Source organism: Cupriavidus sp. UBA2010, from assembly GCF_002335265.1.
Taxonomy (GTDB): Bacteria; Pseudomonadota; Gammaproteobacteria; order Burkholderiales; family Burkholderiaceae; genus Cupriavidus; species Cupriavidus metallidurans.
On record NZ_DDCI01000009.1, the window covers coordinates 222,418 to 278,862 of the forward strand.

The window sequence follows — 56,445 nt, forward strand, 5'->3', positions numbered from 1 at the left end:
CTTCTCCAGTACGGCGTAGCAGGCCGTCGCCATCCCCGTGGCCGAACTGATCGTTCACGGCCTTCAGTCCATTCAGGTCCACCGCGATCACGCTGACCGGCCACGGCCCCTTGCGGCCCAGTCGCGCCAGTTCATCCTCGTAGTACGCGCGGTTGTAGAGTTTGGTCAGCACGTCGTGCTTGCCGAGGAACTCGACGTAGGCTTCGGCCTTCTTGCGTGCCGTGATGTCGGTCAGCGACACCAGCACCTGGTCCCAGTCAGCCTCTCGCCCCGGAAACACCGACCACTGCATGAACACGTCCACCGGGCGGCCGTCCAGCGCGTAGTTGATGACTTCGCGCTGTTGCCAGAGCTTTTCATGCCAGAGGTCGACCAGTTGCTCGGCAAAGTGGATGCGCATGTCGTCGCGAAACACGTCGCCGAGTCGCGACAGCAGGATTTCCTTGCTGGGTGCGCCGAACATCGCCAGCGTCTGCTGGTTGACGTCGAGCACGCGGATCTCCTGCATGCAGCGCGAGACGAAATCGGGGTGCACGTTCAGGAACGTGCGGAAATCCGTGATCCCCGCCGCGCGGACTTCGTCGAGCAGCATCTTGACCACGCTGAAGTCTTCCACCCAGAGCGATACCGGTGAATGCTCGAACAGGCCCACGGCGTACTGCTGGGCCCGCCGCAGGTCACGTTCGTTGCGCACGCGGGCCGTGATGTCCTCGATCGACAGCAGCACACGCGACCAGTCGTCCTCGTGCCCAGGCATGACGCGGGCCTCCAGACGGATGTCGAGTCGCTCGCCGTCGAGCGTGTAGTTGACGGTCTGGCTCGAGAAACGATTATCGCCGTCCCACAGTTGTCCGAGTTCCTCGACGTGTTGATCGAACATGTCGTCGCGAAACACGGTGTGGAGGTTGGCAACCAGCGTATCCAGATCGGCGGCGCGGAAGAGGTCCAGCGTCCGGCGGTTGACGTCGAGCACGCGAATCAGAGAAGAGCACCGTGCCACTTCCGAGGGGTTGTCGCGCAGGTGGCGGCGCAGATTGGTGACGCCATCGGCCCGCAACTGCGTGAAGGCCTGCCGCACCGCGCTGAAATCCTCCAGCCACAGCGAAACGGGCGCTAGCTGGAACAGCGTTCGATAGTCATCGTCGAGCCGCGAAGCGGCGGGTCCTTGCGCCAATTTTTTCTCCCCATTTTTTGTGTTCGGCGTATCGCGCAATAGGATAGGCGAGCGTGCCCGAATCGGGGAAGAAATCTCGCAAGAACGATGCCGGCGTCGGCATCGGCGCCACGTTCAGGCGGCCATGCGCCGAACCACGCCCGCCACGGTATCGAGCGCGCGCTCGATTTCCGGAGATCTGGGAATGCCGCAGTTCAGCCGCAGGTAGTGATTGAATCGATTCGAGTTCGAGAACATGGCGCCTGGCATCACCCGGATGCCCTCGGCCAGCGCCTGTTCGAAGACCGCTTCCGACGAGATCGACTGGGGCATTTCCACCCAAAGATGCAGTCCGCCGCGCGGCAGCGTCAGGCGGGTACCCGACGGGAAGGTGGCTGCGATCCTCTGGGCCATCCATTCGCGCTGGGTTCGCAACTGGGTGCGCAGGCGACGCAGGTGACGCTCGAATGCCCCCGTGCCCATGAACTCGGCCACGGCGATCTGCGTCAGCATCTCGTTCGGGCGCGACAGGCCGAACTTGAGCATCTCCACGCGCGCCTGCCACTTGCCCGCCGTGATCCAGCCGAGTCGCATGCCGGGTGCCAGGATCTTGTGGAGTGACCCGCAGTAGATCACGGAGCCCGTTGTGTCCCATGCCTTGGCGGCCGTCAGCGGCACCTCGTCGTCGAAGGTGGCCGAGCAGCAGTCGTCTTCGATCAGCGTGAGGCCGCGTGTGGCGCACCAGTTCACTAGGCGCTGTTTGTGTGTGTCCGGCATGACGCAGCCGAGTGGATTCTGCAGGTTCGGCACCACGCAGACGGCCTTGATGTTGTCGTAGGTCTGGGCAGCCAGATCCAGCGCCTCGAGCGACATGCCGGTCTGCGGGCTGCAAGGAATCTCGAGCGCGCGCATTCCCAGGCTTTCGAGAATCTGCAGCAGGCCGTAGTACGTCGGCGATTCCACGGCGATGACATCGCCGGGGTTGGCCACGGCCCGCAGGGCCAGCGTCAGGGCTTCGGTGCAGCCGTGTGTGACCACGATGTCCTCGGGCGCGACGTTGATCCGCGCGCGCAACGCGTGCCTGGCCAATGCCGCGCGAAACGCGGGGTGGCCGTCGAAGTCGACCGAACTGCCAAAGAGCATCGGGTATCGCCGCAGTGCCCGCGTGGCGGCATTGCGCAACGCGGCCGCCGGATACAGCTCCGGCGCCCCGCAGGCACCGCCGAAGTTGATCCGGTAATGCTGGCCGCGCGCCAGGATTGCGGAGATGCGCTGGTGGATGCCGACGTACTGCGCGGGGTCCGGCAATCCGGTGGCTGGCTCCTCGATCGGGGCCAGCGAGGGCCGCGCGGGAGCACGCACGAAATAGCCCGAGCGCGGCCGCGCTTCGAGCAGGCCGGCCGCCTCAAGCTCGCGGCAGGCCTGGAGCGCCGTGGACAAGCTCACGTCGTGCAGCCCCATCAGCGAACGCACGGACGGCATCCGGTCACCCGGCGCCAGCGTGCCCACCGAAATCGCCTGCCGATAATGGCCCGCCACCTGCTGGTAGAGCGGGGCGGAGGACTGAGGCGATGCGGCGGGGGCGAGGTTGGCGGTCATGGGGGCATCTTCGCGCGATGGGGCGAAGTGGAACAGATACAGATGCGGTGTCTCTGTATCGTAACAGGGCGCAAGTTTGACATCTGTTCTGGTTGCGCTCGCGATGGCTTGTGCCTGTTGGCAAGGCGGGCGGCTCGGTAGCCTTGTTTGCATGATTTTGCGACCCAGGAGCCACGCCATGTCATTCATCAAGCCCGCCGAATCTACCGAATCGACCGAACTTCCCGGACCCGTTTCCCGCACTATCCGGCTCGCTGCCGGCCAGTGCTTTTTCGAGCACCTGTCAGCCGGCACGATCGTGCATGTCGAGGGCGGGGGCATTGTCGTGACCACCGCGCCACGCTGGCTGGCCAGCGATATCAGCCAGGCCGTGCACACGCTGTATGCCGGGGACGTGCTTGTGATCCAAGTCACAGGTTGGACTTGCCTGGCCGCGCAGGGGGCCGCGCGCTGCCAAATCATGGTGCCGGCGCCGCGCCCAGGATGGTGGCGGCTGATAAAATCCCGCTTCGGCCGTTCTGGCTTCCTGCTGGGCAACTCCCGGCCACCAGACACCAAGGCCACAGAACCATCGGTACCCCATGCTACGTCTCAGTGAAGTCAAACTCCCGCTCGACCATACCGAAAGCGACCTGGACGCCGCCGTGCGCGCCCATCTCGCGCAGATCGGCGTCAAGGGCGACGGGCTCATCGGTTTTACCGTCTTTCGCCGCGCGCATGACGCGCGCAAGCGCGACGATATCAAGCTGACCTACATCATCGATATCGAGGTCAAGGACGAGGCGGGCGCCCTGAAGCGGATGGCTCGCAAACCGAACTGGAGCGTGACGCCGGACATGGCCTACCACTTCGTTGCCCGCGCACCCGAGGGCGGGCCGAAGTCGCGACCAGTGGTGATCGGCCTGGGCCCATGTGGCCTGCTTGCCGGCCTGATCCTGGCGCAGATGGGCTTCCGCCCGATCATTCTCGAGCGCGGCAAGGAAGTACGCGAGCGAACCAAGGACACGTTCGGACTCTGGCGCAAGAGCGTGCTGAACCCCGAGTCGAACGTGCAGTTCGGCGAAGGCGGCGCGGGCACGTTCTCCGACGGCAAGCTCTACAGCCAGATCAAGGATCCGAAGCACTACGGCCGCAAGGTGCTCGACGAGTTCGTGCGCGCGGGCGCGCCGGAGGACATCCTGTACAAGGCGCGGCCGCACATCGGCACGTTCCGGCTGGTGAGCATGGTCGAGAAGATGCGCGCGGAGATGCTGTCGCTGGGCGCCGAGATCCGCTTCGAGACGCGCGTGGACGATGTCGATATTGACAACGGCCAGGTGCGCGGGCTGAAGCTGTCCACTGGCGACTATCTGCCTTGTGACCACGTCATCCTGGCTGTGGGCCACAGCGCGCGCGACACGTTCGAGATGCTGCATGACCGAGGCGTCTTCATGGAGGCCAAGCCGTTCTCGCTGGGCTTCCGCATCGAGCATCCGCAAGGCTTGATCAACCGCAGCCGCTTCGGCAAGTTCGCCGGCAACAAGCTGCTGGGCGCTGCCGACTACAAGGTGGTTCACCACGCCAGCAATGGCCGCGCGGTGTACAGCTTCTGCATGTGCCCGGGCGGTACCGTGGTGGCCGCCGCGTCCGAGCCGGGCCGGCTCGTGACCAACGGGATGAGCCAGTACTACCGCGCCGAGCGCAATGCCAATGCCGGTATCGTCGTGGGGATCACACCCGAGGAGGACTTCCCGGGTGGCCCGCTGGCCGGGATCGCATTCCAGCGCAAGTGGGAAGAGCGTGCGTTCGCACTGGGTGGCAGCGACTATCGCGCCCCGGGGCAACTGGTTGGCGATTTCATCGCAGGGCGTGCCTCGACGGCGCTCGGCTCGGTGGAGCCGTCGTACAAGCCGGGTGTGACCCCGACCGACCTGAGCACGGCGCTGCCAGACTATGTCATCGACGCGATCCGCGAGGCGCTGCCCGAGATCGACAAGAAGATCGCAGGGTTTGCGATGCACGATGCGGTGCTGACCGGCGTGGAGACGCGCACGTCTTCTCCGCTGCGGATTCGCCGTGATCGCGAGAACTATCAGAGCATCAACGTGAAGGGGCTCTATCCCGCCGGCGAAGGTGCCGGTTATGCCGGGGGAATCTACTCGGCGGCGATCGACGGCATCGAAGTCGCCGAGGCCGTGGCCTTGAGCATCGCGAACGCATGAGCGTGAACACGACCGATCAGGCCGGGCTGGCCAATCCTGCCGACAACGATGGCATCATCGAGAACGTGCGCCACTGGTTGGCGCGCGCGGTGATCGGCCTGAACCTGTGCCCGTTTGCCAAGAGCGTGTATGTCAAGGATCAGGTCCGCTACGTGATCAGCGACGCGACGCGCGACGAGGACGTGCTGGACGATCTCGAGCGCGAGTTACGCCTGCTGGAGACGTCCGATCCGGAGAAGATCGACACGATTCTGCTGATTGTGCCGCACGCGCTGGGCGACTTCCTGGCCTACAACGACTTCCTGTATTTCGCCGATCGCCTGCTGCGTAGCCTGAAGCTCGAGGGTACGTTGCAGATTGCGAGTTTCCATCCGCGCTACCAGTTCGAGGGCACCGAGCCCGACGACATCGAGAACTACACGAATCGCGCGCCGTATCCGATCCTGCACTTGCTGCGTGAAGACAGCATCGCGCGTGCCGCCGAAGCGTTCCCGGAGGCGGAGGATATCTACGAGCGCAATATGGAAACGATGCGCCGGCTCGGCCACGCAGGCTGGCTCGAATGGATGGCTGGCAAGAGCGATCTCTGACTCGATTGCTGACGCGATCTCCGATGCGTCCTCCGACCGCAGCCCGGATCAGGGCGCGGTGAAGAATCGCTCGTTCAGTTCTTCCAGGCCGAGCGATTCCAGCACATTGTGCAAGCGCTCCGCCGGACGGCGGCGCGGCAAATCCTTGTACTGGGCGATGATCAGTTCGTTCTTCATCGAGTGTTCCCAGCCCACCAGCTCCGTCACGCTGACCTGATAGCCGTGCGCTTCAAGCTGCAGGCAGCGCAGCACGTTGGTGACCTGGCTGCCGAACTCTCGCGTGTGCAGTGGGTGGCGCCAGATTTCCGTCAGCGGATTGCCGGCCAGCAACTTGCCTTTGTGCTTGCGCAGCACGCTCGCTACCTCGGCCTGGCAGCAGGGCACCAGCACGATGTGCCGTGCCTGCTTGGCCAGCGCGAAGTGGATCGCATCGTCGGTGGCCGTATTGCACGCATGCAGGGCGGTGACGACGTCGATGGTCTGCGGCAATGCGGGCGACGTGATCGAATCGGCCACGGAGAGGTTCAGGAACGACATCCCACCGAAGCCCAGGCGGCTGGCCAGCGCCTGCGAGCTGGTCACCAGTTCCTCGCGGGTCTCGATGCCGTAGATGTGTGAGCTGTCCTTCAGGTCCTTGAAGAAGAGATCGAAGAGGATGAACCCGAGATACGACTTGCCCGCGCCGTGGTCCACCAGCGAGACCGTGCCTTTTTCGTCCTTTACCTCGCGCAGCAGTGGCTCGATGAACTGGTACAGGTGATAGACCTGCTTGAGCTTGCGGCGGCTGTCCTGATTCATCTTGCCGTCACGCGTCAGGATGTGGAGTTCCTTGAGCAGTTCGATTGACTGGCCGGGACGGACTTCGTAGGTGCTGGACATCGGGGTGGTGCCTTGGGGCGGGGACATCGGAGGGCGCTAGTTTACCGAAATTGCGCCCCCCCTACTTTTGTGGGCTCAAGTTCACACCGCCGGCGCCGTTGAACATGGATCGACGACAAGCACAGTTGGCGACGGATTCGGTGGGTCTTTGCGGAAAGTCCCCGGGCGATGGGCCCAGGCCGGCTGTTGCGACATGCAGCATAGAGGCGGGGACACATGACAGCCGACGCGGGGTTGCGCCTGGAACTCAGCCAGCCTGGGAGCCAGGTCAGGGCTTGCTTTACACCGGACGTGGGCCACTTGCCGCCCGATCGCGCCAGCCTGGACGCTTCGCTGGAAGCTTGCCTGGCCGAGCACGGCTGGCAGGGCGCGCGGCTGGACGCCGCCGCCGTGACGGGCTTCCTGACGCAATGCCAACTGACCGATCGCGAGATTGACGCAGTGATCGGCAGCGTCCTGGATGGCGAATTCGAACTTGAGATCACGGCCGACAAGCTGCGGCTGTTGCTGACGCTGGTGGCCTCGGAAGGCGGCCGGCCAATCACGGCCGAAGAGATCGCCGCCGCCGCGGCTTCGATGGGGGTGGTGGCCTTGCTCGATAGTGCGGCGATCGGCGTTGCGCTGGAGGCCGGTAGCTGCGAGGGTCGCGAGATCGCGCGCGGCGTGGCGCCCCTGCAGGGTGAGACAGCGCGCTTCGAGAGCCTTGTCCAGCCCCGCAGGCCTGTCCTGGCGGAGAACGAGGACGAGCGTGTCGACCTGCGCGATCTCGGTAGTCTCCTGCTCGTCAATCCGGGTACCGCGCTGATGCGCCGCACGCCGGCCAGATCGGGCAAGGACGGCATGGATGTGCTTGGCAAGACGATTCCGGCCGACCCTGTGGTGGATACGCCCTACGCGTCCGATCTGACCGGCGTGGCAACCGATCCGAATGATCCACTGCTGTTGATCGCCTTGATCGCAGGCTCGCCCCGGGTGCTGCCACATGGTGTGATCGTCAGTCCGGTGGTCGACGTCGATGCCGTCGACCTGCATTCCGGCAACGTCAATTTCGATGGGTCGCTCCGCGTGTCGGGCGATATCCGCACCGGCATGTCGGTACGTGTCACCGGTGATGTGGTTGTGCAGGGGACGATCGAAGCCGCCAGTGTGCAGGCCGGCGGCGATGTGATCGTCAAGGGCGGCATCATCGGCAAGGCAGAAACCGCGAGCGGTGGCGCCCCGAGTGAGATTGCCAGCGTGCGCAGCAAGGGCTCCGTTCATGCGCGCTTCATCCAGAATGCGATCGTCGAGGCGGTGGCCGAGGTAATCGTGGAGAGCGGGATTCGGCAGAGCGACGTCTCCGCGGGCGAACGGGTGGTGGTTGGCGTGCCGAGCGCGCCAGGCAGCATCAGCGGCGGGCGTACGCGGGCGATGCAGAGTGTCAGCACGGGGACCCTGGGCGCGCCGGCGGGTACCGCCACTACCGTGCAGGTCGGACTCAACCCGCTTGCCGACGAGCAGAAGGCGGAACTGGAAGTCCGGCGCGGCAAGATCGTCGAGGAACAGTGCAAACTCCAGCAACTCGTGGCGTTCTTTGCCAAGCACCCCGAACGCGCCACGGGGGACATCCGCGAGAAGGCGCGTGCCACGATGTACAGGATCAATCGCGACCTGTTCGAGCTCGACGCGGAGATCGCCCACCTGGCCGAGCAGATGAAGCCGTCCGAGCAGGCGCAGATCGCGGTGGGCCGGCATATCCACGGCGGCGTGACGCTGCAGGTCGGCCACAAGGTGCTCAAGGTCATGGAAGACAAGCCAGGCGGCCAGATACGCGTGGTGGACGACCGCATCGCCGTGAACTGACGCGGGTGGCGCACCTTCCGTTCCTGCTTCCAAACGGATGCAGCACGTTACGGGGAACGTGACACGTTACGCGAGTCGTAACGTCGCCGCCCCCAGGCCACTCTGGCCTGATCGCCCGCCATCCCGCCTCCGGTAACGTATCGCCGCCACGCCGCGCCGTCGTCCGGTGCGCGCCACCGCTGGCACGACGTTTGCGCCATGTGTCTCCGCAGACAAACAGCGGAGCACAGGAGCACACCATGGGCGCGATCGTGATTGAGAGCCATCCACTGACCAGGCTGGGTATGCAACGCCTGCTTGAACGTATGCCAGGCATCGGCCCGGTGGAGAGTATCGATCCCGAGGGGATCCTGCTGTTCGCGCATAGCCTGGAAGACGTGCTGGTCATCTACGGCATGACAGTGGACGCCTTCGACAACTGGTATCTGCTGCGGCGCTTGCACCAGGCGCTGCCCAATGCGCGCATCCTGCTGCTGTCGGACAACATGTGGATGCATGTGCCGTCGTCGCTGCGCGCGTGCGGTGTACAGGAGCATCTGCCGAAGTCGGCGTCAATCGAGCGGATGGAAACGGTGCTCGTGCGTATGCTGGGAGACCCCGATGTTGCGGTCGATGCTCCGATGGATGACTCCATGTTCCGATCGCATCGATAGTCGGCACGCTTTCGGACTGTCTTTGGGCAGCCAGTGCGCGGCCGTTGGGATGAGACGAATCGCATTTTGCAGGTCCCTCGGTTTTTCACCGTTCCCCACGCCTAGAATTTCCGTCATCCAATGTTGGATGGTCACTGGCAGGGAGGGAATGATGATGGAAATGACTCTGGACGATCGGACCACGAGATGCGAGGTGGAGCTTGGTCCGATGCAGGCAATGGCGCCTGTCGTGTCGTTGAGCGGCGGCGGCGGTCTGCCAGACGATCCCGAAGCGGCGCATCTGGAGGCGGCCGACGAACTGCTGCATCGCCGTGGCATGTCGCTCGCGGACTGTGAGGTCTCGCGTGTCTACGCAGGTTTTGACGGCGGTGACGATGCGGTGCTGCTCGTCGTGCGCGTGGGTCGTGGCGTTGATATGTTCGCGCTCAACGAGGCGTTGACCGCCGTCCAGCTTGCGCGAGGCCTGTTGCCTTCGGCCCAACTCGACGTTGTGTTTCAGGCATGAGTGTCGATGCGCGGGAGATGCTCCATTTCGCCGCCGACATTGCCGGGGCGGCGATGGGGGAGGTGGCCTACCGCTCGTCGATCAGCCGTAGCTACTACGCGGCCTATCACGCGGCCTACGCCTGGCATACCGCGCTGCCCGTTCCGGGTAGCGCGGGTTCGCGCCGGACAGGACGGCACGAAACACTCGTCAACCAGCTCTACCAGCCGGGGGTAAAACGGTCTCACTTCGCCTATTGGCAATCGATTGCACTGGCAAGAATGCTGAATCGCAACAGGCTGCTGCGAGTCGAGGCCGACTATTACGTCGACGCGGTGGTCGAACGCGGCAAGATGATGGAGGCGCTTGCCAACAGCACGGCCATTGTCGAGCGGTGCACGTAGCGGGAGACTCCGATGCCGACTCAAGCATGGTGCCGGCACGACAGTTGCCGCGCCCGAGGAATGTGGCGGCCAGCGGACGGCATGAGGCAGATGCACGCAGGTCGTGCCAGCCAGGCTGGCGTAGCCCAGCGCAGGTCGGGGGAGAAAAAGAGGGATGGCGATGTGGCAGCTGCGGATTATATGGGCGTCGTCGTGCCCAAGTTATCTGTCGACTGCAAAGCAAAAAGGGCAACCCGTGAGGGTTGCCCTTTCTACTTTCAAGTGGTGCCGGAGATAGGAGTCGAACCTACGACCTTCGCATTACGAATGCGCTGCTCTACCAACTGAGCTACACCGGCGAAACCTTAAACTTGCGAAACCTGTTCTACCGCTTGATCTCGATTTGCGCTGTTGCTTGCGAATCGATCGAATCGGATAGAGCCCGCAATAATATCAGCGACTTTTTATTTTGTGAAGCCCCCGATGCGACTTTTTTCAAAGTTCCGCTGTGACAGTCCCTGTTCGGTGGGAGTTGCCAGCCGCGGCCGTGGGCGACAGATGGCAATCATCGCACGAGTGGCGCTCACGCCGCGGGCGAAAAAACGGGCAAAGCCTTCCGCTTTTTTACGGATCGCCGTGCGGCTGTTGGCTTCAGGAAAGCAGACAGGGCGCCGAGGCGCCCTGTGCTTGTCGAAACCAGAACTACCCGTTACGCCTTGGCGGCGTCTTCCTGGTGATACCGCGTAACGCGCTCGACTTCATTCTTCGAACCGAGGATGACCGATACGCGCTGGTGGAGCTTGGTCGGCTCCACGTCCAGAATGCGCTGTTGGCCATTGGTGGCCGCGCCGCCAGCCTGCTCGACCAGGAACGCCATCGGATTGGCTTCGTACATCAGGCGCAGCTTGCCCGGTTTCTCGGGCTCGCGCTTGTCCCACGGATACATGAAGACGCCACCGCGCGTCAGGATGCGGTGCACGTCGGCCACCATCGACGCGATCCAGCGCATGTTGAAGTTCTTGCCGCGCGGACCTTCGTCGCCGGCCAGGCATTCGTCGATGTAGCGGCGCACGGGCGGAGCCCAGTGGCGCATGTTGGACATGTTGATCGCGAATTCCTTGGTGTCTTCCGGGATCATTACGTCCGACTGGGTCAGCACGAAGCTGCCTGCCTCGCGGTCCAGCGTGAACATGTGCACGCCATTGCCGACGGTCAGCACCAGCGTGGTCTGCGGGCCGTACACGGCATAGCCGGCCGCCACCTGCTGGGTGCCCGGTTGCATGAAGTCATGCTCGGTCACGGTCTGACCGGGCTTGTGCATGTGCAGAACCGAGAAGATCGTGCCGATCGACACGTTCACGTCGATGTTCGACGAGCCGTCGAGCGGATCGAACAGCAGCAGGTATTCGCCCTTCGGGTAGCGGTTCGGGATCTCGTAGAACGAGTCCATTTCCTCGGACGCCATGGCAGCCAGGTGGCCACCCCATTCATTGGCGTCGAGCAGCACCTCATTGGCGATCACATCGAGCTTCTGCTGCGTTTCGCCCTGAACGTTGCCGGTGCCGGCCGAGCCGAGCACACCCGCGAGGGCGCCCTTGCTGACGGCGTTGGAAATGGCCTTGCAGGCGCGCGCGACCACTTCGATCAGCAGCCGGAGTTCCGGCTCGATCGTGTTGTGCTTGCGCTGCTCCTCGACCAGATAGCGGGTGAGGCTGATGCGTGTCATGGTGGGGTTCTCCTTGGATGGCCGCAATTCTACATGTGTGCCGCTGCGGACATGCCACTTTCCGGGTCAGGCCGACAGGGCCTTGCTGACGATCTCGCGCACATCGCGCGACAGCGTCGACGAGGCCGCCACGCGTTCCAGCGCCGCGCGCATCCGTTCGCGCAGGGGCATCTCGTACTTCTGCCAGCGGTCCATGACGCGTGCCAGGCGCGCGGCCACCTGCGGGTTGATCGAATCTAGCGCCAGTACCTGGTCGGCCCAGAATGCGTAGCCCGAGCCGTCCTCTGCGTGGAACTGCGCTGGGTTGCCCGAACAGAAGCTGAAGATCAGCGAACGGGCGCGGTTAGGGTTGCGCAGATTGAAGGCCGGATGCTGCATCAGCGCGCGCACGGTATCAATGGTGCGCTTTCCCGCGTGCGGGCCAACTTCGCCGCGCTGCATTCCCTGCAGCGAGAACCACTTGTCGATGACCAGCGCGTCGTCTTCGAAGCGCTCGTAGAAATCAGTCAGCGCGTGTTCGCGGCCCGGCGCGAAGCTGTTGACCAGCGCAGACAGCGCGGCGAAGCGGTCTGTCATGTTGTCGCTCTGCTGGTAGTGGCGGTCCGCAAGTGCCTGCATGTCGGCGTCTCCACTGTCGGCCAGATAGCCGAGTGCGAGATTGCGCAGCGCGCGGCGGGCCATCGAGTCGGCATCGGGGCTGTACTCGCCCGGTGTCGCGTTGGCCTCGTATGCGGCCAGCCATTCGGCCTTGAGCGTGCGGGCCAGGCCTTCGCGCAGGAACAGGCGTGCGCGGTGAATCGCCGTCGGGTCGGCCACGCCCATGCGTTCGGCCAGATAGGCCTCCGCGGGGAGCATCAGTGCCTGTTCGCGGAAGGCAGGATTCAGCGCACCATCGGTCAGCACGCTACGGAACGCCGACACCAGCGCCGGGTCGAGCTTCAGTTCACGATTGGCCTGGACGTCGGCCACCAGATGCAGCAGCGCGCGCGTGGCCAGGCGTTGGCCGGCTTCCCAGCGGTTGAATGCGTCGGTGTCGTGCGAGAGCAGGAAGGTCAGTTCCGCATCGCTGTATTCGTAATCGACAACGACTGGTGCCGAAAAATTACGCAGCAGCGAGGGCAATGGCGCCTTGCTACCGCGAGGCAGGTTGATGAAGCGGAAGGTCTGCTCGGCTTGCGTGAAATCGAGCACGCGTGTGCTCGCGCCTGCCTTGGGCTCCCCTTCGCGTTGCAGCGGCAGGTCGTTGCCTTCTGCGTCGATCAGGCCGAGCGCGAACGGGATGTGGAACGGCTGCTTGTCCGGCATGCCAGCGCGCGTTTCGATGCCAACCTTCGGGCAGCGCTGCGACAACGTCAGCGTCAGCGTGCCGGAGGCGCCGTCCCATGCGGTCTTGACCGTGACCACGGGCGTGCCAGCCTGGCTGTACCAGAGGCCGAACTGCTTCAGGTCGCGGCCGTTCGCGTCAGCCATCGCCGCGCGGAAGTCGTCGCATGTCACCGCCTGGCCGTCATGACGCTGGAAGTACAGGTCCATGCCCTTGCGGAAGCCGTCACGGCCAAGCAGGGTCTGGTACATCCGCACGACTTCGGCGCCTTTCTCGTAGACCGTGACCGTGTAGAAGTTGTTGATTTCCTCGTAGCTGTCCGGGCGCACCGGGTGGGCCATCGGACCCGCATCCTCGGGAAACTGCACCTGGCGCAGCACGCGCACATCCTCGATGCGCTTGACCGCGCGGCCCGATTCCGAGCCCATCATGTCGGCCGAGAATTCCTGGTCGCGGAACACGGTCAGGCCTTCCTTGAGCGACAACTGGAACCAGTCACGGCAGGTCACGCGGTTGCCGGTCCAGTTGTGGAAGTATTCGTGCGCCACCACCGATTCGATATTGGCGAAGTCGACATCCGTCGCGGTCTGGGCGTTGGCCAGCACATACTTGGTGTTGAAGATGTTCAGGCCCTTGTTTTCCATCGCCCCCATGTTGAAGTCGCCCACGGCGACGATCATGAAACGGTCGAGGTCAAGTTCCAGGCCAAAGCGCTGCTCGTCCCAGCGGATCGCGTGAACCAGCGAGTCCATCGCGTGACGCGTCTTGTCCAGGTCCTGCGGTTCCACCCAGACTTGCAGCAGCTTCTGCTTGCCCGATGCCGATACGATGGTCTGCTCGATACGCTCGAGCTTGCCGGCCACGAGGGCAAACAGGTATGACGGTTTGCGGAACGGGTCTTCCCAGACAGCTTCGTGTTTGCCATCCGGCAGATCGCGTTGCGAGAGCAGGTTGCCGTTCGAAAGCAGTACCGGGCTTGCGGCGCGATCGGCGCGCAGCGTAACGCGGTAGGTCGTCATCACATCCGGGCGATCCAGGAAATACGTGATGCGGCGAAAGCCCTCGGCTTCGCACTGGGTGAAGAAGTTGCCGTTGGAGACGTACAGGCCGGACAGCGTGGTATTGGCGGCGGGATTGCAGGCCGTGGTGATTTCCAGCGTGCCAGCTCCCGGCAGGCCAGTCAAGGTCAGCGAGTCGCCGTCCTGCCTGACGCCGGAGAACGGCTGGCCATCGAGGCGCACGCCAACCAGTTCCAGCTCCTCGCCGGCCAGAATCAGCGGCGCGTCGGCCGCGCCAGTGCGCTGGATCTTCAGCGTGCTGGTGACGACGGTACGCTGCGGATCGAGGTCGAGCACGAGATCCACGTGGTCGATGGCGAAAGCGGGCGGAGTATAGTCCTTGCGATAGACGGTGACGGGCGTATCGGTGCGCAGCATGGGGAATCCTGTCTTCGGAGTGACCGGGGGGCGGGCGGCGTGCTGAAGATCGCGACGGCCCTCGAAGCCCTCATTGTAGCCAAGGGGTTCGGGCAATGCGGGATGCCAGATGCGGCGTGGGAATTCAAAAGGGTTGTTCCTGTCTGAGGAAATGCAACCAAATCAGGAAGAACGAGGTATCAGGGAATGCGTGCATCAGGGAAAGCAGTGACGAAGTGGGGAAGACGGGGCGCCTTCTGGGCGCTGATGGCGCTGGGCTCGCTCTGGCTGGCGGGATGTGCCACCACGGTGACCACCGAGGTCACCGCGTTCCGGCAGGCCGGCTGGCAGAACGATGCGCCGCGGACCTACGCGTTCGAACACACGTCGCAGCAGGAAGAGCAACTCGAGCGCCAGACCTTCGAGCAGTGGCTGGCAGACACCTTGTCCGGACTTGGCTTCGAGCAGCGCCCGGCCGGCCAGGCACGCTATCTGGTGACAATGGACTACGACGCCGCGCCCGGGATTGCCCAGGTGGCGGAGACCGTCTATCCCGACCCCTGGTACGGACCTTGGGGGCCGTACTGGGGCCCTTATGGCGGGTATCGACCCTATGGCCCCTGGGGATGGGGCCCCGGCTACTGGCCGCCCCAGACCGTGATACGCGACGTGCCCGTGACGTATTCGAGCGTGCGCGTCTATTTCAAGGATGCAGCCAGCGGCAAGCGTGTCTATCAGGTCACCGCCACCAATACGACAGAGAGTGGTAATCCGGCGGCGGTGATGCCCTACATGATCCGCAGCGCGTTCGTGGACTTCCCGGCCGAGAGCGGGCGGCCGCGTCGCGTGACGCTGGAGGTCGACAAGGACAAGAAGTAGCAGGGCGCCGCGCAATATCCTTTCGCCGGCGGGGGTGAAAGGTATTGGCTACCGTACGGTAAAAGGAGTTTTGCGTCCGGTGGCGGCAAAATCTTCCAATCGGGCGTGCCAAAGCCCTGCCGCCGCGTGGCGGCTGGGCTAGAATGGCTCCTCGATTTTTTCCCGCCTTTACCCGGACGAGCAGAGAATGAGCAGCAAGACCACCGGTGATGCACCGCAACATGCCCCCAATAGTCCCGAAGCGCAACTGCGCCTGGCTGCGCTGGAATACCACCGCAGCCCGACCAAGGGCAAGATCCAGGTAACGGCCACCAAGGCCCTGTCCAATCAGCGCGATCTGTCGCTGGCCTACTCCCCGGGCGTGGCCTACGCCTGCGAAGAGATCCACAAGGACCCCGCGATGGCCGCCGAGTACACCTCGCGCGCCAACCTCGTGGCCGTGGTGACCAACGGTACCGCCGTGCTGGGCCTGGGCGACATCGGTCCGCTGGCCGGCAAGCCCGTGATGGAAGGCAAGGGCTGCCTGTTCAAGAAATTCGCCGGCATCGATGTGTTCGACATCGAACTCGATGCGCGCGACCCGGACAAGATCGTCGAGATCGTGGCGGCGCTGGAGCCGACGCTCGGCGGCGTGAACCTCGAGGACATCAAGGCTCCCGAGTGCTTCTACATCGAGCAGAAGCTGCGCGAGCGCATGAACATCCCCGTCTTCCACGACGATCAGCACGGCACGGCGATCATCTCGACCGCAGCGCTGCTGAACGGCCTTAAGGTGGTGGGCAAGGACATCGCGAAGGTCAAGCTGGCCGTCTCGGGCGCGGGCGCCGCCGCAATCGCGTGCCTGGATACGATGGTCAGCCTGGGCGTGAAGCGCGAGAACATCTACGTCGTCGACTCGAAGGGCGTGATCTTCCACGGCCGCGACGCGAACATGGAGGCCAACAAGGCTCGCTACGCACAGGACACGTCGGCCCGCACGCTGGCCGACATCGTCAAGGATGCGGACGTGTTCCTGGGCTGCTCGACCGCGGGCGTGCTGACCGGTGACATGGTCAAGACCATGGCCGACCGTCCGATCATCCTGGCGCTGGCCAACCCGGAGCCGGAAATCCGCCCGGAAGTGGCCAAGGCCGCGCGTCCGGACTGCATCATCGCCACGGGCCGTTCGGACTATCCGAACCAGGTCAACAACGTGCTCTGTTTCCCGTACATCTTCCGCGGCGCGCTCGATTGCGGCGCCACGAAGATCACGGAAGCAATGAAGCTGGCCTGCGTGAAGGCGATCGCCGAACTGGCCGAAGCCGAACTGAACGACGCCGTGGCCGCCGCCTACGGTGGTCGTGAACTGAAGTTCGGCCCGGACTACATCATCCCGACGCCGTTCGACCAGCGCCTGATCGAGAAGATCGCGCCGGCCGTTGCCAAGGCCGCCGAGGAATCCGGCGTGGCCACGCGCCCGATCAAGGACCTCGAAGCCTACCGCCAGCAACTGACCAGCTACGTGTACCACACCGGCATGATCATGAAGCCGGTGTTCACGGCCGCCAAGGCCGCGCCGAAGCGCGTCGCCTACGCCGAGGGCGAAGAAGAGCGTGTGCTGCGTGCGGTGCAGGGCGTGGTGGACGAAGGTCTGGCCCGCCCGATCCTGATCGGTCGCCCGCACGTAATCCAGATGCGTATCGAGAAGGCGGGCCTGCGTCTGCGTCCGGGCGTCGATTTCGAACTGATCAACCCCGAGGACGATCCGCGCTATCGCGCCTATCACGAGGAGTACCACGCGCTGCGCGGCCGCGATGGTGTGACGCCGGACATGGCCAAGGTGGCGCTGCGCCGTTCGAATACGCTGATCGGCACAATGCTGATGCACATGGGCGATGCCGATGCACTGTTGTGCGGCACGGTGGGCCGGTTCGAGGCACATCTGGAGCACGTGCGCGACGTGATCGGCCTGGCGCCGGGCGCCAAGGTGTTCGCGGCCATGAACGCGCTGATGCTCGAAAAGTACACGCTTTTCATCACGGATACGTTCGTCAACGATGATCCGAGCGCCGAGGAACTGGCTGCCATCACGCAGCTTGCAGCCGAGGAAATCGCACGCTTCGGCCTGCACCCGAAGGTGGCGATGATGTCGCACTCGATGTTCGGTTCGTCGAACCGCCCATCGGCGCGCAAGATGCGCGATGCGGCCGAGATCCTGGCCCGCGTGGCACCGCAGCTTGAAGTGGAAGGCGAGATGCAGGGCGATGCGGCGCTGGTCGAGGAAGTGCGCCGTCATTTCCTGCCGGGCACCAAGCTGGCCGGCAGCGCCAATCTGCTGGTGATGCCGACGCTGGATGCCGCCAACATCGCGTTCAATCTGCTCAAGATCACGGGCGGCCAGGGCGTGACGGTGGGTCCGATCCTGCTGGGCGCGGCCAAGCCGGTGCACATCCTGAATCCCCAGGCGACCACGCGCCGTATCGTCAACATGACGGCCGTGGCCGTGGCGGAGTGCAACGCCATCCGCTGATGTTCACGATCTGAATATCTGCCGGAAGCAAAAAGAAACAGGGCCGCGAAAGCGGCCCTGTTTCATTGTCGGTGCGCTGGCACGTCTGCCGGAGTGTCAGCGCGTCGGCGGGTCAGTACGCACGGGTCGTGCCCTGTCATGCCTACTACTCTCTACTGCAGCACGTTGTACTGCTCCCGCATCACCACGATGATCGAACGGGCCGCGGCCATCTGCTGTGCCAGATCGGGGAAAGTCTCCTGGCGAAAATCCACCTCGGCGCTCCAGTTGCAACCCGTATGGTCCGGCTGATGCACGCGCATTGCGTGCAACTCAACCTCGCCGCACTCAGGATTGTTGTCCAGGCACTGGCTCAGGATGGCCATCAGTTCCGACCGGGATTTCACATAGCGCCGCATGCGTCACCTCATTCGTTCCTGTTTACGTGGCCCAGCACAGAGGCCGGGAAACTAATCTAGGCAGCGGACGAAGGGCTTGCCAATTGAATCCGCCTATGGAGCAGTGGCTTCCCATCCTGCTTTGATTGCGCCTTGTTGCAATGCGGCGCAGCATTGTGACGCCTGTGTCATGGGGACACGCAACAAAAAAGCCCGCCGGAGGCGGGCTGTACGACCATTGATCCGGCGGAATATTCCGGGATCAGAACGGGATCAGAAGCGGTGGCGAACGCCGACACCGAAGGTGTCGCCGTGCTCGACGCCCGACACCTTGTCGTAGTAGTAGGCACCATAGACGTCGGTGCGCTTCGACAGGTTGTAGTCGTAGGCGACGGCGAACGTGTTGCGCTTGATGCCGGCAACTTCGTTCAGCACGCGGCCGTAGGTGTACGACGCCAGGATATTGCCTGCGCCAACCGGCACCGCGACGCCGGCCTGGCCGTCGATGTGCTTGATGTCGCCGCCATTGGAGCTCGTATTGAAGTTCGTCTTGATGTACTGGCCTTGCAGGAAGGCCTTGACGATCTTGAAGTCGTACGTCACGCCAGCCTGCACGGCGGACTGCTTGTCGAGGCCCGCGAGATTGGCATTCTGCGGGTCAAACGGAGCAACGTCGAACTTGACCTGCTGGAATGCCAGCGTCGCAGCGAAGTTGCCGGAGAAGTAGGTCAGGTTGCCGCCCCACTTGTTCTTGCCGTTGTTACCGGGCGATTCGCCAAAGCCGTAGATGAAGTTCGCGGTCAGGCCACCGAAGTTCGGCGTCGAGTACAGCAGCGAGTTGTTCCAGCCCGAATCGCCCAGGATGCCCGGATCGGACACGCCGCCAACGTTCTGAGGCGTCGGGAAGTACGTGTGGAAGATCATCGGGCTGAACGTGTACGAGTCGACCAGCGGGTTGAACAGGATCGTCGACACGAAGTACGGCGTCGTGTTGCGGCCGATCTTCAGCGTGCCGTAGGTTTCGTTCGTCAGACCGACGAAGGCATTGCGGCTGAACATCGAGTCGCCGGTGAAGCGGCCCATGCTACCGGTGTCGGGGCGGAAGAAGCCGTTCAGGTCGAAGATGGCCTTCGTGCCCATGCCCAGGTCCTCGGTACCCTTGATGCCCCAGTACGAGGTTTGCATGCCACCCGAGTTGACTACGTAGGCGCGGTCGCCCGAGCCCGGATTCTTGACGCCTCCGATGAAAGCATCGGCCATGCCGTACAGCGTCACGCTGGACTGGGCCATGGCCGCGCCGGAGAAAAGGGTGGCTGCGATCGCCGCCAGCTTGAGAGCCGGCTTGTACTGCTTCTTCATGTTTAAGACCTCCGTGGTTGTAATGCTGCTCAGAACGCTTGCCTGTGTGCTGGAACCTGCTGGGTTCTCTCTAGTTCCGTGCCTGGGCGGCGCGCGGGGAATCGGCGCCGCCTGGCACGTTCTTGTCTCACAGTGATGCTCGATCTGCTGCTGAACGCTCCTGATTTCTCTCTCTTTTTTCGATGTGCTTTTTTTGGTCAGGCGGATACTAAGTCGTTCAGCCGGAACTGCGCAATCCGATGAATCTGGTTGATGCAAGTTTGCAACTCGACCTCCGGGGCGTTTTCCAGGCGCCTTGCAAAAGCGTCGATGATGCCGTGCCGGTCATAGCCGCGGACCGCGAGGATGAACGGGAAGCCGAACTTGCGGTTGTAGGCTTCGTTCAGTCCCTGCAGGCGCTGGAATTCCTCGGGCGTGCACTGATCGAGTCCGGCGCCAGCCTGCTCGCGCGTGGATTCCGCCGTCAGCTCGCCGCGCACCGCGGCCTTGCCCGCCAGTTCCGGGTGAGCGCGCACGAGCTTGAGCTGTGCTTCCTGGCCCGCGGCATCTACGGCGCCGCGCAGGGCCGATGCCAGTTCCGCGGTATTGGCGAATGGGCGCTTGTGTGCCGCCGTTTCGGCGAACCAGGGGGAGTGTTCGTAGATGCCGCCGAGGACCGCGATGAATTCGGCCTCGGGCATCGTGTTGAGTTGGGCGATCGTGTAGGTGGTCTGGCTCATGCGTGGCTCCGATAGGGGTGGGTCTCAATCCAGTGGCGGGCGATATCGACACGCCTGCAGATCCACACCTTGTCGTGAGACTGCACGTAGTCCAGGAATCGCTGCAGCGCGCGGAAACGTCCCGGGCGACCCAGCAAGCGGCAATGCATGCCGATCGACAGCATCTTCGGGCGGTCCTGGCCCTGCGGATCGCCTTCGGCGTAGAGCACGTCGAAGGCATCCTTCAGATACTGGAAGAACTGCTCGCCCGTGTTGAAGCCCTGGGGCGTGGCGAAGCGCATGTCGTTGGTGTCGAGTGTGTACGGCACCACCAGATGGGGCTTCTTCTGGCCACCGGTGATTTCCACATCGGTCCAGAAGGGCAGGTCGTCGCCGTAGTAGTCGGCGTCATAGAGCAGCCCGCCGTGCTCGACAACCAGCCGGCGCGTGTTGGGGCTGTCGCGGCCGGTGTACCAGCCCAGCGGCATCTCGCCGGTCAGCTCCTTGATGATCTCCATGCCGATGCGCATGTGCTCGCGCTCGATGGCTTCGTCGATGCCCTGGTAGTGAATCCAGCGGTAGCCGTGGCAGGCGATCTCGTGGCCGAGTTCGACGAACGCGCGGGTCAGTTCCGGATGGCGCTGCAGCGCCATCGACACGCCGAAGACCGTCAGCGGCAGCTTGCGTTGTTCGAACTCGCGCAGCAGGCGCCAGACGCCGGCGCGCGAGCCGTATTCGTAGATGCCCTCCATGCTCATGTGTCGAGCCGGATAGGCGGCGGCACCAACGATCTCGGACAGGAACTGCTCGGATGCCGCGTCGCCGTGCAGCACGCAGTTCTCGCCGCCTTCCTCGTAATTGAGCACGAACTGCAGCGCGATGCGCGCGCCGCCCGGCCAGCGGGCGTGCGGCGGCTGCGCGCCGTAGCCAATGAGATCGCGTGGATAGTTATCGTGTGTCATTTCTATATTTCTGCTTCAGGAGAAACTGCCGCGCCCCGCGGGAGCCATGCTTCGAAGCGACCAGACTTACGCAAGGCGTATGCCAGAAACGCTCCCGTAGGGCTTGACAATCTGATGCCGACCGATGTCGATTGTCGGTGTCAGATTGTCGCTATTGATTGTTGTATTTGAATTGTCCGGAATCACTCCGTGCCGTGCGAGTTCGCGGCGGCATTGCGCATGGCTTCCTCGGCCGACTGGATGCCGTTGAAGAACAGGTTCAGCGCTACGGCGACGATGGTGCCCAGCACGATGCCACTGTGGGTGAACGGGTCGGTCCACTTGGGCAGGTACTGGAACAGCGTCGGCGACAGCGTCGGGATCATGCCGAAGCCGATCGAGATCGCAACGATGAAGAGGTTGTGGCGGTTGCGATTGAAATCGCACGAACCGAGGATGCGGATGCCGGTGGCGGCCACCATGCCGAACATCACGATGCCGGCGCCACCCAGCACGAACTGCGGCACCGAGGCCACCACGTGGGCCATCTTCGGGAACAGGCCGAACGCGATCAGGATCACGCCACCGGCTGCGGCGACGTAGCGCGAGCGCACGCCGGTCACCGTGACCAGGCCAACGTTCTGCGAGAACGACGTGTACGGGAACGTGTTGAAGATACCGCCGATCACGGTGCCCAGGCCGTCTGCGCGCAGGCCGGCGGTCAGGTCGTCACGGCTGAGCTTGCGGCCGGTGATGTCGGACAGGGCCAGGAACATGCCAGTCGACTCCACCAGCGTGATCAGCATCACGATGCACATCGAGAGGATGGCGGTGAGTTCGAACTTCGGGATGCCGAAATGCAGCGGGGTGATCACGGCGACGTAGCTGGCTTCGTTGAGGCCTTCGAACGAGACCTTGCCCAATCCCATCGCCACCAGCGTGCCGATGATGATGCCGAGCAGCACCGCGCAGTTGGCCACCAGGCCACGACCGTACTTGGTCAGCAGCAGGATGACGACGAGCACCAGGCCCGCGATGGCCAGGTTGCTGAGGTCTCCATAAGCGAGGTTGGGCACTTCCTTTACCACGCCGTCGATCACGGCGCGCGTGGTCGGCTGTCCGCCACCGGCCCAGTTGATACCCACCCGCATCAGCGACACCCCGATCAGCGTGATCACCGTGCCGGTGACCACAGGCGGGAACAGTCCCAGCATCCGGCCCATCATCGGCGCGATCAATATGCCGAAGATACCGGACGCGATCACCGCGCCATAGATGCCGAGCAGGCCGACATTCGGATCGTTGCCGATGGCGATCATCGGCGCCACCGACGCGAACGTGACACCCATCATCACCGGCATGCGGATGCCGAATTTCCAGAAGCCGAAGGCCTGAATCAGCGTGGCCAGGCCGGCGGCGAACAGGTCGGCGTTGATCAGGAACGCGAGTTGATCCTTGGGAAGCTTGAGCGCACCGCCGACGATCAGCGGAACCGCAACCGTGCCGGCATACATCACCAGCACGTGCTGCAGGCCCAGGGCAAGCAATCGCCCGGAGGGCAACCGCTCGTTTGTGAGATCCGTGGGGACCGTGGTGCTTGCGGAATTCATGGGTGTGTCTCCTCTCCTTTGGATTTGGATGGGAACGCGCGCCGGGTTTTTGTCCTGGCCATTCGCCGGTGTCTCTTTTTGGTGGACTTCCGTCGATGACTCTTGTCCGGTCTCGTGCCTGGCCTCTAGTTGGGCGTCTTTCGGCAGATGAGACCGCTGGTTCTAGATCGGCAACAGGGGGTGGCTGTTGCCCGGCGGCGGGAACATTGCGCTAGGTGGAGCGGCCCAGCACACTGCGAAGATCGAAGTTGCCGGGTTCATCCGGCTGAACGCGTTCCGCGCAGGCGCCAAGGTGGTGCGCCATGCGCGCCTGGGCCAGGGCGGCATCGCCCTGTTCCAGTGCATCGAGGATTTCGTCGTGCTCGTCGAACGAGCAGGCGTTGTGGCCCGGCGACTCCACGCTGGCAATCATCAGCGTGGTGCGCGACACCAGCCGGCGCATCATCGTCACGAGCAACTGGTTGCCGGACAGTTCGGCCAGCGCGGTGTGGAACTCGGCCGAGAGGCGGATCCAGCGCGGGCGCTCATGCGTCAGGAAGGCCTGGCGCTCGTCGTTGACCATCTTGCGCAGCGGGGCGATCACGGTGCGCACGTTGGGCAGGGAGGCGAGCTTCTCGAGCACGGCGCGCTCCAGCATCTGGCGCAGTTCGAACATGTCGTGCGCCTCGTCGGTGGACGGGCTGGCGATAAACGCGCCGCGATTCGGCTCCAGGTCGACCATGCCGTCGGCGGCCAGGCGCGACAGCACCTTGCGTACCGTATGACGGGCCGTGGCATAGATCTCGCAAAGCGAATGCTCGGTCAGCTTGGTCCTGGGAGGCAGCCGGTGCTCCATGATCGCGTCATAGATCTCGTGATACATGCGCTCCTCGACGGAGCCCTTGCGGGCCGGTTTGTTGTCGGTGAGCGCCGGCAGGGCGTCGGTCGCGGCAATAAGCTTGAGATTCTTGGACATCCTGGTCACTCGCAATGCAAGGTGGCGATGGTCGGCGATCGTAGCGAGTGGTTATCAAACCGACATCACGCGCCTTGATACCGATCATGCGGCCGTGCAGATCTAAAAATTGTTGACAATTATTTGGATATGCAAGCACCATTGTCAACAAAACCGCCTCAGGTTTTCGACAACTACGGGTATATACCGAGTTGTCATCAGGATGGCGCGGGCGCATTGTCGCCTCGCACCAATCCAGCGCCGGGATGCGTTGAAACACGTACCGAGCGGGCACCATTCCTCAAAATGGTGCTAGTGAAGGCAGCGGCGCCCCTCACAACCCACACCCCAAAGGAAGAACAGGATGGGACGCTTGACCACTCACGTTCTCGACACGGCAGCCGGGACGCCTGGCGCCGCAATGTCGATCACCCTTCATAAAATTGTCGACAATCGTCGCGAGACCCTGAAGAAGGTCACGACGAATCACGATGGCCGTTGCGACCAGCCGCTGCTGGAAGGCGCCGACCTCGTAGCGGGCGTCTACGAACTCGAGTTCGGCGCCGGCGACTATTTCCGTGCCCAGGGCGTCAAACTGCCCGAACCGGCATTCCTGGACGTGGTGACGCTGCGCTTCGGCATTGCCGATACCGCCGCGCACTACCACGTGCCGCTGCTGGTGTCGCCGTGGTCGTACTCGACCTACCGCGGCAGCTGATCAAGGCGGACGGGAATAAAGGAGACAAGTCATGGAAGGCTATATTCTCGACTGGGCCAATTTGCTCTTGCGTTGGCTCCACGTGATCACGGCGATTGCCTGGATCGGTTCGTCGTTCTACTTCGTCTGGCTGGACAACAGCCTGACGCGCCCCACGGCCAGCGACCTCAAGGACAAGGGTGTCGACGGTGAACTCTGGGCCGTGCACGGCGGCGGCTTCTACAACCCGCAGAAGTACCTGACCGCGCCGAAGAGCCTGCCGGAGAACCTGCACTGGTTCTACTGGGAGTCGTATTCGACGTGGATGAGCGGCTTTGCGCTGCTGGTGGTGCTGTATCTGTTCAACGCGAGCACGTTCCTGATCGACAAGAATGTGTACGACATGTCGCCCGGCGCCGCCGTTGGCTTTGCCGTGTCATACCTCGTGCTTGGCTGGGTGGTCTACGACTCGATCTGCCGCATCTTCGGCAAGAGCGACCGTACCGTAGGCATTCTGGTGGCGGTCTATGTGGCAGTCGCGGCGTTTGTGGCGTGCCATATCTTCTCGGGCCGCGCGGCATTCCTGCTGACCGGTGCGATGATCGCGACGATCATGAGTGCCAACGTGCTGTTCTGGATCATCCCGGGCCAGCGCAAGGTGGTGGCGTCGCTGAAGGCCGGCCAGCCGGTGGATCCAATCCACGGCAAGCGCGGCAAGCAGCGTAGCGTGCACAACACGTACTTCACGTTGCCGGTGCTGTTCGCAATGCTGTCGAACCACTACAGCATGACGTACGCGGCCAAGAACAACTGGCTCGTGCTGATCATGGTGATGCTGGCCGGCGTGCTGATTCGCCAGTTCTTCATCCTGAAGCACAAGGGCAAGATCAACTTCGCATGGCCGACCGCCGGCGTGGCCTGCCTGGGCGTGGTGGCATTCATGATCGCGCCGCAGCCGCGTCCGCAAGTTGCCAGCAATGCTGCCGGTGACGCCGCCAATGCCGTGAGCTTCGTGAAGGTCCAGGAAATCATCAACACGCGTTGCGTGCAGTGCCACGCCGAGCAGCCGAAGATGATGCCGACCGCTGCCAAGGGGATCAAGCTGGACTCCGTCGATGGCATCAAGGCACACGCTCAGCTGATCTATCAACAGGCCGTGCAGCAGAAGGCGATGCCGTTGGGCAACGTCACGCAGATCACGGACGATGAACGCGCGCTCCTTGGCCAATGGTTCGAAGGCGGCGCGAAAACCACCAACTGATTTTTGACCGAGCATCGGTGATCGACGGTCCGGAGGCTGCGCAGTTTGCAGCTGGCTGTTCCGGACCGGCGAGGGTTTGAGCGGGGCTTAGGCCCCGTTTTTTTATTTCCGGATCGGAATTGCTTCTCCCCGCGCCCGCTGAGCGGGAGAGGGGAGCCACGATTCTCAGCCGCCGACGTTGAACAGCGCCAGCAGACCCAGCACCAGGAAGATCGCAGCGGCGATCTTGTGCACCAGGGCGATCGGCATCTTGTTGGCGAAACGGTCGCCAAGCAGGACGGCGGGGGCGTTGGCGAGCATCATGCCGAACGTCGTGCCGGCCACCACCGCAATCACTTCGCCATGGAAGCGCGCGGCCAGCGCCACGGTGGCGATCTGCGTCTTGTCGCCCATCTCGGCGAAGAAGAACGCGATGATCGTGGTGCCCAGGATGCCGAGCGCGCCCTTGACGGGTTTGGCTTCCTCAGCGTCGTCGAGCTTGTCTGGAATCAGCATCCAGCCGGCCATCGCAATAAACCCGAGGCCGAGAATCCAGCGCAGCAGGTCTACACCGACCACGCCTGTGATCCAGCCGCCGAGCGCGCCGGCAAAGCCATGGTTGACCAGTGTCGCGATCAGGATTCCCAGAATGATGGGAATTGGCTTGCGGTAGCGAGCAGCCAGGACGAGCGACAGCAACTGCGTCTTGTCGCCCATTTCAGCGAGCGCGACGATGCCTGTGGAGACGAGGAACGATTCCATTTTTTGTCGTTTGAATAACCGGGCCGCAAATGCATCGCGAGATGCCAATGACGCACACCTTTCCCGGCCCGGCCAGAAAGGTGAGGTCATCGGTCTCGCCAGGCACTGGACACAAGGTCCTGGGCTGCGCACGCCATAACCGCCTGCCATGTCGGCATTTGGTCAAGTCTGTTGACGTACGCCCCTGTCTTCCGGGTGCCGCATTGCGCGGCGCGGTGAGATCAGGGCGGCTACTCCCCAATGGAAGGTCGCATTTTAGCGAGACTGGCGACCGAAGTCCACCCGTCTCGCAGTTTCTGTCAATTCAAGGGAATGTCGCTAACGCCGCCATTCCCGATGTGCTCAGACCGGAGTCGGAGCGTTTTCGCTGGTCTGGCGACCGCGGAAATCCGTCCAGCACAGCGCCTTGAAGTCGTAGAGCTTGCAGCGGCGGGCTGTATGGAAATACCAGCGCCACGAGAACTTCTCGATGATGATGCGACCCGGCAGTGCGTGCTCGAGCAGCGCCTGGGCGCGCTTGAGCTGGTACAGCGGGATGCTCATGTCCACGTGGTGGGCCGTGTGCTCCATGATGTGATGCAGGGCCGCGCCGATACCGAAGTTGAAGCGCAGATGCACGGTCGTCGACACGAACGGCTGGGCCTTCGCCCACATGGCCTTGGTGTCGTACCACGCCACGCTGGTATGCGTATGGTGGACGTACAGCACGAAGCCAACGGTGGCGTTCCAGATCAGGAAGGGCAGCACGAAGCCGGTGCCGACCAGCAGCAGCGGGGATTGCCCGGTGGCCACGGCCAGCCAGACCAGCGCGCCGATCCAGAGCGCGCCGAAAGCTGCCACGAGCGCGCAGTCCCACATGAAGATCGGGCGACGGGTCGCCATCTGGCGCTTGCTGGGGAAGAACAGCTTGAACCACCAGATCTCGATCAGGTAGTAAAGGCCGGCGCCAAGGCCGTTGCGGTAGATGCGCTCCAGAATCCGGCGGCTGCGCGGCAGCGCGCGGAATTCCTCGAGCGAGTAGGGCGCCCAGACGAAGTCGAAGCCCTTCAGGTTCGTGTAACCGTGATGGACGACGTTATGGCCGACTTCCCAGAGGCTATAAGGCGTGAGCGACGGCAGGAACGTGAGCCGGCCCAGCCACTTGTTCAGGCCACGATGGTCGGTCAGGCTCTGGTGGCAGGCGTCGTGGCCGATGATGAACAGGCGCGCGATGATCAGTCCGGCCAGCACGCCGAGCCCAACCTTGGCCCACCAGGGTGATGCCAGGACCACGCCGGCCAGTACGGCAGCGAACAGCGCGTAATCGAACGCGAACAGAAGCAGCGCGCGCGCGGTGCTGCGGCCGCCGAGGGGAATCAGCCAGCTGCGGATCGTCTTGCGGTTCGGAAACGGGGCCTCGAAGGCGATTGGCTCCGGCAGGGGGATGTTCTTGGCCGGGCGTTTGGGGCGGTTCGTGCTGTGGTTCGGCGCTTGCGAGATCGCGTCGGCGTCGGCCGGCGAGAGGGTGTCGGATGGGGCAGTCATCAAAGGTCTGGCGAGTCGGTATGCATGTGCGTCTGCCCGGATGGGCGGACTTTATATGCGTGACAGGCTAGAAGGCTTTGATGACCGTTGTGTTGATTATGGTCAATGCTCCGCGAGGGCGGATTCGCATTGAGACCAAAAAAGCACATCGGCGGACCATGTTTGAGTGGAATCGGCCGATCCACACAAATATGCCCCGCCTACGCCCGATCAGGCGGCGACCGGGCTGGTGGCCTCGCCCATGATGTAGACGTTCTCGATGACCCGGTCGTCGCCAAGCATCGCGAACGCGAACAACTGCTCTTCGAGCGTTTCCGAGCGGCTGCTGCGGCGCGAAATCAGCGGCGTGGCGTCCGGGTCCAGCACGACGAAGTCGGCCTCGCAGCCCACCTCGAAGCTGCCGATCCGGTCCTGCCAGCCCAGCGCCTCCGCGGCGGCGCGCGTGGCCAGGTAGAACATGCGCAGCGCTGTCAGGTGGTAGCCGCCCATCCGCGCCACCTTGTGCGCGGCGTTCATGGTGCGGAACATCGAAAACGACGTGCCGCCGCCAACGTCCGTCGCCAGCGTGACGTTCAGGCGATTCGCATCCGATTGGTGGAAGTCGTAGAAGCCGCTGCCCAGGAACAGGTTCGACGTAGGGCAGTGCGCCACGGCCGCGCCGCTGTCTGCCAGACGGCGGCGGTCATCCTGGTCGAGGTAGATCGCGTGGCCGTAGAACGCTCCCGGGCGCAGGAGGTTGTAGCGGTCGTAGACGTCCAGGTAGCTGCGCGCATCGGGGAACAGCTCGGCCACCCATTTCACCTCGTCGCGGTTTTCCGCCACGTGGGTCTGGATGAAGACGTCGCTGTGGGCTTTCGCCAACTCGCCGCAGGCTTCCAGCTGTGCCTCGGTGGAAGTCGGCGCGAAGCGCGGCGTGATCGCGTAGGCCAGGCGATCGACGTTGTGCCATTTCGAGATCAGGTCGGCCGATTCACGCGCGCCGCTCTCGGCCGTGTCGCGCAGGAAGTCCGGGCAGTTGCGATCCATCAGCACCTTGCCGGTGATCATGCGCATGTGGCGTTGCTGGCTGGCGGCGAACAGTGCGTCGGCCGATGCCGCGTGCACGGTGCTCCAGACCATGGCGGTGGTCGTGCCATTGCGCAGCAGTTCGTCGGTGAAGAAATCGGCGACGGCCCGCGCATAGGCGGGGTCGCTGAAGCGGCGCTCCTCGGGGAACGTGTACGTGTCCAGCCAGTGCAGCAGGCCCGGCGACGGCGACGCGATGATGTCGGTCTGCGGGTAGTGGATGTGCGTGTCGATGAACCCGGGCACGATCAGCTTGCCGCGATGGTCGACGACTTCGGCGCCTTGCGGGATATCGCGTGACAGGTCCGCGTAATTGCCGACTGCGGCGATGCGGCCGGCCTTCACGATCATGACGCCGTCTTCCCAATACTGATAGGCGTCGTCATGAAACTGCGGGTCACGCAGGAAGTGCAGGATACGGCCGCGGATTGCGCGGGTCACGGCGTTGTCGGCGCCAGATGCAGGGGAAGTCGTCGTCATCTTCATGTCTTCGGGGCGGCCGGTGCCTCGCCCGTTCGGTATGGCAACGGGCGAAGCATCCGGCGTTCTTGGAATGCGCCCGGTCAGGTCGTGGTTGTCACGTTGGCCGTTGCGGGCGGGGATGCGGGCGTGGCCGACCAGAAGTGGTCGACTTCAGCCAGGAATTCGGCCTTCTGCACGTCCGGCAGGAAGGCCGCTTCAAAACTGTTGCGGGCGAGCTTGTGGGCATCGGCCGCATCAAGCGGGAGTGCGTCGAACGATGCCTCCCAGTTCGCGTTCATATAGCCGCCGAAATAGGCGGGGTCGTCCGAATGGAGCGTCACGGCCACACCGGCGTCGAGCAGGCGCTTCATCGGGTGATCGCGCAGGTCGGGATGGACCATCAGCTTCTGGTTCGACAGCGGGCAAACGGTCAGCGCCACGCGTTCACGTGCAAGGCGCTGCACCAGCGCCTCGTCCTCGATCGCGCGCACGCCGTGGTCGATCCGCTCGACCTTGAGGATGTCCAGCGCATCGGTCACGTACTGCGGCGGGCCTTCCTCGCCAGCGTGCGCCACCAGATGCAGGCCGAGTTCCTTCGCGCGGGCAAACACACGCGCGAACTTCTCGGGTGGGTTGCCGCGTTCCGAAGAATCCAGCCCCACGCCGACAAAGCGGTCGCGGTAGGGCAGAGCGGCCTCCAGCGTGGCCAGCGCATCCTCCTCGGACAGGTGGCGCAGGAAGCAGAGGATCATGCTGCTCGAAAAATCGTACTCGGTGCGTGCCTGAGCCAGTGCGTCGGCGATGCCGTCGATCACCGTGCCCATCGGCACGCCACGCGCGGTATGGGTCTGCGGGTCGAAGAAGATCTCGGCATGGCGGACGTTGTCGGCGGCGGCGCGCTTGACGTAGTCCATCGTCATGTCGAAGAAATCTTCTTCGGTCAGCAACACGCTGGCGCCGGCGTAGTAGATGTCCAGAAACGATTGCAGGTCCGTGAAGGCGTACGCGGCGCGTAGCGCTTCCACGTCCGGATAGGCCAGCTTGACGTTGTTGCGCTGGGCCAGCCTGAAGATGCGCTCGGGTTCGAGCGTGCCTTCGATATGCACGTGCAGTTCGGCCTTGGGGGTACGGCGGATCTTGTCCGCCAGCGCGGCATCAATGGTCATGGGGCCTCTTGTCTTATGGCGGCAGCCGGATCACGGCTGCCCGGTTACGGATGCACCGCCTCCCGCCGGCTGGCGGCCAGCGCAGCTGCGCGCTGGTCGCGGACCTGGAGCAGTTGGGCGACGATGGCTACCGCAATCATAGCCGGTGCCTTGTCCGTGATGCCGGAGACTCCCATGGGACATGTCATTTCCGGAAAGCGCGCGGCGTCGATGCCGTGCTCGGCCATCCGGTGTTCGAACTTCGCGCGCTTGGTCTTCGAGCCGATCAGGCCGAAGTAAGCGAAATCGGTGCGGCGGAAGATCCGCTCGCAGAGGGTCTGGTCGAGCGCATGGCTGTGCGTCATGACCAGGAAATAGCTGCCTGCCGGGGCCTGGTCGACCACGGCTTCTGCCGTATCGGTCGCTTCGGCCTCGATGTTCTCGGGCAGGCCGGCGGGGAAGAGCGTGTCGCGTTCGTCGACCCAGTGCACGCGGCAGGGCAACGTGGCCAGCACCTTGACCAGCGCGTGGCCGACATGCCCCGCGCCAAACAGCACGACGTGCATGTCGTCCGGCACGAGCGTGTCGATCCAGCTGTCATCGGCGGCAAGTTGCACCGACGGCAACAGGTCGCGGCTGGCTTCCGTGCGAACCGCTCCGGTCACCGGTACATGCCGCGCGAGTGCCTTGCCGGTCGCGAAGGCCGATTCCACCGCGTCGAGCCAGGCCAGATCGTCATGGGTCAGCACTTCAAACGCCAGGCGCACGACGCCGCCGCAGCATTGACCCAGTGCGGGCCCAAGCGGAATACGCTCGATGCGGCGCTGCTCCCCGTTTTCGCCCTTTGCGATCATCTCTCGGGCGATGTCCATGCCGCGCCACTCCAGGTGGCCGCCGCCGATCGTGCCAACCAGGTCGTCGGCCGTCACCAGCATGCGGATGCCCGCCTCGCGCGGCGCGGAACCCTTGACTTCGACGATGGTGACCATCGCCACGGGCACGCCGGCGCGCACCCAGCGGGTGGCGTCGGCGAAGCGGAACGGTTTGAGGGGGGCGTCCTGCATGATCGGTCCTGGTATTGCGTCAGGCGGAAACAACGGTGGCCTGCACGGCCTCCACGGCGTCGAGGATCGCTTCGCTGGTGGCGGGCGCGCGCAGCGGCGGGTTGACCTTGTAGTCGCCCACCGCAGCAATCGCATCGCGGATCGCGAAGAACACCGAGAACGGCAGCAGCAGCGGTGGCTCGCCAACGGCCTTCGAGCGATGGATGCTGTCCTCGACGTTTCGGTTCTGGAACAGCCGCACGTTGAACTCTTCAGGGCAGTCGTTGATCGTCGGGATCTTGTAGGTCGAGGGCGCGTGCGTCATCAGCTTGCCGTTCTGGTTCCACCACAGTTCTTCTGTGGTCAGCCAGCCCATGCCCTGGATGAACGCGCCTTCCACCTGGCCGATATCGATGGCCGGGTTCAGCGACTTGCCGGCGTCGTGCAATGCATCGGCACGCAGCAGCTTCCATTCGCCGGTGAGCGTATCGACCAGCACTTCCGAGCACGCTGCGCCGTAGGCGTAGTAATAGAACGGGCGACCCTGCAGCGCCTTCTGGTCCCAGTGCAGCTTGGGCGTGGTGTAGAAGCCGTCGGACCACAGCTGCACGCGGGCCACATAGGCTTCGCGGGCCAGATCACCGAACGACTGGCGCAGCTCGCCAGCCACCACGAGGTCGTCGCCGAAGCGCACGTCTTCGACGGGCACGCCGGCCTTGCGGGCGGCGAACGCGGCCAGCCGCTCGCGGATCTGGCGGGCGGCGTCCTGCGCGGCCTTGCCGTTCAGGTCGGCGCCGGTCGATGCGGCGGTTGCGGACGTGTTGGCTACCTTGCTGGTGTCCGTAGCGGTCACGCGCACACGTTCCATGCGGATGCCGAGTTCGTGCGCCACGACCATCGCCACCTTGGTGTTCAGGCCCTGGCCCATTTCCGTGCCACCGTGGTTCACGAGCACCGAGCCGTCGTTGTAGACGTGCACGAGCGCGCCGGCCTGGTTGTAGTGGGCCACGTTGAACGAGATGCCGAACTTGACCGGCGTGATGGCGATCCCTTTCTTGAGGATCGGGCTGGTCTCATTGAACGCGCGCGTGGCGGCGCGGCGGGCCTTGTATTCGCTCGATGCCACGAGTTCGTCGATCAGCTCGTGGATGACGTTGTCTTCGACGGTCTGACCATACGGCGTGACGTTGTTGTCCGTCTTGCCGTAGAAGTTGGCGCGGCGCACGTCGAGCGAATCCTTGCCCACGTTGCGCGCGATGTTGTCGAGGATGTACTCCACGGCGAACGCGCCTTGCGGGCCGCCGAAGCCGCGGAACGCGGTGTTGCTCTGCGTGTTGGTCTTGCCGCAGTAGCCGTCGATCTGCACGTTCGGCAGCCAGTAGGCATTGTCGAAGTGACAGATCGCGCGCGTCATGACCGGACCCGACAGGTCGGCCGAGAAGCCCGCGCGAGACACCATCTCCACGCGCACGCCTTCGATGCGGCCGGCGTCATCGTGGCCGACATCGAAGTCGAACACGAAGTCGTGGCGCTTGCCGGTGATCATCATGTCGTCGTCGCGATCTGGACGCAGCTTGACCGGGCACAGCAGCTTCCACGCGGCCAGCGACGCGCAGCACGCGAACATGGCCGACTGCGATTCCTTGCCGCCGAAGCCACCGCCCATGCGGCGGCACTCCACCAGCACCTGATGCGCGTGCCAGCCGAGCATGTGGGCCACGTGATGCTGCATTTCGGTCGGGTGTTGCGTCGAACACCAGACGTGCATGCCGTCGTTTTCGCGCGGCACGGCGTAGGCAATCTGGCCTTCCAGATAGAACTGCTCCTGACCGCCCAGGTGGATCTTGCCAGCGTCGCGGTGGATGGCCGCGTCGATGTGGCGGGCAGGTTCGCCGCGCTTCAGATGCATCGGCGGCAGCACATAGCTGCCTGCGGCGTGCGCGGCCTCGGGCGACAGCACGGGGGGCAGGTCTTCGTACTCGATGTCGGCCAGACGGGCGGCGCGGCGTGCCGCGTCATGCGACGTCGCTACCACGATGAAGATCGGCTGACCGATGAACTGAACGACGTCCTTCACCAGGATCGGGTCGTCATGGATGATCGGGCCGCATTCGTTGGCGCCAGGAATGTCGTCGACGGTCAGCACCGACACCACGCCGGGCGCCTTGCGCACGCGTTCGAGACCGATCGACTTCAGGCGCGCATGGGCGCGCGCGCTCATGCCGAGCGCGGCGTGCAGCGTGCCAGCCAGCTCGGGAATGTCGTCGGTATAGGTGGCGGTGCCTGCCACGTGCAGGTGGGCCGATTCATGCGGGCGCGAGATGCCCACTTGCGGCGCCGATTCGGCGGCGACGCTGGCGTCGAGCAGGAAAGGTTCGGTTTGCTTGTTCATGCAGGCTTTCCTCAGGCGCTCACGGTTTCACCGGCGCCGATGGCGCGGACGTTGACCATGGCGGCGGGCAACGCGCCGTCGCGCGTTTCCAGCCAGAAGCGATAGAGCAGGTTGGCAGCGCCCCGGCTGCGATAGTCGGCAGTGGCGCGCATATCGGTCAGTGGCGTGTAGTCCTGGCCCAGCGCCGCCATGCCGGCGCGTGCGGTGGCCTCGTTCCAGGGCTTGCCGGTCAGCGCATCCTCTGCCAGCACAGCCCGTTTCGGGGTGGCGGCCATGCCGCCGAAGGCGATGCATGCTGCCGTGACGATGCCGTTCTCGACCGTGATACCGAACGCGGCGCACACGGCGGAGATATCCTCGTCAAAGCGCTTGGACAGCTTGTACGTGCGGAAATGCTGCGGCCCTTGCACCGGCACGCGCAGTCCGGCGACGAATTCGCCTTCGACCATGGCCGTCTTCTGGTAGGCCAGGTACAGGTCCTCAAGCGGCATCACGCGGCGGACGTCGCCGCGTTGCAACACGACTTCCGTGCCCAGGGCAATCAGCGCCGGCATCGAGTCACCGATCGGCGAGCCGTTGGCAATGTTGCCGCCCAGCGTGCCGGCATTGCGGATCGGCAGGGAAGCAAAGCGCTTCCACAGTTCCTCGAGCTCCGGATGGGCGGTGTTCAGCGCGGCATAGGCTTTTTCCAGCGTCACGGCGGCACCGATTTCGATGAAGCCGTCGCGCTCGGCGATCTGGTTCAGATCTTCCACCTGACCGACGTAGAGCAGGTTGCCCAGTTCGCGGAACTGCTTGGTTACCCACAGGCCGACGTCCGTGCTGCCGGCCAGGATGCGGATGTTCGGCTCGGCGGCCTTGATCGCGCCGAATTCGGCGGCCGTGCGCGGGGCGTAGAAATGCTGGCCGCGCGCGTTGTAGTGGAACGTCTCGCCGCGCTTCAGGCTGCGCAGCGTGTCGGCGATCTGGCGGGGGTCGATGCGGTCGGCCTGCGGCGCGGGCAGGGCCATCATGCGCTGGCCGGCGTCGACGATCGGGCGATAGCCGGTGCAGCGGCAAAGGTTGCCAGTCAGGGCGTCGCAGATGGTCTGGCGCGGGGGCGGCTCGCCACCCGGGGTGTGCTGCTGGTACAGCGCCCACAGCGACATCACGAAGCCTGGGGTGCAGAAGCCGCATTGCGAGCCGTGGCACTCAACCATGGCTTCCTGCACGGGGTGCAGCGCGCCATCTGCCTGACGCAGGTCCTCGACCGTGATCAGGGCCTTGCCGTCGAGCGTGGGCAGGAACTGGATGCAGGCGTTGACGGCCTTGAATTCGACATCGCCGCTGTCCTGCAACTCGCCGATCACGACAGTGCAGGCGCCGCAGTCGCCTTCGGCGCAGCCTTCCTTGGTGCCGGTACAGCGGACATCTTCGCGCAGGTACTGCAGCAGGGTGCGCGTCACGGGGGCGTCGGATACTTCCTGGACCTGGCCGCGGTGGTAGAAGCGGATGGTTTGCGTCTCCATGATCTTCTCTCTTTCGGGGATGGCGGAAACATAGCACTGGCCCTTTGACGCAATATTCGGCCCATGTGATATGCCCCATCAACGCGCGCATCCGGCGGCGGCCCGGCCGGAGCCGCGCCAGTCCACGGGCCGTCTGGCGGCGATCTACGGGTCTTCCCGTAGATCGTCCGGACGGTGTGCCGGATTTGACCGTTTCGGGGGTGGCTGTCTTACACTATGCGCCGTTCCCATCCCCCACGCCACCCACGCCAAGCCATATGGCGGGCTGGCACCTGCCATGCACGGACGCGACCATCTCGATACATATTTACTGCGGGTGCTTCACACACTGCTGACCGAGCAGAGCGTGACGCGCACCGCCGTGCGCCTCGGCCAGTCGCAGCCCGCCATCAGCAACACGCTCAAGCGGCTGCGCGAAATCACCGGGGACGCCATTCTGGTGCGCGGCAAGAGCGGCATGGTGCCCACCGAGCGCGGCCGCGAACTACTACTGCTGGCCGAGCAGAGTCTGGCCGCGATGGATCGCATCGCCCGTCCCCCGCAGCAGTTCGATCCGGCCACCACCACGCGGACGTTCCACCTCGGGGCGCCCGACTATCTTGACGCGTTCTTCCTGCCGAATATCGTCGAGCGCGTGCGGCGGCTGGCGCCGGGCGCGAAGCTGTTCGTCCACCCGATGACGCAGTCGACCGACTTTCTGGATGCGCTGGAGCAGGGCCACCTCGATCTCGTGGTCGGTAACTGGCTGTCGCCGCCCGAGCATCTGCATATCTCGCCGCTGTTCGATGACGAGGTTGTCTGCATGCTGGGCGCGCAGCACCCGCTGGCGCGTCACGGGCTGACGCTGCGCCACTACCTGGAAATGCCGCATCTGGCGCCGGCGCCGTACGCGTCGATGCAGCGCAGCATGATCGACCAGGCGCTGGCGGAGCAGGGCTACAAGCGGAATATCCAGGTCACGCTGCCGTATTTCGGGCTGGTGCCCTACGTGCTGATGAAGACGGACATGGTGTTCACCACGGGCCGGCAGTTCGCCGCGCATTACGCGCAGTACCTGCCGATCCGCATGGTGCCGTCGCCGGTGCAGTTCCCACGCATGCGCTTCTACCAGCTCTGGCACGAGCGTTGCCATGCGGCGCCGGACGTGATGTGGATGCGGCGGATGATTGCCGAGGTCGCGACGGATCTGCCACAGCTTCCACGGCTGGAGGCCACCGGGGCGGGCTGAGTCCGGCGCCCCCGTGGTTATGCCGGGACTTCAGCGCCGTCCCGGCTCCGGTTGCGTCGCCTGGTTACTTTGCCTTGTAGTCGGGGAAGAAGAGTTGTTCGCCCTCGACCTTGTAGCTGGCAATCGCGTCCTGGCCTTCCTTCGACGTGACCCATTCGACGAACTTCATCGCGTCGGCGTAGTTGATGCCGGGGTGCTTGGCCGGATTCACGGCGATCACGCCGTACGGATTGAACATCTGTGGGTCGCCCTGTAGCACGATGGCCAGGCCCGTCTTCGCGCGATACGCGCCGTAGGTAGCTCGGTCGGATAGCGTGTAGCCCGGGAGCTGGGCGGCCATCGTCAGCACTTCGCCCATGCCGAGCCCGGCGCTGACGTACCACGGCTGGCCCTTGGGCTCGATGCCAGCCTTCTTCCAGTAGTCCTTCTCCATCACGTCGGTGCCGGAATTGTCACCGCGCGAGATGAACTTGCTGCCGCTGCCGGCCAGCTTCTTGAATCCGGCGATGACGTCCTTCCCGCCCTTCAGGTTGGCCGGATCGTTCGCGGGGCCGACGACGATGAAGTCGTTGTACATCACGTCCCGACGGTTCACGCCGTAGCCGGCCGCGACGAATTCGTCTTCCATCTTGCGTGCGTGCACCAGCAGCACATCCACGTCGCCCATCTCGCCCATCTTCATGGCCTTGCCCGAGCCGACGGCGATCACCTTCACGTTGATGCCGGTTTTCTGCTCGAACTTCGGCAGCAGGTACTTGAGCAGCCCGGAATTCTCGGTGCTCGTGGTTGTGGCCATTTTCAGATCGGCAGCATTCACTGCGCCATATGCTGTCGAGAGCACAATGAATGCCAGCGCGGCCGTCGTGGCGGGTGAGGTGAGAAACCGGCGAATTGGGCGGGGAAGACGGCGATCAGACATGTGCAATTCCTTCTCTTATGTTTTCGGAAACACAATTGCCATAGCGACGATGCTTCATGGAGAATGCGCGAATCGTCGTGGAAACCGAGGCACACGATTGTCAATGAGCCTGTAGGCCTCGTAAATATGCAAGGCGAAACATATGACCTTCCGCTTTGACCTGTTCCCGGTCATTGCCGCCGATGACAACCCCCGCGCCAACGGCAAGGTGTTCCAGCTACTCAAGGCCGTGCGCGAAACGGGGTCGCTCCATCGGGCGGCACAGGAAATCGGACTTTCCTATCGTCATGCCTGGGGCGTGATGCGCACCTGGGAAGAGATGCTCGGCCGCTCGATGCTCGACATGGAGCGCGGGCGTGGCGCATCGCTGACGCGCTTCGGCGAACGGCTGCTACGGGCCGAACTGCGACTGCGCGAGACGATCGATCCCGCCGTGCAGAAGGCCATGGCCGATTTCCTGACCGATCTCGATGAGGCCGCACGGCCTCAGACCGTGCTGCATTTCTCCGGCAGCCACGACCCGGCCGTGGAAACGCTGGCCGCCGCGCTCAGGGAAACGCCGGCGCCGCTGCAACTCGATACCGTGTTCTGCGGCAGCGTGGAAGGGCTGGTCTGCCTGCAGGAGCGGCAGTCGGAACTGGCTGGCTTTTATGTCTCGCCGATCCAGACCGCTGGTTCGGTGGCGCATGTGACACTGCGCAAGTGGCTGCGGCCGGCCACGGTGCGGCTGGTGCGGCTGGCGTGGCGCGAGCAGGGCTTGATCGTGGCGCCGGACATGGCGCGCGAGATCCGCGACCTGCGCGATCTGGCTCGCACCGGCGCGCGCTTCATCAACCGCCAGCGGAGTTCGGGCACGCGGATGCTGTTCGATCAGTTGCTGGCCACGCAGGGGTTGTATCCAGATCAGATCACCGGCTACGACGATCCCGAGTTCAGCAATGAGAAGGTGGCCGAAGCGGTGCACTCAGGCCGCGCGCAGGTCGCCTTTGGCCTGCGCATGAACGCTGAAGCGCACGGCCTGGCATTCGTCCCGCTAACCCGCGAGGCCTACTATCTGGCGCTGCGCAAGAACGACCAGACCGCGCCGTGGGTGACCGCGCTGCTGTCGCTGATTGCCGACCCGGCCTTCGCGCGACGCATCGAGCAACTTCCGGGATACACGGCGGCGGAACCGGCAGGCATCCTGACGCCGCAGCAGGCGTTGCCCTGGTACGGCGCGGACGGCAAGGAAGGGGCTTGATCCGGGCCTGAGAGGCGCCTGGGCGCAGGCGTATTACACTCTTCGCAAGTCCGCAGCGACAAATAGCGATAAACCGCGACAAACGCGAGGAGTGCAATGCTGGAAACCGCCGCGCTGGCCGCAGGCATGTCCTGGGCCAGCGGCATTCGTCTCTATCTGGCCGTGCTGACGGCTGGTGTGCTGGCCCGCCTTGGCTGGCTCGACCTGCCGTCAGGCCTGCACGTGCTCGAGTCCTGGTGGGTGATCGGCATTGCCGGCGCGATGGCCGCGGCCGAGTTCGTCGCGGACAAGGTGCCGGGCTTCGATACGGTCTGGGATGGCATTCAGACCTTCATCCGCATTCCCGCCGGGGCGATCCTGGCTGCCGCCGCATTCGGTCAGCTCGATCCCCAATGGATGGTGGCGGCCGGCCTGATCGGCGGCACGCTTGCCGGCACCGCCCACGCGACGAAGGCGGGCACGCGGGCATTGATCAATGTGTCGCCCGAACCATTTTCGAACTGGGTGGCCTCATTCACCGAAGACATCACCACGGCCGGCGGGCTGCTGCTGGCGTTCTTCCTGCCCGTGGTATTCCTGATCCTGCTGGTCCTGTTCCTGATCACTGCCGCATGGCTGCTGCCGAAGCTGTGGCGTGGCGTGCGGCGTCTGCACGCCGGGCTGCGCGGCAACGCGGACAACCAGCGCCCCTAGTGTCCCTATTGTCCCTAGCGCGCCGATACACCGATAGATAACCTGAACCGATCGCCGATGTCTGCCGAAACGACCGTCCTAGCTTCTCAGCCGCGTTTTTCCGCCTGGCGGCAAGCCTTGCGCATGGCCCGCCGGGACTGGCTGGCCGGGGAACTGACACTGCTGTTGTTCGCGCTCGTGCTGGCCGTGGCGGCGCTGACCAGCGTGGGCTTTCTGGCGGACCGGATGCGTCTGGGCCTGGAGCGCGACGCGCGGCAGATGATCGCGGCCGATGTGCTGTTGATCTCCGACCAGCCATTCGACGCGGCTTTCGCCGAGCGCGCGCAGCATGATGGACTCCGGGTGGCGCAGACTGTCACGTTCCCGAGCATGGCCACGGCGCGCGTGAAAGGCGCGCCCGAACATGCCGAGGCACCGAGCCAGCTGGCGGCGCTGAAGGCGGTGACCGGCGACTATCCGCTGCGCGGCCGGCTCAAGGTGGCCAGTGCGCCGGGCGGCGCCGAGACGGTGGCGGAGGGCATTCCCGCCCCGGGCAAGGTGTGGGTCGACGAAGCGCTGCTGATCGCGCTCGGCCTGCATGTTGGCGACAGCCTGCAACTCGGCAGCAAGACGTTCTATATCGACCGGATCCTCACGCAGGAACTCGATCGTGGCGCGGGATTTATGAACTTCGCGCCGCGTGTGTTGTTGCCGCTGTCCGACCTTGATGCGACGAAGCTGATCGGCTGGGGCAGCCGTGTGACATACCGCTTGCTCGTTGCGGGATCCGATGCGGCAGGCGAGGGGTATCGGAAGTGGGCAACCGACGAAATCCAGCGCCGGCATCTGCGCAATACGCGCGTGGAGTCTCTGGAATCGGGGCAGCCGCAGATGCGTGCCACGCTCGATCGCGCCGAGCGTTTCCTGTCGCTGGTGGCGGTGCTGTCGGCGATGATCGCGGCGGTTGCCATCGCGATGTCCGCCCGCCGCTACATGCAGCGCCACACCGATGCCTGCGCGGTCTACAAGTGCCTGGGCCTGTCACGCCGGCAGATCCTGACCGCTTTCGCGATCGAATTCGCGCTGCTCGGCCTCGGCGGCGCGGTGGTGGGCGTGGTGCTGGGCTACCTGGCGCACTATGGATTGCTGATGTCACTCGGCGGGTTGCTGCAGGTGTCGTTGCCGCATCCGTCGGCGGTGCCCGCGCTGATCGGCGTGGCCGCGGGGCTGGTATTGCTGGTGGGCTTTGCATTGCCGCCGCTGCTGGCGCTGACGCGTGTGGCGCCGTTGCGTGTGCTGCGACGCGATATCGGCGTACCGCCCGTGTCCGTCTGGGTGGCCTATGCGCTCGGGCTCGGTGCTTTCGTGGCGCTGCTGCTCGTGGCGGCGCGCGACCTGAAGCTCGGGATGACCACGGCTGGTGGGTTTGTTGGCGCAGGTATCGCGTTTGCGGTGCTGGCGCTGGGCCTGCTGCACCTGCTATCGCGCGTGATGCGTGGCCGCGCGCGCGGCAATGTCGGCTGGCGCTTCGCGCTGGCCGTGCTCGAACGCCGCCGTGGCGTGACCGTGCTGCAGACCGTTGCGCTTGCCGTCGGGCTGATGGCGCTGTTGCTGCTGGGTATGACGCGCAACGACCTGATCGATTCCTGGCGCAACGCCACGCCGGCCAATGCGCCGAATCGCTTCATCATCAATATCCAGCCGGATCAACGCGATCCGCTGCAAGCGATGCTGGCAAAGGATGGCGTGGAAGATCTGCTCTATCCGATGGTGCGCGGCCGCCTGACGCAGATCGGCAGCCGGCCGATCCAGGCCGAGAGCTACCCGGAGGGACGCGCGCGCAATCTGGTGGAGCGCGAGTTCAACCTGTCGTACATGGACCGGCTTCCCGAAGGCAATCAAGTCACCTCGGGCCGCTGGGACGAAGGTGGCGCGTCGGTGGAAGAGGGCATCGCCAAGACGCTACATATCCAGCTTGGCGACACGTTGCGGTTCGATGTGGCCGGGCAGACCGTCGAGGCACCCGTTACGTCGCTGCGTAAGCTCGACTGGGGCTCGATGCGCGTGAATTTCTTCGTGATTCTGCCGACGGCCAAGATGCAGGGCTTGCCCGAGACCTACATCACCGCGTTCCATCTGCCGCCCGCCAAGGCCGCGCTTGGCAATCAGCTTGCCGCTGCATTCCCGAACATCACAGTCGTGAACACCGACTTGATCCTGCGGCAGATCCAGCAGGTCCTGGACCAGGTGATTGCCGCCGTGGAGTTCCTGTTCGTCTTCACGCTGCTGGCTGGCGTGACCGTGCTCTATGCGGCGCTATCCGGTGCGCGTGACGAGCGCAAGCGCGATGCCGGGCTGCTCAAGGCGCTAGGCGCGTCGGCGGCGCTGGTACGCCAGACCCAGTACGCGGAATTCCTCGTGGTCGGCGGACTGGCGGGGCTGCTGGCCAGCGTCGGCGCGATCGGGGTGGGTTGGGGCCTGTCGCAGTACGTGTTCGACTTCCCGTACCGATTCAACGTCTGGATCGTACCGGTCGGCGTGGTTTCTGGCATGATCTGCGCTTTTGCGGGCGGCTGGCTCGGTTTGCGCGAGGTATTGCGGCAACCGGCGCTGGCGACGCTGCGCGACGTCTGATTTCCCTGTATCGCCATGAGCACCGAATCCACCAACCCGCCCGACGGGCAGTCCAACCAGCCCGAGGAGCAGCGGGAACAGATTACCGCGTACGAACTGATCGGCGGCGAGGCGCGCGTGCGCGAACTGGTCGATCGTTTCTACGACCTGATGGACCTGGAGACGGAGTTCGCCGGCCTGCGCGCGCTGCATCCGCACTCGCTGGAGGGTTCGCGCGACAAGCTGTTCTGGTTCCTGTGCGGTTGGCTGGGCGGGCCGAATTACTTTATCGAGCGCTTCGGCCATCCCCGCCTGCGTGCGCGCCACCTGCCGTTCGAGATCGGCACCAGCGAACGTGACCAGTGGATGCGTTGCATGGCACTGGCGATGCAGGACGTGGGGCTGTCGGAAGATCTGCAGATGCGGCTGATGCAGGCGTTGTTCCAGACTGCGGACTGGATGCGCAATGTCCAGCGATAACCGGATGCCGGCGGCCGCGCAGACCGTGCTCGATTTCTGGTTTGGCTTGCCGGGTGCGCCGGAATGGAACATTTCGCGGCGCGAATGGTTCACCAAGTGCGTGAACTTCGATACCACGGTCCGCGGGCGCTTCCTGTCGTGCTGGCAGGCCGCGCATGACGGCGCCGAGGACGACTGGTCCGTGACGCCGGAGGGCGCTTGCGCCCGGATCGTGCTACTCGACCAGTTCCCACGCAATATGTTTCGCGGCGATCCACGCAGCTTCGCCACCGATGGCAAGGCACTCGCGGCGGCACGCCGGATGCTGGACCTTGGTTGGGATCGCCAGTTGCGCACGCGGTGGCACCGCATGTTCTGCTACTTGCCGTTCGAGCATGCGGAATCGCTGGATGCGCAGAACATCGCGGTGCGGGAGATGATGGCCCTGCGCGACGACAGCGGCGGGGAAGTCGATGTGGTGGAGTGGGCCGAGAAGCATCGCGACGTCATCGCGCGCTTCAGCCGCTTCCCGCACCGCAACGCCGTGCTGGGCCGGGTGAATTCGGATGCGGAAGCCGCGTATCTGAAACAGCCAGGCTCGTCATTCTGAGCATCGACGCGCAGGTGCGGTTCTCGCCGCACGCCCGGGGGAAGCCTCGGACGCTATGCTTATAATCGCAACTCTGCCGATACAAAGTCGTTCCAACGCCCATGGAAGCCAAACCGCAAGCCGGTCCCCGTCGTACCCGGGATCGCATTCTCGACGTCTCGCTGCGCCTGTTCAATGAACTCGGCGAGCCCAACGTCACCACGACGACGATTGCGGAAGCCATGGAAATCAGTCCTGGCAATCTCTATTACCACTTCCGCAACAAGGACGACATCATCAATTCCATCTTCGTGCGCTTCGAGCAGGAGATGGAGCGTCGCCTGAAAATGCCGGAAGACCACAAGGCCACATTGGGGGAGAGCTGGGGCTATCTGCAGTACATGTCCGAGTTTCTGTGGAACTACCGTTTCCTGTATCGCGACATCAACGACCTGCTGGCGCGCAACCGGATGCTGGAGACCAACTTCAAGCGCATCGTCGATCAGAAGAAGCGCTTCGCGCTCGAGATCTGCCGCCAGTTCCAGGAGGATGGCGACATGGACGCCACGCCGGAACAGGTGGACGCGATCTGCACCAACATCGTCGTGATCGCCACGTACTGGCTGTCGTTCCAGTTCGTGCAGCACCCGCGCCAGTACAACGACCCCGAACAGATTCGCGGCTATCTGCATGGGTCGAGCTATCACATCTTCTCGATTCTCGCGCCGTACCTGCGTGGCAAGGCGCGTGAGGCATTCGACCAGCTCGCGCGCGAGTACGCGGCGCAGAAGGCCGCGGCGGATGCCGCAAAGCTTGAAAAGGACAGAAAGTGAAGTCGGTTTGCGTTTATTGCGGGTCGAGCCCAGGTTTTCGGCCCGAGTACGCCGAAGCAGCGCGAGCGCTTGGGCAGGCCATGGCGGAGCGGGGTCTGGCTCTGGTCTATGGCGGGGGCAATGTAGGCCTGATGGGCATCGTGGCCGATAGCGTCATGGCGCATGGCGGTGCCGCCATCGGCATCATTCCGGAAGCGCTGATGCAGAAGGAGGTTGGTCACCGAGGCCTGACCGAGCTTCACATCGTGCGCAACATGCACGAGCGCAAACAGATGATGGCGGATCGCGCCGATGCGTTCATCGCCATGCCCGGCGGCGTTGGCACGTTCGAAGAGCTGTTTGAAACGTTCACGTGGGCGCAGCTCGGCTACCACGACAAGCCTGTTGGCCTGCTCAACGTAGCGGGGTTCTACGACGGTATGCTCGGGTTCCTGAAACACGCCGTAAGCGAGGGCTTCCTGAAGCAGGTCCATGCGGACATGTTGCACGTGTCCACCGAACCGGTGGATATGCTCGCCCGCCTGGCGGCGGCGCCGCGCGTGCATGTCGACAAGTGGCAGGAAGGCCGCGAGAAGGCCTGACCCTCCGCTCCCGGGATGCTGGCCGACTGGCCGGTTGGCCGATCTGGCTGATCAGTTGAACAGCATCCCCACCCACCGCACCACGTGCGGTCCCGCGATGGCGGCCCACGTGCCGCCACACAGGATCAACGCCAGCATCACCGCCGCGCTGCCGAAGTCCTTGGCGCGCTTGGACAGGCTGTGCCGTTCCAGCGAGATCCGGTCGATCGCGGCTTCCACGCTCGAGTTGAGCAGTTCCACGATCAGCACCAGCAGCAGCGTGCCCAGCAGCATCACGCGTTCGACGACCGTTGCCGGAATGACGAACGCGCACGGCGTGAGGATCACTACCAGCGTCAGTTCCTGACGGAACGCGCTTTCTTCCAGAATCGCGTAGCGCAACCCCGACGCCGAGTTGATTGCCGCGTGCCAGGCGCGCGTCAGCCCCCGATTTCCCTTGTGTGGATTGCTGGCGATTGAATATTCGGACTCGACTTCAGCCGCCATGTGAGCGGCCGTCGGCCGGTGCAGCGACGGATCGGGCGGTAGCGTTTGATGAGGCTTGGCCATGATCTGGGGCGACTGGGGGCGCTGAGTTGTCGGTTCCGCCCGTGCCTGTTGGCAGCGGACGCAAATGGGTGAGGAACTGCTCGGATGCGGCGCGCCACGAGAACTTCTCCGCGTGGGCGCGTGCCGTTGCGCGGTCGATGCGCAGGGCTTCCAGGCAGGCCTCTCTCAGGTCTTCGTGCATCACGCCGGCCGGGCTGTTGCCGAGCACGTCGATCGGCCCGGTGACAGGGTAGGCCGCCACCGGCAGCCCGCTTGCCAATGCTTCGAGCAGGACCAGTCCGAACGTATCGGTGCGGCTCGGAAACACGAAGACATCTGCTGAAGCATACACCTTTGCCAACTCGGGCTGCTTGAGCACGCCGAGGTAGTTCGCCGACGGATAGCGCGCCTTAAGGCCGGCCAGCGCGGGGCCATCGCCCACCACCCACTTCGAACCTGGCAGGTCGAGTTGCAGGAATGCCTCGACGTTCTTTTCCACCGCCACGCGGCCCACGTAGAGGAAGATCGGGTGCGCGGTGTTCAGGACGTTCGCCCGTTGCGCGGTGAAGACATCGAGATCGACGCCGCGCGTCCACAGCACGCCGTTCGTGATGCCGTAATCGTGCAGATCCTTGAGCACCACGGGCGTTGGCGCCATCACCGCACGCGCGGAGCCATGGAACCAGCGCAGAAAACGGTAGGTCCACGCCAGCGGAATGCCGAAGCGCGCCTGCACGTACTCCGGGAAGCGCGTGTGGTAGGCCGTGGTGAAAGGCAGGTCGTGCCGCATCGCGTAACGGCGCGCGGCCAGACCAAGCGGCCCTTCGGTGGCGATATGGAGCGCGTCGGGACGGAACGCGTCGATGCGACGGCGCACCTTGCCCGAGGGCAGCAACGACAGCCGGATCTCGGGATAGGTCGGGCAGGGGATCGTCTGGAATTCGAGCGGCGTGATCAGGTCCACGGTGTGACCCATGGCTTCGAGCTCGCGGCGGGTGGATTTCAGCGTGCGCACCACGCCGTTGACCTGAGGTTCCCAGGCGTCGGTGACAATCAGGACTCTCATCGAATCTCCTTGCTCAGGTGCGTTGTTGTTGTGACGAGCGGGCATCGCGCGCCATTCATGCAATGGCGCGACTGCCGGGGGCGGGTGGTAAGGCAAGGATCAGGCAGCCAATTCGGCCGTGCGACGGCGGCGGCGGCCTGCGGGAATCGGCGGATCGAGCAGCGTGGTCCAGTAGACGATTTTCAGTTCGCCTTCCATGGTCTCCACGAGGGCGGACAGGCTTTCCACCCAATCACCGTCGTTGCAGTAGAGCTGGCCATCGACATCGCGGATCTCGGCCTTGTGGATGTGGCCGCAGACCACGCCGTCGCAGCCGCGCCGGCGGGCTTCGTCGACCATCGCGTGCTCGAACGAATTGATGTAGCTCACCGCGTTCTTGACCTGATGCTTCAGGTATTGCGAGATCGACCAGTAGTCGAATCCGAGCCGCGCGCGCACGCGGTTGAAGTGGCGGTTCAGCGCGAGGATCATCGTGTACGCCGAATCGCCCAGGTAGGCCAGCCACTTCGCGTGTTGCACCACGCCGTCGAACAGGTCGCCATGCACAACCCACAGGCGCTTGCCGGTGGCGGTCACGTGGACCGCGTCCTCGCGCACCGTGATGTCACCGAATGCCATGCCGTCGAACTGGCGCGCCACTTCGTCATGATTGCCCGGCACGTAGATGACGTCGGTGCCCTTGCGTGCCTTGCGCAGCAGCTTCTGCACGACGTCGTTGTGGCTCCGCGGCCAGTACCAGCCCCGACGAAGCTGCCAGCCGTCGATGATGTCGCCGACGAGATAAAGCACGTCAGATTCGTTGTGCTTGAGGAAGTCGAGCAGGTATGTGGCCTGGCAACCCGGCGTGCCCAAATGGATGTCGGACAGCCAGATCGCACGGTAGCGGTGCGTGGGATGCTCCACGGGCGGCGTGGGCGTGGAGCTGGGTTCGTTGGGGACGCGCAGGGTGTCGCGAGAGGTGTCGCTGTTGTCGCCGGCGTTGCCAGTATTGCCAGTGTTGCGGGAAAGGGCGGCAGTCAGGTCGGCCGGTGTCGGCATGAATGCCGCGAGCGCGGCTGACAGCGGTAGCGTGGCGTCAGGCTTGCCGCGCAGTCGCAGCGCGACATTCGTCAGACGTCCGCGGGCAAATCGGATTGCTTGAATCATGGCGGCCCCGGTATCGGCGATGGCTGCATTGAGCCAGTGCGTCATGACGGAGCCGTGACGGAAACATGAATGTCACATGAACCTTGCCGAGGCGTCTCCGTGGGGCAACGGGAGGGCCGAGTCCGATGTCGAAGCGGGTTGTTTTCGCAGTGTCGCGAGGCCATCCAGCGTGGCCTGCACCGCCCGTGGATCGCGCAGCAGCGAGACGTGCCCGATCCCGCTCAATGGGATATGGCGCGCGCCCTCGAGCCAGGCCGTGTGGGCCGGGCCCGCGATCGAGTCGTGCCAGCTGAAGACCGAGATCATGCGACTGCGCATCGCGGGGCTCTCCGCCTCAGCCAGGGTCGTCAGCCATGGGCTGGCCCACCGCATCTGACGGGCGTTCGTTCCCGCGCCGAAGGTGGCCAGCGGGCAGCCGCGATGCGGGCTGCCAAGCGTCACGATGCCGGCGCAAGGTACGGTTTCTCCTGCTGTATCGGCCATTACCTGTGCCGCGCGGGCTGCCAGCCCGCCCATGCTGTGGCAGACCAGCAGCGGCGGGTAGCCGGTGCGCGCGTGGAGGTCGCGCATTCGTACGAGCAGGGCGGCGGCGTAGTCGTCGATATCGCCGAGCACCGGCGTCAGGTCGATGCCCTCGCAACGGTAGCCGGCACCGGCAAGCGCGGGAGCCAGGTCGAGCCAGACCGCGTGATTGCAGCCATAGCCGTGGACCAGCAACACAGTGGGGGTATCAGGCAGCGGATCGGTTGGCTGCGCGAATGTCAGCCGCGACCGGAATGGCTGCAGCCAGTCGAACATCCGCAGGACCGCGCGGCACTCGGCCAGATAGCACGACACCGCGTGGCGCCAGCTCAGCGGCCTTGGGGCAGGAATGTCGTCAGGCCGTTGCGGCCGGGCCGAAGCGGGAACGGCGAGCCCGGCCTGGGTCACTAGAAAGGCGATCGCGACGCCGATGCCGAAGGCGACCAACGCGCCCGCGATGCTGGCCAGAATCGCCGCAGGCCATGACCAGTCCGCCCCGGCGGCAAGTGCCGCCGCGAGCCCGCCGACTGCCGCCGCCTGCACGACGACAGCGATGCGGCGCAGCGCGGCGGCCGTCAGGTTCATGGTTTCGATGCGGGCCGCAGGTCAACTAGCCGGGTGCCGGCCAGGCGGTCATGTAGAAACTGCCGGCGCGGGTCGAGCCAGGCCAGCGAGATCCAGATCAGCAGGCCAATCGCCAGTACGCCAATGAACGGGCCCTTGGTCAGCCCGAGCGCATGGCCGACCGTCGCGGCCGGAGGCAGCCACAGCCATGCCAGTGCGTAGCGAAACAGGGCTTGCGGCCACCGGGGAGGGGTACCGGCCATTGTTTCGAGCCGGATGCGCCAGGTCTGCATGGCCAGGGTCTGGCCGCTCCGTTGCCAGAACCAGGAGAAATAGAAGGCCAGGACTAGGAACATCCAGGCCTGATCGACATATGGGCGGTCGAGCCCGATCTGTTGCAGCAACGGCCGTGCAACGATGTACACCGCGCTGGCGGCCATCAGCACGCCGAACAGCAATACGCCTTCATAGAGCATGCAAAGCAGGCGGCGGCGCAGCGGCGGTGTGCGTGGCATCGGATTGGAAGCGGGCTGGGCAGAAACGGCAGGCGTGGCAACTGGCATGGCGCAAGGCGTGAGCGATAAGCAGCCATTATGCCAAACGCGTCGAGCGCGACGGCTCAGGCGCGGTCTGGCGGTCAGCGCAAGATGGCTGGCCGTTACTGGCGCGGGGTGTCGGTGGTGTCGAAGGTGGTGGCCGCTTCGCCGGTTACGGGAGGCGAAAGCGCGGGCGGGGCCGCCGGCGCGGGTGCCGTGGCGGCGGGCGCGGCAGGTGCGGAAGCTGCGGAAGCTGCGGCGACTGCCGCAGCCGATGCAGACGACAGCGCCGGGGTAGCCTGGGCCGCGGATGCCGGGCCGGCTACGGCTGCCGCGCCGCTGGCAGCCTTTTTCTCAGGTCGGAGTTGTCGGCTGGTATCGGCCGGTGGGCGCTTGCCCGATGGCAGCGCGCTCACAGTCCCGGGCCGGCGCGGCACCTTCTCGGCTGCGGCTAGCTTCTTTTTCTGTTCTTCCGGAAGCTGCTGGTACCGATCCCATGCCTCTGCCTTCTTCTCGGGCGGCAGCGTGCGCGTGATCTGGTAATTCTCGCGCGCCAGACGGCGTTGCTGCGGGGTCAGCTTGACCCATTCGGCCATCCGCTCCTGCAGGCGTTTCTGTTCCTCGGGCTTGAGCTTCGGATAGCGCTCGGCGATGCGTTCCCACTTGTGCCGATTCAGTTCCGGCAGTGTTTCCCAGATCGGCTGGAGTGGGGCGAGCGCCTGCTGGTGTGCGGGCGGCAGCTCGAGCCAGGTCGGATGCGCATTGGTGATCGGACGCGGCGCGGCCGGCTGGCTGGCGGCAGGGTTCTGCGCTTGAACCGCCGATGTGGCAAAGCCGCCGCAAAGCGCGGCGACAAGTGCAGCGACGGCGGGGCCGGCAGCCCATAGTCTGGCAACCCGGCGGTGGAAGGCGTCGGCGAGGTGTCTTGCGCGGGCCATGTCTTATTGCCCGCGCTTCAGGTACACGTGGAAGCCCTGGTCCGCGTATGCCGTCGGAGGCAGGTCGTCGAGCAGCATCGCGGTATCCACGTCGGCGAGTTCCTCGACGCGCTTCTGCTGCTGCCAGTGGTAGATGCCGATGAGTCCGGCGCCGAGCGCCACCAGCGTCCAGACGAGCGCGAGCTTGCGCAGCCATGCACCGGCACGGTGCAGTGGCGTGTCGTCTTCTTCCTCGAAGGCGTAGCCGTGGTGGCCGCCTGGCAGGGCAAGTTGCGGCACATGCGCCCGCACTTCGGCTTTCTTCGCGGCAAGCGCCATGCGCCGCGCGGCGGCGAGCCGTTCGGCAACGTCCGGCGGCAGTGCATCCGCCGAGGCATCAAGTGCCAGGCGAATCTCGTGGGCGAAGCGCCGCTCCTGGATATCTCGTTCGTTTCTGCTCATAGTCGGACCCCCCGCGCGCGCAAGGCTTGCGCCAGAGTATGCGTTGCACGGGAACAGTGCGTCTTGACGCTGCCCTCGGAGCAGCCCATCACGGCTGCTGTTTCGGCTACATCCATATCCTCCCAGTAACGCATCAGGAAAGCCTCGCGTTGACGCGTGGGCAGACGCTGGATTTCCTGCTCGATGATATGCATGACCTGCGCGCGTTCGACCTTGTCGGCGCTGCTTTCTGCCATCTCGGTGCCGGCTTGGGCCTCCAATGTGTCGAGCAGGTCGCTATCGTCGCCATCGCGCTCGTCGCGCAGGTTCGAAAAAAGCGTCACCCAGGTGTTGCGCACCTTCTGGCGACGGAACCAGTCGTGGATTGTGTTCTGGAGGATGCGCTGGAACAGCGGCGGGAGTTCTGCGGCAGATTTGTCGCCGTATTTCTCCGCCAGCTTGATCATGGCGTCCTGCACGATGTCCAGCGCGGCTTCGTCGTCCCGCACGGCGAACACGGCCTGCTTGAAGGCGCGTCGTTCCACGCTGGCGAGAAAGTCGGAGAGTTCCTGATCGGTGGCCATGCAGGCAAATACAGCAGTTGGGCGCGGGGGCCGGGCCGAATGTGCCGCCTAAGTCCTGCGGCACCTCTGAAATGTCTGCGATGCTAGCAAAAAACACATGGACTCTGCCACTGCTGTATGCAAGTGCAGACATCATCGCAATCAACCAGTCACCGGCCGTTGTGCCGCCGCTGCATGATTCCAGTGATTTGATGTGAATTGCCCATAGACCGCAGTGGTGCATTGCAGTATCATCGAAGGTTCACGACATCAGTGGTTGTCTCATCGGACCGCTTATGAGGCGGTCTTCTCATGCAGACGCGCACCGCTTGAACCCGAGCCAAAAGCCCGGCAGAGAGCATCCAAACAATTTTTTGCCGAAAATTGCAAAGGACTGAAATGAACATGCCCAGCGCGGAATTTTCCCACGCCGATAGCAATTCATCCTCCGCTCGCGAAATGATCGGAGCGGAAATCCTCGTCAACGCACTTGCCGAAGAAGGCGTCGAATACGTCTGGGGTTATCCCGGCGGCGCAGTGCTCTATATCTACGACGAGCTCCACAAGCAAACCAAATTCGAACATATCCTGGTGCGCCACGAGCAGGCCGCCGTCCATGCCGCTGACGGGTACGCCCGTGCGACCGGCAAGGTGGGCGTTGCGCTGGTGACCTCGGGTCCGGGCGTGACCAATGCCGTGACCGGCATCGCCACCGCCTATCTGGATTCGATTCCGATGGTGGTGATCACCGGCAACGTGCCGACCCACGCGATCGGTCAGGATGCGTTCCAGGAATGCGACACCGTTGGCATCACGCGCCCGATCGTCAAGCACAACTTCCTCGTGAAGGACGTGCGTGACCTTGCTGCCACGATCAAGAAGGCGTTCTTCATTGCCGCCACCGGCCGTCCCGGCCCCGTGGTGGTCGATATCCCGAAGGACGTGTCGCGCAACAGCTGCAAGTACGAGTATCCGAAGTCGATCGACATGCGCTCGTACAGCCCGGTGAACAAGGGCCATTCGGGTCAGATTCGCAAGGCCGTGGCGTTGCTGCAATCGGCCGAGCGCCCGTACATCTATTCGGGCGGCGGCGTGGTACTGGCCAACGCAAGCGAAGAGCTGCGCGAGCTGGCTGCGCTTACCGGCCATCCGGTCACCAATACGCTGATGGGCCTGGGCGCGTTCCCCGGCACGAGCAAGCAGTTCGTTGGCATGCTCGGCATGCACGGCACGTACGAGGCCAACATGGCCATGCAGAACTGCGACGTGCTGATCGCCATCGGCGCCCGATTCGATGACCGCGTGATCGGCAATCCGTCCCATTTCACCGCGCAGGCCCGCAAGATCATCCACATCGACATCGACCCGTCGTCGATCTCGAAGCGCGTCAAGGTGGACATTCCCATCGTTGGCAACGTCAAGGACGTGCTGCAGGAACTGATCTCCCAGATCAAGACGAGCGATATCAAGCCCAAGCGCGAGGCCCTGGCCAAGTGGTGGGAACAGATCGAGAAGTGGCGCTCGGTGGACTGCCTCAAGTACGACCGCAGTTCCGAGATCATCAAGCCGCAGTACGTGGTGGAAAAGATCTGGGAACTGACGCACGGCGACGCATTCATCTGCTCCGACGTGGGCCAGCACCAGATGTGGGCCGCGCAGTTCTACAAGTTCAACGAGCCGCGTCGCTGGATCAATTCCGGTGGCCTCGGCACGATGGGCGTGGGCCTGCCGTACGCAATGGGCATCAAGAAGGCATTCCCGGACAAGGAAGTCGTCACCATCACCGGTGAAGGGTCGATCCAGATGTGTATCCAGGAACTGTCGACCTGCCTGCAGTACGACACCCCGGTCAAGATCTGCTCGCTGAACAACGGATATCTGGGCATGGTGCGCCAGTGGCAGGAAATCGAGTACGACAATCGTTACTCGCATTCCTACATGCAGGCATTGCCCGACTTCGTCAAACTCGCCGAAGCCTATGGCCACGTGGGGATGCGCATCGAGAAGAGCTCCGATGTGGAACCCGCATTGCGCGAGGCTTTCCGACTCAAGGACCGTACCGTGTTCCTGGACTTCCAGACCGACCCCACTGAAAACGTGTGGCCGATGGTTCAGGCTGGCAAGGGTATCTCCGAAATGCTGCTTGGCGCGGAGGACCTGTAATGCGACACATCATCTCGGTCCTGCTGGAGAATGAACCCGGCGCGCTGTCGCGCGTGGTGGGCCTGTTTTCGGCACGTGGATACAACATCGAGACGCTGACGGTGGCACCCACCGAAGACGCGTCGCTGTCGCGGATGACCATCGTCACCACCGGTTCGGACGACGTGATCGAGCAGATCACCAAGCACCTGAACCGTCTGGTGGAAGTGGTCAAAGTGGTGGACCTGACCGAAGGCGCGCACATCGAGCGCGAGCTGATGCTCGTGAAGGTGCGTGCCGTAGGCAAGGAGCGCGAGGAAATGAAGCGCACCGCCGACATTTTCCGTGGCCGCATCATCGACGTGACCGAAAAGACGTACACCATCGAGCTGACCGGCAACGGCGGCAAGCTGGATGCGTTCCTCGATGCCATCGACCGCACCGCGATCCTGGAAACCGTCCGTACCGGCGGTTCGGGAATCGGCCGCGGCGAGCGCATCCTGAAGGTCTGACCGGCGCCCCCGGCAGCTACCGGCCAAAAGCCGACACGCAGTATCCCGAAGCAGCGCAGCGCGCTCAGTCCAGAATTGGCAAACGCGCGCTTCGCCGCCACCCAATAAGCAGATTTTGAGAAATTGAAGGAACCATCATGAAAGTGTTTTACGACAAGGACGCCGACCTCTCCCTCATCAAGGGCAAGAACGTCACCATCATCGGCTACGGCTCGCAAGGCCACGCCCACGCGCTGAACCTGAAGGATTCGGGCGTGAACGTGACCGTTGGTCTGCGCAAGAGCGGCGCGTCGTGGAACAAGGCCGTGAACGCCGGCCTGCAGGTCAAGGAAGTGGCCGAGGCAGTGAAGGGCGCCGACGTGGTCATGATCCTGCTGCCGGACGAGCAGATCGCCGACGTGTACAAGAACGAAGTGCATGCCAACATCAAGGATGGCGCCGCGCTGGCCTTCGCCCACGGCTTCAACGTGCACTACGGCGCCGTGATCCCGCGTGCCGACCTGGACGTGATCATGATCGCCCCGAAGGCCCCGGGCCACACCGTGCGTTCGACGTACGCGCAAGGTGGCGGCGTGCCGCACCTGATCGCCGTGCATCAGAACAAGTCCGGCGCTGCACGTGACATCGCTCTGTCGTACGCTACCGCCAACGGCGGCGGCCGCGCCGGCATCATCGAGACCAACTTCCGCGAAGAAACCGAAACCGACCTGTTCGGCGAGCAAGCCGTGCTGTGCGGCGGTACCGTCGAGCTGATCAAGGCTGGCTTCGAAACGCTGGTGGAAGCTGGCTACGCTCCGGAAATGGCCTACTTCGAGTGCCTGCACGAGCTGAAGCTGATCGTCGACCTGATCTACGAAGGCGGCATCGCCAACATGAACTACTCGATCTCGAACAACGCCGAGTATGGTGAGTACGTCACCGGCCCGCGCGTGGTGACCGAAGAGACCAAGAAGGCCATGAAGCAGTGCCTGAAGGACATCCAGACCGGCGAATACGCCAAGAGCTTCCTGCTCGAGAACAAGGCTGGCGCCCCGACGCTGATTTCGCGCCGTCGCCTGACCGCCGAGCACCAGATCGAGGAAGTGGGCGGCAAGCTGCGCGCGATGATGCCGTGGATCGCCAAGAACAAGCTGGTTGACCAGTCGAAGAACTAAGCAGTACCGGGCGAAGCAGGGCGCCGTGGCGCCCTGCGCACCCTGGAAGCCGCCGGGCTTTCCGCCAGATCCTGTGTTGCAGGAGACATTTTGGCGGGGGCCGGGCGGCTTTTTGCTATCCTTGTCGGGCTTTTCAGGCCCAGGCCTGATCTTTATCCCTATCTTTCAGTCGCGGCGCCTCCTGCCCGCGCAAACCACCGAACATCTTCTGCATGAATTATCCTCATCCGCTGATCGCCCGTGAAGGCTGGCCATTCCTGGCCGGCGCATTCATTGTCTCGCTGCTGGTGCATATCAGCGCGGGCTTCTGGGGCGCGCTGCCGCTGTGGATCGTCACGCTGTTCGTGCTTCAGTTCTTTCGCGATCCGCCTCGGCCGATTCCATCGGCGCCAAACGCAATCCTGGCGCCTGCCGATGGCCGCATTGTCGTGGTCGAGAAAACGCAGGACCCGTACGCGGGCCGCGAGGCACTGAAGATCAGCGTGTTCATGAATGTGTTCAACGTGCACTCGAACCGCTCGTCGCTCGATGGCAAGGTGGAGAAGCTCGAGTACTTTCCCGGCAAGTTCGTCAATGCCGATCTCGACAAGGCATCGGTGGAGAACGAGCGCAATGCCGTCGTGATCCGCCGTGCGTCGGATGGCCAGGTGGTGACGCTGGTGCAGGTGGCTGGCCTGGTAGCGCGCCGTATCCTGTGCTACATCAACGTGGGCGACATGCTATCGCGTGGTCAGCGCTACGGCTTTATCCGTTTCGGTTCGCGGGTGGATGTGTACCTGCCCGTGGATGCCCGTCCGCGCGTGACGATTGGCGAGAAAGTCTCGGCGTCGGCGACCGTGCTGGCTGATCTGGATGTGCGGGCGTAAGCGCGCCTGCTACAGGGGACACTGAATGGGTGCCTTCAATCGACGCAACAAGCGCGTCAACAACGGTAACGTGACGCACCTGCGTCCGTTTCGCCGCAACCAGTTGCGCAACGACAATGCGTATGACCCGGACGAGCACGATCTGGAGTACGTGCGTCCGCGCCGTCGTGGCATTTATCTGCTGCCCAACGCCTTTACCACCGCTGCCTTGTTCGCGGGCTTCTTCGCGATCGTGCAGGCGATGAACATGCGCTTCGACGTGGCAGCCATCGCAATCTTCGCGGCGATGGTGCTCGATGGCATGGATGGCCGCGTGGCCCGCATCACGAACACACAGAGCGCGTTTGGCGAGCAGTACGATTCGCTGTCGGACATGACGTCGTTCGGCGTGGCGCCGGCTCTGGTCATGTATGAGTGGATCCTGCATGACCTGGGCAAGTGGGGCTGGATTGCCGCGTTTGTCTACTGCACCTGCGCGGCGCTACGACTGGCGCGCTTCAATGCCAATATTGGGGTGGTCGACAAGCGCTTCTTCCAGGGGCTGCCAAGCCCGGCTGCTGCGGCGTTGGTGGCGGGCTTTGTCTGGCTGGCGATCGACAACAAGCTGCCGGTCAAGGAACTCTGGATGCCGTGGGTCGCATTCGGCATCACGCTCTATGCCGGCTTGTCGATGGTCTCCAACGCGCCGTTCTACAGTGGTAAGGCGCTGGATGTGCGCTATCGCGTGCCGTTCGGCATGATGGTGCTGGTACTCGTGCTGTTCGTGGTCGTTTCTTCCGATCCACCCGTGGCACTGTTTGGCCTGTTCGTCGCCTATGCGATTTCAGGTTACCTGCTGTGGGCATGGCGAACGCTGCACGGTCAGCGTGGCGGCGTCGACAAGTCGCGTGCGCCGGGCAACGGCTCAGGCGGCAACTGATCCAACATAGGAACAAAGGCGCTTTCGGGCGCCATTGCTTT

51 protein-coding genes, 1 tRNA gene and 1 riboswitch (1 of these 53 only partly in view) are annotated in these 56,445 nt (G+C 64.1%); of the genes, 24 read left to right on the forward strand and 28 right to left on the reverse strand.

All coding sequences use genetic code 11. From position 1 onward, the window contains the following. Together B2246_RS04410 and B2246_RS04415 are read right to left on the reverse strand one after the other, a co-directional pair. Positions 1-1,174: the 5' portion of a sensor domain-containing diguanylate cyclase gene (locus tag B2246_RS04410; protein WP_017513105.1), read on the reverse strand. The gene continues 305 nt to the left of window position 1, outside the view; the window shows 1,174 of its 1,479 coding nt (coding positions 1-1,174); the start codon lies at positions 1,172-1,174; its stop codon lies beyond the left edge, outside the window. Between the two features lie 114 nt (positions 1,175-1,288). After that, on the reverse strand, positions 1,289-2,752 hold the full coding sequence (locus tag B2246_RS04415; protein WP_051705319.1) for a PLP-dependent aminotransferase family protein: 1,464 nt from the start codon (positions 2,750-2,752) through the stop codon (positions 1,289-1,291). Positions 2,753-2,930: 178 nt separating this feature from the next. Between B2246_RS04415 and B2246_RS04420 the strand changes: the two genes are divergently transcribed. Genes B2246_RS04420 through B2246_RS04430 form a run of 3 tightly spaced genes read left to right on the forward strand, consistent with a single transcriptional unit; the run spans position 2,931 to position 5,543 of the window. Further along, positions 2,931-3,350, forward strand: a complete 420-nt coding sequence (locus B2246_RS04420; protein ID WP_008649741.1) for a hypothetical protein — start codon at positions 2,931-2,933, stop codon at positions 3,348-3,350. Then, positions 3,334-4,953, forward strand: coding sequence for an NAD(P)/FAD-dependent oxidoreductase (locus tag B2246_RS04425; RefSeq protein ID WP_008649742.1), 1,620 nt, complete (start codon positions 3,334-3,336; stop codon positions 4,951-4,953). Before B2246_RS04420 ends, B2246_RS04425 begins: the two co-directional genes overlap by 17 nt. Continuing rightward, positions 4,950-5,543 (forward strand): DUF1415 domain-containing protein, encoded by a 594-nt coding sequence (locus B2246_RS04430; protein WP_286879834.1) that lies wholly within the window; start codon positions 4,950-4,952, stop codon positions 5,541-5,543. The genes B2246_RS04425 and B2246_RS04430 overlap by 4 nt, the downstream gene beginning before the upstream one ends. A gap of 48 nt (positions 5,544-5,591) precedes the next feature. On the opposite strand, the gene B2246_RS04435 is transcribed toward B2246_RS04430, so the two are convergent. Beyond that, complete coding sequence (locus tag B2246_RS04435; protein WP_008649744.1) at positions 5,592-6,422, reverse strand: class I SAM-dependent methyltransferase; 831 nt, start codon at positions 6,420-6,422, stop codon at positions 5,592-5,594. 216 nt (positions 6,423-6,638) lie between these two features. Here B2246_RS04435 and B2246_RS04440 point away from each other — a divergent pair, with 216 nt between their 5' ends. From B2246_RS04440 to B2246_RS04455, 4 genes are all read left to right on the forward strand, one after another. After that, positions 6,639-8,264 carry a DUF342 domain-containing protein gene (locus B2246_RS04440; protein WP_186426401.1) on the forward strand — a complete coding sequence of 542 codons (1,626 nt, stop codon included), beginning with the start codon at positions 6,639-6,641 and terminating at the stop codon, positions 8,262-8,264. 239 nt (positions 8,265-8,503) lie between these two features. Next, the gene (locus B2246_RS04445) at positions 8,504-8,917 is read left to right on the forward strand and encodes a response regulator transcription factor (RefSeq protein WP_008649746.1); all 414 of its coding nucleotides are present in this window, start codon (positions 8,504-8,506) and stop codon (positions 8,915-8,917) included. A 160-nt stretch (positions 8,918-9,077) separates the two neighbouring features. Then, positions 9,078-9,422, forward strand: coding sequence for a hypothetical protein (locus B2246_RS04450; RefSeq protein WP_286879835.1), 345 nt, complete (start codon positions 9,078-9,080; stop codon positions 9,420-9,422). After that, entirely contained in the window at positions 9,419-9,805 is a 387-nt protein-coding gene (locus B2246_RS04455; RefSeq protein ID WP_008649748.1) for a hypothetical protein, read from the forward strand. Before B2246_RS04450 ends, B2246_RS04455 begins: the two co-directional genes overlap by 4 nt. A 262-nt stretch (positions 9,806-10,067) precedes the next feature. Here the strand turns inward: B2246_RS04455 and B2246_RS04460 are convergent. The 3 genes from B2246_RS04460 to pepN form a co-directional block, all read right to left on the reverse strand. Then, a tRNA-Thr gene (locus B2246_RS04460) sits at positions 10,068-10,143 on the reverse strand. A 350-nt stretch (positions 10,144-10,493) separates the two neighbouring features. Further along, a complete protein-coding gene (locus B2246_RS04465) occupies positions 10,494-11,510 on the reverse strand; it encodes a class 1 fructose-bisphosphatase (protein WP_008649749.1) in 1,017 nt (338 codons plus the stop codon). Between the two features lie 66 nt (positions 11,511-11,576). Beyond that, positions 11,577-14,270: an aminopeptidase N gene (gene pepN, locus B2246_RS04470; protein ID WP_286879841.1), complete on the reverse strand. Its 2,694-nt coding sequence runs from the start codon at positions 14,268-14,270 to the stop codon at positions 11,577-11,579. Positions 14,271-14,516: 246 nt separating this feature from the next. Between pepN and B2246_RS04475 the strand changes: the two genes are divergently transcribed. Next, positions 14,517-15,128 carry a DUF4136 domain-containing protein gene (locus B2246_RS04475; protein WP_286879991.1) on the forward strand — a complete coding sequence of 204 codons (612 nt, stop codon included), beginning with the start codon at positions 14,517-14,519 and terminating at the stop codon, positions 15,126-15,128. Positions 15,129-15,315: 187 nt separating this feature from the next. After that, entirely contained in the window at positions 15,316-17,637 is a 2,322-nt protein-coding gene (locus tag B2246_RS04480) for an NADP-dependent malic enzyme (protein ID WP_286879843.1), read from the forward strand. 152 nt (positions 17,638-17,789) lie between these two features. On the opposite strand, the gene B2246_RS04485 is transcribed toward B2246_RS04480, so the two are convergent. The 6 genes from B2246_RS04485 to B2246_RS04510 all read right to left on the reverse strand — a co-directional run bounded on the left by B2246_RS04485 (position 17,790) and on the right by B2246_RS04510 (position 23,577). Beyond that, positions 17,790-18,035: a hypothetical protein gene (locus tag B2246_RS04485; protein ID WP_008649756.1), complete on the reverse strand. Its 246-nt coding sequence runs from the start codon at positions 18,033-18,035 to the stop codon at positions 17,790-17,792. Between the two features lie 252 nt (positions 18,036-18,287). Beyond that, complete coding sequence (locus B2246_RS04490; RefSeq protein WP_008649758.1) at positions 18,288-19,373, reverse strand: porin; 1,086 nt, start codon at positions 19,371-19,373, stop codon at positions 18,288-18,290. Between the two features lie 197 nt (positions 19,374-19,570). Beyond that, positions 19,571-20,092, reverse strand: coding sequence for a 2-oxo-4-hydroxy-4-carboxy-5-ureidoimidazoline decarboxylase (gene uraD, locus B2246_RS04495; RefSeq protein ID WP_035881644.1), 522 nt, complete (start codon positions 20,090-20,092; stop codon positions 19,571-19,573). Beyond that, on the reverse strand, positions 20,089-21,033 hold the full coding sequence (puuE, locus tag B2246_RS04500; protein WP_008649761.1) for an allantoinase PuuE: 945 nt from the start codon (positions 21,031-21,033) through the stop codon (positions 20,089-20,091). Before puuE ends, uraD begins: the two co-directional genes overlap by 4 nt. A 182-nt stretch (positions 21,034-21,215) precedes the next feature. Further along, positions 21,216-22,622 (reverse strand): nucleobase:cation symporter-2 family protein, encoded by a 1,407-nt coding sequence (locus tag B2246_RS04505; protein WP_008649762.1) that lies wholly within the window; start codon positions 22,620-22,622, stop codon positions 21,216-21,218. Between the two features lie 211 nt (positions 22,623-22,833). Continuing rightward, positions 22,834-23,577 carry a GntR family transcriptional regulator gene (locus B2246_RS04510; RefSeq protein ID WP_008649764.1) on the reverse strand — a complete coding sequence of 248 codons (744 nt, stop codon included), beginning with the start codon at positions 23,575-23,577 and terminating at the stop codon, positions 22,834-22,836. A 343-nt stretch (positions 23,578-23,920) separates the two neighbouring features. On the opposite strand from B2246_RS04510, the gene uraH reads away from it, so the two are divergent. Together uraH and B2246_RS04520 are read left to right on the forward strand one after the other, a co-directional pair. Beyond that, complete coding sequence (uraH, locus tag B2246_RS04515; RefSeq protein WP_011515711.1) at positions 23,921-24,274, forward strand: hydroxyisourate hydrolase; 354 nt, start codon at positions 23,921-23,923, stop codon at positions 24,272-24,274. Positions 24,275-24,305: 31 nt separating this feature from the next. Then, positions 24,306-25,514 carry a urate hydroxylase PuuD gene (locus B2246_RS04520; RefSeq protein WP_035881649.1) on the forward strand — a complete coding sequence of 403 codons (1,209 nt, stop codon included), beginning with the start codon at positions 24,306-24,308 and terminating at the stop codon, positions 25,512-25,514. Between the two features lie 165 nt (positions 25,515-25,679). Here the strand turns inward: B2246_RS04520 and B2246_RS04525 are convergent, their stop codons facing one another. The 7 genes from B2246_RS04525 to xdhA form a co-directional block, all read right to left on the reverse strand. Continuing rightward, positions 25,680-26,255 carry a TMEM165/GDT1 family protein gene (locus tag B2246_RS04525; protein ID WP_008649773.1) on the reverse strand — a complete coding sequence of 192 codons (576 nt, stop codon included), beginning with the start codon at positions 26,253-26,255 and terminating at the stop codon, positions 25,680-25,682. 28 nt (positions 26,256-26,283) lie between these two features. Next, positions 26,284-26,506: riboswitch (yybP-ykoY riboswitch) on the reverse strand. A 91-nt stretch (positions 26,507-26,597) separates the two neighbouring features. Beyond that, positions 26,598-27,779 (reverse strand): fatty acid desaturase, encoded by a 1,182-nt coding sequence (locus tag B2246_RS04530; RefSeq protein ID WP_035881650.1) that lies wholly within the window; start codon positions 27,777-27,779, stop codon positions 26,598-26,600. A 210-nt stretch (positions 27,780-27,989) separates the two neighbouring features. Beyond that, positions 27,990-29,324, reverse strand: a complete 1,335-nt coding sequence (gene guaD, locus B2246_RS04535) for a guanine deaminase (protein WP_024569101.1) — start codon at positions 29,322-29,324, stop codon at positions 27,990-27,992. Positions 29,325-29,407: 83 nt separating this feature from the next. Beyond that, on the reverse strand, positions 29,408-30,472 hold the full coding sequence (locus B2246_RS04540; protein ID WP_011515716.1) for an adenosine deaminase: 1,065 nt from the start codon (positions 30,470-30,472) through the stop codon (positions 29,408-29,410). A 44-nt stretch (positions 30,473-30,516) separates the two neighbouring features. After that, positions 30,517-31,515, reverse strand: a complete 999-nt coding sequence (gene xdhC / locus B2246_RS04545; protein ID WP_008649778.1) for a xanthine dehydrogenase accessory protein XdhC — start codon at positions 31,513-31,515, stop codon at positions 30,517-30,519. 19 nt (positions 31,516-31,534) lie between these two features. Next, positions 31,535-33,886 carry a xanthine dehydrogenase molybdopterin binding subunit gene (gene xdhB, locus B2246_RS04550; protein ID WP_286879851.1) on the reverse strand — a complete coding sequence of 784 codons (2,352 nt, stop codon included), beginning with the start codon at positions 33,884-33,886 and terminating at the stop codon, positions 31,535-31,537. 11 nt (positions 33,887-33,897) lie between these two features. Continuing rightward, positions 33,898-35,394, reverse strand: coding sequence for a xanthine dehydrogenase small subunit (xdhA, locus tag B2246_RS04555; protein WP_035881654.1), 1,497 nt, complete (start codon positions 35,392-35,394; stop codon positions 33,898-33,900). Between the two features lie 277 nt (positions 35,395-35,671). On the opposite strand from xdhA, the gene B2246_RS04560 reads away from it, so the two are divergent. Beyond that, a complete protein-coding gene (locus tag B2246_RS04560; protein WP_008649783.1) occupies positions 35,672-36,622 on the forward strand; it encodes a LysR substrate-binding domain-containing protein in 951 nt (316 codons plus the stop codon). Positions 36,623-36,686: 64 nt separating this feature from the next. On the opposite strand, the gene B2246_RS04565 is transcribed toward B2246_RS04560, so the two are convergent. Beyond that, positions 36,687-37,541, reverse strand: a complete 855-nt coding sequence (locus B2246_RS04565) for an extracellular solute-binding protein (protein ID WP_008649784.1) — start codon at positions 37,539-37,541, stop codon at positions 36,687-36,689. Between the two features lie 142 nt (positions 37,542-37,683). Between B2246_RS04565 and B2246_RS04570 the strand changes: the two genes are divergently transcribed. From B2246_RS04570 to B2246_RS04600, 7 genes are all read left to right on the forward strand, one after another. Next, positions 37,684-38,781, forward strand: a complete 1,098-nt coding sequence (locus tag B2246_RS04570; protein WP_008649785.1) for a substrate-binding domain-containing protein — start codon at positions 37,684-37,686, stop codon at positions 38,779-38,781. A 96-nt stretch (positions 38,782-38,877) separates the two neighbouring features. After that, a complete protein-coding gene (locus tag B2246_RS04575) occupies positions 38,878-39,474 on the forward strand; it encodes a DUF4126 domain-containing protein (RefSeq protein WP_286879854.1) in 597 nt (198 codons plus the stop codon). A 123-nt stretch (positions 39,475-39,597) separates the two neighbouring features. Then, complete coding sequence (locus B2246_RS04580) at positions 39,598-42,087, forward strand: ABC transporter permease (protein WP_008649787.1); 2,490 nt, start codon at positions 39,598-39,600, stop codon at positions 42,085-42,087. 15 nt (positions 42,088-42,102) lie between these two features. After that, positions 42,103-42,546, forward strand: a complete 444-nt coding sequence (locus B2246_RS04585; protein WP_017514476.1) for a group II truncated hemoglobin — start codon at positions 42,103-42,105, stop codon at positions 42,544-42,546. Beyond that, positions 42,533-43,135: a DUF924 family protein gene (locus B2246_RS04590; RefSeq protein ID WP_286879862.1), complete on the forward strand. Its 603-nt coding sequence runs from the start codon at positions 42,533-42,535 to the stop codon at positions 43,133-43,135. The genes B2246_RS04585 and B2246_RS04590 overlap by 14 nt, the downstream gene beginning before the upstream one ends. Positions 43,136-43,236: 101 nt before the next feature. Further along, the gene (locus B2246_RS04595) at positions 43,237-43,947 is read left to right on the forward strand and encodes a TetR/AcrR family transcriptional regulator (protein ID WP_008649790.1); all 711 of its coding nucleotides are present in this window, start codon (positions 43,237-43,239) and stop codon (positions 43,945-43,947) included. Further along, positions 43,944-44,528 carry a TIGR00730 family Rossman fold protein gene (locus B2246_RS04600; protein WP_008649791.1) on the forward strand — a complete coding sequence of 195 codons (585 nt, stop codon included), beginning with the start codon at positions 43,944-43,946 and terminating at the stop codon, positions 44,526-44,528. Before B2246_RS04595 ends, B2246_RS04600 begins: the two co-directional genes overlap by 4 nt. Before the next feature lie 51 nt (positions 44,529-44,579). On the opposite strand, the gene B2246_RS04605 is transcribed toward B2246_RS04600, so the two are convergent. The 8 genes from B2246_RS04605 to B2246_RS04640 all read right to left on the reverse strand — a co-directional run bounded on the left by B2246_RS04605 (position 44,580) and on the right by B2246_RS04640 (position 50,832). After that, positions 44,580-45,077 carry a diacylglycerol kinase gene (locus tag B2246_RS04605; RefSeq protein WP_080709678.1) on the reverse strand — a complete coding sequence of 166 codons (498 nt, stop codon included), beginning with the start codon at positions 45,075-45,077 and terminating at the stop codon, positions 44,580-44,582. After that, positions 45,004-46,122 (reverse strand): glycosyltransferase family 4 protein, encoded by a 1,119-nt coding sequence (locus B2246_RS04610; RefSeq protein ID WP_035881716.1) that lies wholly within the window; start codon positions 46,120-46,122, stop codon positions 45,004-45,006. The genes B2246_RS04605 and B2246_RS04610 overlap by 74 nt, the downstream gene beginning before the upstream one ends. Positions 46,123-46,221: 99 nt before the next feature. Beyond that, entirely contained in the window at positions 46,222-47,313 is a 1,092-nt protein-coding gene (locus B2246_RS04615) for a UDP-2,3-diacylglucosamine diphosphatase (protein WP_411431788.1), read from the reverse strand. 27 nt (positions 47,314-47,340) lie between these two features. Then, on the reverse strand, positions 47,341-48,375 hold the full coding sequence (locus B2246_RS04620; RefSeq protein ID WP_186426408.1) for an esterase/lipase family protein: 1,035 nt from the start codon (positions 48,373-48,375) through the stop codon (positions 47,341-47,343). Next, positions 48,372-48,917 (reverse strand): RDD family protein, encoded by a 546-nt coding sequence (locus B2246_RS04625; RefSeq protein WP_035881718.1) that lies wholly within the window; start codon positions 48,915-48,917, stop codon positions 48,372-48,374. The genes B2246_RS04620 and B2246_RS04625 overlap by 4 nt, the downstream gene beginning before the upstream one ends. A gap of 95 nt (positions 48,918-49,012) precedes the next feature. Then, positions 49,013-49,828 (reverse strand): DUF3106 domain-containing protein, encoded by an 816-nt coding sequence (locus B2246_RS04630; protein ID WP_186426409.1) that lies wholly within the window; start codon positions 49,826-49,828, stop codon positions 49,013-49,015. 3 nt (positions 49,829-49,831) lie between these two features. Next, positions 49,832-50,269, reverse strand: a complete 438-nt coding sequence (locus tag B2246_RS04635) for a DUF3619 family protein (protein WP_008643325.1) — start codon at positions 50,267-50,269, stop codon at positions 49,832-49,834. Continuing rightward, entirely contained in the window at positions 50,266-50,832 is a 567-nt protein-coding gene (locus B2246_RS04640; RefSeq protein ID WP_008643326.1) for an RNA polymerase sigma factor, read from the reverse strand. Before B2246_RS04640 ends, B2246_RS04635 begins: the two co-directional genes overlap by 4 nt. Before the next feature lie 378 nt (positions 50,833-51,210). Between B2246_RS04640 and B2246_RS04645 the strand changes: the two genes are divergently transcribed. The 5 genes from B2246_RS04645 (at position 51,211) to pssA (ending at position 56,404) form a co-directional block, all read left to right on the forward strand. Continuing rightward, on the forward strand, positions 51,211-52,974 hold the full coding sequence (locus tag B2246_RS04645) for an acetolactate synthase 3 catalytic subunit (RefSeq protein WP_008643327.1): 1,764 nt from the start codon (positions 51,211-51,213) through the stop codon (positions 52,972-52,974). Next, entirely contained in the window at positions 52,974-53,465 is a 492-nt protein-coding gene (ilvN, locus tag B2246_RS04650; RefSeq protein WP_008643328.1) for an acetolactate synthase small subunit, read from the forward strand. Before B2246_RS04645 ends, ilvN begins: the two co-directional genes overlap by 1 nt. Positions 53,466-53,602: 137 nt before the next feature. Further along, positions 53,603-54,619 carry a ketol-acid reductoisomerase gene (gene ilvC / locus B2246_RS04655; protein WP_008643329.1) on the forward strand — a complete coding sequence of 339 codons (1,017 nt, stop codon included), beginning with the start codon at positions 53,603-53,605 and terminating at the stop codon, positions 54,617-54,619. A gap of 212 nt (positions 54,620-54,831) precedes the next feature. After that, positions 54,832-55,485: a phosphatidylserine decarboxylase gene (locus B2246_RS04660; protein ID WP_008643330.1), complete on the forward strand. Its 654-nt coding sequence runs from the start codon at positions 54,832-54,834 to the stop codon at positions 55,483-55,485. A 25-nt stretch (positions 55,486-55,510) separates the two neighbouring features. Continuing rightward, on the forward strand, positions 55,511-56,404 hold the full coding sequence (gene pssA / locus B2246_RS04665) for a CDP-diacylglycerol--serine O-phosphatidyltransferase (protein ID WP_008643331.1): 894 nt from the start codon (positions 55,511-55,513) through the stop codon (positions 56,402-56,404). Positions 56,405-56,445 lie beyond the last annotated feature (41 nt).

What these genes read in the sequence shown, in the direction of transcription:
- B2246_RS04430 (WP_286879834.1), top strand. Translation starts at nt 4,950, where the DNA reads ATGAGCGTGAACACGACCGATCAGGCCGGGCTGGCCAATCCTGCCGAC.
- B2246_RS04505 (WP_008649762.1), bottom strand. Translation starts at nt 22,622, where the DNA reads ATGAATTCCGCAAGCACCACGGTCCCCACGGATCTCACAAACGAGCGG.
- guaD (WP_024569101.1), bottom strand. Translation starts at nt 29,324, where the DNA reads ATGACGACGACTTCCCCTGCATCTGGCGCCGACAACGCCGTGACCCGC.
- B2246_RS04565 (WP_008649784.1), bottom strand. Translation starts at nt 37,541, where the DNA reads ATGTCTGATCGCCGTCTTCCCCGCCCAATTCGCCGGTTTCTCACCTCA.
- B2246_RS04445 (WP_008649746.1), top strand. Translation starts at nt 8,504, where the DNA reads ATGGGCGCGATCGTGATTGAGAGCCATCCACTGACCAGGCTGGGTATG.
- B2246_RS04425 (WP_008649742.1), top strand. Translation starts at nt 3,334, where the DNA reads ATGCTACGTCTCAGTGAAGTCAAACTCCCGCTCGACCATACCGAAAGC.
- B2246_RS04605 (WP_080709678.1), bottom strand. Translation starts at nt 45,077, where the DNA reads ATGGCCAAGCCTCATCAAACGCTACCGCCCGATCCGTCGCTGCACCGG.
- pepN (WP_286879841.1), bottom strand. Translation starts at nt 14,270, where the DNA reads ATGCTGCGCACCGATACGCCCGTCACCGTCTATCGCAAGGACTATACT.
- B2246_RS04635 (WP_008643325.1), bottom strand. Translation starts at nt 50,269, where the DNA reads ATGAGCAGAAACGAACGAGATATCCAGGAGCGGCGCTTCGCCCACGAG.
- xdhC (WP_008649778.1), bottom strand. Translation starts at nt 31,515, where the DNA reads ATGCAGGACGCCCCCCTCAAACCGTTCCGCTTCGCCGACGCCACCCGC.
- ilvC (WP_008643329.1), top strand. Translation starts at nt 53,603, where the DNA reads ATGAAAGTGTTTTACGACAAGGACGCCGACCTCTCCCTCATCAAGGGC.
- B2246_RS04475 (WP_286879991.1), top strand. Translation starts at nt 14,517, where the DNA reads ATGGCGCTGGGCTCGCTCTGGCTGGCGGGATGTGCCACCACGGTGACC.
- B2246_RS04615 (WP_411431788.1), bottom strand. Translation starts at nt 47,313, where the DNA reads ATGACGCACTGGCTCAATGCAGCCATCGCCGATACCGGGGCCGCCATG.
- B2246_RS04415 (WP_051705319.1), bottom strand. Translation starts at nt 2,752, where the DNA reads ATGACCGCCAACCTCGCCCCCGCCGCATCGCCTCAGTCCTCCGCCCCG.
- B2246_RS04480 (WP_286879843.1), top strand. Translation starts at nt 15,316, where the DNA reads ATGAGCAGCAAGACCACCGGTGATGCACCGCAACATGCCCCCAATAGT.
- xdhA (WP_035881654.1), bottom strand. Translation starts at nt 35,394, where the DNA reads ATGGAGACGCAAACCATCCGCTTCTACCACCGCGGCCAGGTCCAGGAA.
- uraH (WP_011515711.1), top strand. Translation starts at nt 23,921, where the DNA reads ATGGGACGCTTGACCACTCACGTTCTCGACACGGCAGCCGGGACGCCT.
- B2246_RS04485 (WP_008649756.1), bottom strand. Translation starts at nt 18,035, where the DNA reads ATGCGGCGCTATGTGAAATCCCGGTCGGAACTGATGGCCATCCTGAGC.
- puuE (WP_008649761.1), bottom strand. Translation starts at nt 21,033, where the DNA reads ATGACACACGATAACTATCCACGCGATCTCATTGGCTACGGCGCGCAG.
- B2246_RS04610 (WP_035881716.1), bottom strand. Translation starts at nt 46,122, where the DNA reads ATGAGAGTCCTGATTGTCACCGACGCCTGGGAACCTCAGGTCAACGGC.
- B2246_RS04560 (WP_008649783.1), top strand. Translation starts at nt 35,672, where the DNA reads ATGCACGGACGCGACCATCTCGATACATATTTACTGCGGGTGCTTCAC.
- B2246_RS04520 (WP_035881649.1), top strand. Translation starts at nt 24,306, where the DNA reads ATGGAAGGCTATATTCTCGACTGGGCCAATTTGCTCTTGCGTTGGCTC.
- B2246_RS04575 (WP_286879854.1), top strand. Translation starts at nt 38,878, where the DNA reads ATGCTGGAAACCGCCGCGCTGGCCGCAGGCATGTCCTGGGCCAGCGGC.
- B2246_RS04585 (WP_017514476.1), top strand. Translation starts at nt 42,103, where the DNA reads ATGAGCACCGAATCCACCAACCCGCCCGACGGGCAGTCCAACCAGCCC.
- ilvN (WP_008643328.1), top strand. Translation starts at nt 52,974, where the DNA reads ATGCGACACATCATCTCGGTCCTGCTGGAGAATGAACCCGGCGCGCTG.
- B2246_RS04590 (WP_286879862.1), top strand. Translation starts at nt 42,533, where the DNA reads ATGTCCAGCGATAACCGGATGCCGGCGGCCGCGCAGACCGTGCTCGAT.
- B2246_RS04530 (WP_035881650.1), bottom strand. Translation starts at nt 27,779, where the DNA reads ATGACTGCCCCATCCGACACCCTCTCGCCGGCCGACGCCGACGCGATC.
- B2246_RS04420 (WP_008649741.1), top strand. Translation starts at nt 2,931, where the DNA reads ATGTCATTCATCAAGCCCGCCGAATCTACCGAATCGACCGAACTTCCC.
- xdhB (WP_286879851.1), bottom strand. Translation starts at nt 33,886, where the DNA reads ATGAACAAGCAAACCGAACCTTTCCTGCTCGACGCCAGCGTCGCCGCC.
- B2246_RS04620 (WP_186426408.1), bottom strand. Translation starts at nt 48,375, where the DNA reads ATGAACCTGACGGCCGCCGCGCTGCGCCGCATCGCTGTCGTCGTGCAG.
- B2246_RS04570 (WP_008649785.1), top strand. Translation starts at nt 37,684, where the DNA reads ATGACCTTCCGCTTTGACCTGTTCCCGGTCATTGCCGCCGATGACAAC.
- B2246_RS04465 (WP_008649749.1), bottom strand. Translation starts at nt 11,510, where the DNA reads ATGACACGCATCAGCCTCACCCGCTATCTGGTCGAGGAGCAGCGCAAG.
- B2246_RS04455 (WP_008649748.1), top strand. Translation starts at nt 9,419, where the DNA reads ATGAGTGTCGATGCGCGGGAGATGCTCCATTTCGCCGCCGACATTGCC.
- B2246_RS04450 (WP_286879835.1), top strand. Translation starts at nt 9,078, where the DNA reads ATGACTCTGGACGATCGGACCACGAGATGCGAGGTGGAGCTTGGTCCG.
- uraD (WP_035881644.1), bottom strand. Translation starts at nt 20,092, where the DNA reads ATGAGCCAGACCACCTACACGATCGCCCAACTCAACACGATGCCCGAG.
- B2246_RS04630 (WP_186426409.1), bottom strand. Translation starts at nt 49,828, where the DNA reads ATGGCCCGCGCAAGACACCTCGCCGACGCCTTCCACCGCCGGGTTGCC.
- B2246_RS04580 (WP_008649787.1), top strand. Translation starts at nt 39,598, where the DNA reads ATGGCCCGCCGGGACTGGCTGGCCGGGGAACTGACACTGCTGTTGTTC.
- B2246_RS04640 (WP_008643326.1), bottom strand. Translation starts at nt 50,832, where the DNA reads ATGGCCACCGATCAGGAACTCTCCGACTTTCTCGCCAGCGTGGAACGA.
- B2246_RS04510 (WP_008649764.1), bottom strand. Translation starts at nt 23,577, where the DNA reads ATGTCCAAGAATCTCAAGCTTATTGCCGCGACCGACGCCCTGCCGGCG.
- B2246_RS04625 (WP_035881718.1), bottom strand. Translation starts at nt 48,917, where the DNA reads ATGCCAGTTGCCACGCCTGCCGTTTCTGCCCAGCCCGCTTCCAATCCG.
- pssA (WP_008643331.1), top strand. Translation starts at nt 55,511, where the DNA reads ATGGGTGCCTTCAATCGACGCAACAAGCGCGTCAACAACGGTAACGTG.
- B2246_RS04490 (WP_008649758.1), bottom strand. Translation starts at nt 19,373, where the DNA reads ATGAAGAAGCAGTACAAGCCGGCTCTCAAGCTGGCGGCGATCGCAGCC.
- B2246_RS04435 (WP_008649744.1), bottom strand. Translation starts at nt 6,422, where the DNA reads ATGTCCAGCACCTACGAAGTCCGTCCCGGCCAGTCAATCGAACTGCTC.
- B2246_RS04540 (WP_011515716.1), bottom strand. Translation starts at nt 30,472, where the DNA reads ATGACCATTGATGCCGCGCTGGCGGACAAGATCCGCCGTACCCCCAAG.
- B2246_RS04440 (WP_186426401.1), top strand. Translation starts at nt 6,639, where the DNA reads ATGACAGCCGACGCGGGGTTGCGCCTGGAACTCAGCCAGCCTGGGAGC.
- B2246_RS04660 (WP_008643330.1), top strand. Translation starts at nt 54,832, where the DNA reads ATGAATTATCCTCATCCGCTGATCGCCCGTGAAGGCTGGCCATTCCTG.
- B2246_RS04645 (WP_008643327.1), top strand. Translation starts at nt 51,211, where the DNA reads ATGAACATGCCCAGCGCGGAATTTTCCCACGCCGATAGCAATTCATCC.
- B2246_RS04595 (WP_008649790.1), top strand. Translation starts at nt 43,237, where the DNA reads ATGGAAGCCAAACCGCAAGCCGGTCCCCGTCGTACCCGGGATCGCATT.
- B2246_RS04525 (WP_008649773.1), bottom strand. Translation starts at nt 26,255, where the DNA reads ATGGAATCGTTCCTCGTCTCCACAGGCATCGTCGCGCTCGCTGAAATG.